General features: G+C 42.4%; 57 protein-coding genes, 1 other RNA gene and 1 riboswitch (1 of these 59 only partly in view). Of the genes, 17 read left to right on the forward strand and 41 right to left on the reverse strand.

The annotated features are described in order from the left end of the window. Nucleotides 1–12: 12 nt before the first annotated feature. The 7 genes from QU661_RS06420 to QU661_RS06450 all read right to left on the reverse strand — a co-directional run bounded on the left by QU661_RS06420 (nt 13) and on the right by QU661_RS06450 (nt 5,906). Nucleotides 13–1,188 carry a M20 metallopeptidase family protein gene (locus QU661_RS06420; RefSeq protein WP_304989425.1) on the reverse strand — a complete coding sequence of 392 codons (1,176 nt, stop codon included), beginning with the start codon at nt 1,186–1,188 and terminating at the stop codon, nt 13–15. 153 nt (nt 1,189–1,341) lie between these two features. Further along, nucleotides 1,342–1,962, reverse strand: a complete 621-nt coding sequence (locus tag QU661_RS06425; RefSeq protein ID WP_304989426.1) for a hypothetical protein — start codon at nt 1,960–1,962, stop codon at nt 1,342–1,344. Between the two features lie 157 nt (nt 1,963–2,119). Next, the gene (locus QU661_RS06430; RefSeq protein WP_304989427.1) at nt 2,120–2,497 is read right to left on the reverse strand and encodes a hypothetical protein; all 378 of its coding nucleotides are present in this window, start codon (nt 2,495–2,497) and stop codon (nt 2,120–2,122) included. A gap of 141 nt (nt 2,498–2,638) precedes the next feature. After that, nucleotides 2,639–2,986 (reverse strand): M20/M25/M40 family metallo-hydrolase, encoded by a 348-nt coding sequence (locus QU661_RS06435; protein ID WP_304989428.1) that lies wholly within the window; start codon nt 2,984–2,986, stop codon nt 2,639–2,641. A gap of 443 nt (nt 2,987–3,429) precedes the next feature. Further along, nucleotides 3,430–4,224, reverse strand: coding sequence for a mechanosensitive ion channel family protein (locus QU661_RS06440; protein WP_304989429.1), 795 nt, complete (start codon nt 4,222–4,224; stop codon nt 3,430–3,432). A gap of 9 nt (nt 4,225–4,233) precedes the next feature. After that, the gene (locus tag QU661_RS06445) at nt 4,234–4,785 is read right to left on the reverse strand and encodes a GNAT family N-acetyltransferase (protein WP_304989430.1); all 552 of its coding nucleotides are present in this window, start codon (nt 4,783–4,785) and stop codon (nt 4,234–4,236) included. Nucleotides 4,786–4,979: 194 nt separating this feature from the next. Continuing rightward, nucleotides 4,980–5,906 (reverse strand): DMT family transporter, encoded by a 927-nt coding sequence (locus QU661_RS06450; RefSeq protein ID WP_304989431.1) that lies wholly within the window; start codon nt 5,904–5,906, stop codon nt 4,980–4,982. Between the two features lie 252 nt (nt 5,907–6,158). Here QU661_RS06450 and QU661_RS06455 point away from each other — a divergent pair, with 252 nt between their 5' ends. From QU661_RS06455 to rpsI, 3 genes are all read left to right on the forward strand, one after another. Next, nucleotides 6,159–6,713, forward strand: coding sequence for a GNAT family N-acetyltransferase (locus QU661_RS06455; RefSeq protein ID WP_304989432.1), 555 nt, complete (start codon nt 6,159–6,161; stop codon nt 6,711–6,713). A 172-nt stretch (nt 6,714–6,885) separates the two neighbouring features. Continuing rightward, the gene (gene rplM, locus QU661_RS06460) at nt 6,886–7,314 is read left to right on the forward strand and encodes a 50S ribosomal protein L13 (protein ID WP_304989433.1); all 429 of its coding nucleotides are present in this window, start codon (nt 6,886–6,888) and stop codon (nt 7,312–7,314) included. Between the two features lie 17 nt (nt 7,315–7,331). Further along, nucleotides 7,332–7,727 carry a 30S ribosomal protein S9 gene (gene rpsI / locus QU661_RS06465; protein WP_304989434.1) on the forward strand — a complete coding sequence of 132 codons (396 nt, stop codon included), beginning with the start codon at nt 7,332–7,334 and terminating at the stop codon, nt 7,725–7,727. Nucleotides 7,728–7,803: 76 nt separating this feature from the next. On the opposite strand, the gene QU661_RS06470 is transcribed toward rpsI, so the two are convergent. Beyond that, nucleotides 7,804–8,685, reverse strand: coding sequence for a LysR family transcriptional regulator (locus tag QU661_RS06470; RefSeq protein WP_304989435.1), 882 nt, complete (start codon nt 8,683–8,685; stop codon nt 7,804–7,806). 216 nt (nt 8,686–8,901) lie between these two features. Here QU661_RS06470 and brnQ (QU661_RS06475) point away from each other — a divergent pair, with 216 nt between their 5' ends. Continuing rightward, entirely contained in the window at nt 8,902–10,215 is a 1,314-nt protein-coding gene (gene brnQ, locus QU661_RS06475) for a branched-chain amino acid transport system II carrier protein (protein WP_304989436.1), read from the forward strand. Between the two features lie 210 nt (nt 10,216–10,425). On the opposite strand, the gene thrH is transcribed toward brnQ (QU661_RS06475), so the two are convergent. From thrH to ribD, 6 genes are all read right to left on the reverse strand, one after another. Then, a complete protein-coding gene (gene thrH, locus QU661_RS06480; RefSeq protein ID WP_304989437.1) occupies nt 10,426–11,025 on the reverse strand; it encodes a bifunctional phosphoserine phosphatase/homoserine phosphotransferase ThrH in 600 nt (199 codons plus the stop codon). A gap of 10 nt (nt 11,026–11,035) precedes the next feature. After that, complete coding sequence (locus QU661_RS06485) at nt 11,036–11,752, reverse strand: HAD family hydrolase (RefSeq protein WP_304989438.1); 717 nt, start codon at nt 11,750–11,752, stop codon at nt 11,036–11,038. Between the two features lie 103 nt (nt 11,753–11,855). Further along, entirely contained in the window at nt 11,856–12,329 is a 474-nt protein-coding gene (ribH, locus tag QU661_RS06490; RefSeq protein ID WP_304989439.1) for a 6,7-dimethyl-8-ribityllumazine synthase, read from the reverse strand. Between the two features lie 12 nt (nt 12,330–12,341). After that, nucleotides 12,342–13,568, reverse strand: a complete 1,227-nt coding sequence (locus QU661_RS06495) for a bifunctional 3,4-dihydroxy-2-butanone-4-phosphate synthase/GTP cyclohydrolase II (protein WP_304989440.1) — start codon at nt 13,566–13,568, stop codon at nt 12,342–12,344. A gap of 11 nt (nt 13,569–13,579) precedes the next feature. Further along, nucleotides 13,580–14,254 (reverse strand): riboflavin synthase, encoded by a 675-nt coding sequence (locus QU661_RS06500; protein ID WP_304989441.1) that lies wholly within the window; start codon nt 14,252–14,254, stop codon nt 13,580–13,582. After that, entirely contained in the window at nt 14,254–15,522 is a 1,269-nt protein-coding gene (ribD, locus tag QU661_RS06505) for a bifunctional diaminohydroxyphosphoribosylaminopyrimidine deaminase/5-amino-6-(5-phosphoribosylamino)uracil reductase RibD (protein WP_330692433.1), read from the reverse strand. Before ribD ends, QU661_RS06500 begins: the two co-directional genes overlap by 1 nt. A gap of 123 nt (nt 15,523–15,645) precedes the next feature. After that, nucleotides 15,646–15,761, reverse strand: a riboswitch (FMN riboswitch). A gap of 232 nt (nt 15,762–15,993) precedes the next feature. On the opposite strand from ribD, the gene QU661_RS06510 reads away from it, so the two are divergent. Then, a complete protein-coding gene (locus QU661_RS06510; RefSeq protein ID WP_304989442.1) occupies nt 15,994–16,947 on the forward strand; it encodes a 3-hydroxyacyl-CoA dehydrogenase in 954 nt (317 codons plus the stop codon). 228 nt (nt 16,948–17,175) lie between these two features. Then, on the forward strand, nt 17,176–17,775 hold the full coding sequence (locus tag QU661_RS06515; RefSeq protein WP_304989443.1) for a hypothetical protein: 600 nt from the start codon (nt 17,176–17,178) through the stop codon (nt 17,773–17,775). A gap of 155 nt (nt 17,776–17,930) precedes the next feature. Here the strand turns inward: QU661_RS06515 and QU661_RS06520 are convergent, their stop codons facing one another. From QU661_RS06520 to QU661_RS08340, 3 genes are all read right to left on the reverse strand, one after another. Continuing rightward, entirely contained in the window at nt 17,931–18,437 is a 507-nt protein-coding gene (locus tag QU661_RS06520) for a hypothetical protein (RefSeq protein WP_304989444.1), read from the reverse strand. After that, the gene (locus QU661_RS06525) at nt 18,438–19,400 is read right to left on the reverse strand and encodes a DinB/UmuC family translesion DNA polymerase (RefSeq protein ID WP_330692434.1); all 963 of its coding nucleotides are present in this window, start codon (nt 19,398–19,400) and stop codon (nt 18,438–18,440) included. A gap of 84 nt (nt 19,401–19,484) precedes the next feature. Next, a complete protein-coding gene (locus QU661_RS08340) occupies nt 19,485–19,892 on the reverse strand; it encodes a Y-family DNA polymerase (RefSeq protein WP_330692435.1) in 408 nt (135 codons plus the stop codon). 367 nt (nt 19,893–20,259) lie between these two features. Between QU661_RS08340 and QU661_RS06530 the strand changes: the two genes are divergently transcribed. Genes QU661_RS06530 through QU661_RS06545 form a run of 4 tightly spaced genes read left to right on the forward strand, consistent with a single transcriptional unit; the run spans nt 20,260 to nt 23,338 of the window. After that, nucleotides 20,260–21,267 (forward strand): metal ABC transporter substrate-binding protein, encoded by a 1,008-nt coding sequence (locus QU661_RS06530; RefSeq protein ID WP_304989445.1) that lies wholly within the window; start codon nt 20,260–20,262, stop codon nt 21,265–21,267. Nucleotides 21,268–21,296: 29 nt separating this feature from the next. Beyond that, nucleotides 21,297–21,995, forward strand: a complete 699-nt coding sequence (locus QU661_RS06535; RefSeq protein WP_304989446.1) for a metal ABC transporter ATP-binding protein — start codon at nt 21,297–21,299, stop codon at nt 21,993–21,995. After that, nucleotides 21,988–22,836, forward strand: coding sequence for a metal ABC transporter permease (locus tag QU661_RS06540; protein ID WP_304989447.1), 849 nt, complete (start codon nt 21,988–21,990; stop codon nt 22,834–22,836). The genes QU661_RS06535 and QU661_RS06540 overlap by 8 nt, the downstream gene beginning before the upstream one ends. Nucleotides 22,837–22,861: 25 nt before the next feature. Next, complete coding sequence (locus tag QU661_RS06545) at nt 22,862–23,338, forward strand: hypothetical protein (protein ID WP_304989448.1); 477 nt, start codon at nt 22,862–22,864, stop codon at nt 23,336–23,338. 164 nt (nt 23,339–23,502) lie between these two features. Here QU661_RS06545 and QU661_RS06550 read toward each other — a convergent pair whose 3' ends face one another. From QU661_RS06550 to QU661_RS06565, 4 genes are all read right to left on the reverse strand, one after another. Continuing rightward, nucleotides 23,503–24,456 (reverse strand): AEC family transporter, encoded by a 954-nt coding sequence (locus QU661_RS06550; RefSeq protein WP_304989449.1) that lies wholly within the window; start codon nt 24,454–24,456, stop codon nt 23,503–23,505. Nucleotides 24,457–24,544: 88 nt separating this feature from the next. Next, complete coding sequence (locus QU661_RS06555) at nt 24,545–26,167, reverse strand: malolactic enzyme (RefSeq protein ID WP_304989450.1); 1,623 nt, start codon at nt 26,165–26,167, stop codon at nt 24,545–24,547. A 230-nt stretch (nt 26,168–26,397) separates the two neighbouring features. Next, complete coding sequence (locus tag QU661_RS06560) at nt 26,398–27,594, reverse strand: DUF4317 domain-containing protein (RefSeq protein WP_304989451.1); 1,197 nt, start codon at nt 27,592–27,594, stop codon at nt 26,398–26,400. 29 nt (nt 27,595–27,623) lie between these two features. Further along, complete coding sequence (locus QU661_RS06565; protein WP_304989452.1) at nt 27,624–27,935, reverse strand: hypothetical protein; 312 nt, start codon at nt 27,933–27,935, stop codon at nt 27,624–27,626. Nucleotides 27,936–28,032: 97 nt separating this feature from the next. Between QU661_RS06565 and QU661_RS06570 the strand changes: the two genes are divergently transcribed. Then, entirely contained in the window at nt 28,033–28,344 is a 312-nt protein-coding gene (locus QU661_RS06570; RefSeq protein WP_304989453.1) for a YhbY family RNA-binding protein, read from the forward strand. 103 nt (nt 28,345–28,447) lie between these two features. Here the strand turns inward: QU661_RS06570 and QU661_RS06575 are convergent, their stop codons facing one another. Then, a complete protein-coding gene (locus QU661_RS06575) occupies nt 28,448–29,023 on the reverse strand; it encodes an HD domain-containing protein (RefSeq protein WP_274948322.1) in 576 nt (191 codons plus the stop codon). Nucleotides 29,024–29,326: 303 nt separating this feature from the next. On the opposite strand from QU661_RS06575, the gene QU661_RS06580 reads away from it, so the two are divergent. Next, on the forward strand, nt 29,327–30,205 hold the full coding sequence (locus tag QU661_RS06580) for a DMT family transporter (RefSeq protein WP_304989454.1): 879 nt from the start codon (nt 29,327–29,329) through the stop codon (nt 30,203–30,205). Between the two features lie 99 nt (nt 30,206–30,304). Here QU661_RS06580 and QU661_RS06585 read toward each other — a convergent pair whose 3' ends face one another. The 5 genes from QU661_RS06585 to QU661_RS06605 form a co-directional block, all read right to left on the reverse strand. Next, complete coding sequence (locus tag QU661_RS06585) at nt 30,305–31,375, reverse strand: ankyrin repeat domain-containing protein (protein WP_304989455.1); 1,071 nt, start codon at nt 31,373–31,375, stop codon at nt 30,305–30,307. Nucleotides 31,376–31,386: 11 nt separating this feature from the next. Continuing rightward, nucleotides 31,387–32,697, reverse strand: coding sequence for a M18 family aminopeptidase (locus tag QU661_RS06590; protein ID WP_304989456.1), 1,311 nt, complete (start codon nt 32,695–32,697; stop codon nt 31,387–31,389). A gap of 120 nt (nt 32,698–32,817) precedes the next feature. Further along, nucleotides 32,818–33,810: a Fic family protein gene (locus tag QU661_RS06595; protein ID WP_304989457.1), complete on the reverse strand. Its 993-nt coding sequence runs from the start codon at nt 33,808–33,810 to the stop codon at nt 32,818–32,820. A gap of 183 nt (nt 33,811–33,993) precedes the next feature. Then, on the reverse strand, nt 33,994–35,181 hold the full coding sequence (locus QU661_RS06600) for an oxygen-binding di-iron domain-containing protein (protein WP_304989458.1): 1,188 nt from the start codon (nt 35,179–35,181) through the stop codon (nt 33,994–33,996). 137 nt (nt 35,182–35,318) lie between these two features. Beyond that, nucleotides 35,319–36,464 carry a low temperature requirement protein A gene (locus QU661_RS06605; protein ID WP_304989459.1) on the reverse strand — a complete coding sequence of 382 codons (1,146 nt, stop codon included), beginning with the start codon at nt 36,462–36,464 and terminating at the stop codon, nt 35,319–35,321. 239 nt (nt 36,465–36,703) lie between these two features. Between QU661_RS06605 and QU661_RS06610 the strand changes: the two genes are divergently transcribed. Then, nucleotides 36,704–37,378, forward strand: coding sequence for a hypothetical protein (locus QU661_RS06610; RefSeq protein ID WP_304989460.1), 675 nt, complete (start codon nt 36,704–36,706; stop codon nt 37,376–37,378). A gap of 27 nt (nt 37,379–37,405) precedes the next feature. Here the strand turns inward: QU661_RS06610 and QU661_RS06615 are convergent, their stop codons facing one another. The 6 genes from QU661_RS06615 to QU661_RS06640 all read right to left on the reverse strand — a co-directional run bounded on the left by QU661_RS06615 (nt 37,406) and on the right by QU661_RS06640 (nt 41,352). After that, a complete protein-coding gene (locus QU661_RS06615; protein WP_304989461.1) occupies nt 37,406–37,924 on the reverse strand; it encodes a hypothetical protein in 519 nt (172 codons plus the stop codon). A 290-nt stretch (nt 37,925–38,214) separates the two neighbouring features. Further along, on the reverse strand, nt 38,215–38,721 hold the full coding sequence (locus QU661_RS06620) for an HXXEE domain-containing protein (RefSeq protein WP_304989462.1): 507 nt from the start codon (nt 38,719–38,721) through the stop codon (nt 38,215–38,217). Nucleotides 38,722–38,774: 53 nt separating this feature from the next. Then, nucleotides 38,775–39,126: a transfer-messenger RNA gene (gene ssrA / locus QU661_RS06625) on the reverse strand. Between the two features lie 209 nt (nt 39,127–39,335). Next, entirely contained in the window at nt 39,336–39,803 is a 468-nt protein-coding gene (gene smpB, locus QU661_RS06630; RefSeq protein ID WP_304989463.1) for an SsrA-binding protein SmpB, read from the reverse strand. A 21-nt stretch (nt 39,804–39,824) separates the two neighbouring features. Further along, nucleotides 39,825–40,349: a signal peptidase I gene (gene lepB / locus QU661_RS06635; protein WP_304989464.1), complete on the reverse strand. Its 525-nt coding sequence runs from the start codon at nt 40,347–40,349 to the stop codon at nt 39,825–39,827. Then, nucleotides 40,342–41,352 (reverse strand): RluA family pseudouridine synthase, encoded by a 1,011-nt coding sequence (locus tag QU661_RS06640; RefSeq protein ID WP_304989465.1) that lies wholly within the window; start codon nt 41,350–41,352, stop codon nt 40,342–40,344. Before QU661_RS06640 ends, lepB begins: the two co-directional genes overlap by 8 nt. 161 nt (nt 41,353–41,513) lie before the next feature. Between QU661_RS06640 and QU661_RS06645 the strand changes: the two genes are divergently transcribed. Then, nucleotides 41,514–41,933, forward strand: coding sequence for a hypothetical protein (locus tag QU661_RS06645; protein WP_304989466.1), 420 nt, complete (start codon nt 41,514–41,516; stop codon nt 41,931–41,933). An 18-nt stretch (nt 41,934–41,951) separates the two neighbouring features. Further along, nucleotides 41,952–43,397: a nicotinate phosphoribosyltransferase gene (locus QU661_RS06650; RefSeq protein ID WP_304989467.1), complete on the forward strand. Its 1,446-nt coding sequence runs from the start codon at nt 41,952–41,954 to the stop codon at nt 43,395–43,397. A 162-nt stretch (nt 43,398–43,559) separates the two neighbouring features. On the opposite strand, the gene QU661_RS06655 is transcribed toward QU661_RS06650, so the two are convergent. Genes QU661_RS06655 through QU661_RS06675 form a run of 5 tightly spaced genes read right to left on the reverse strand, consistent with a single transcriptional unit; the run spans nt 43,560 to nt 49,736 of the window. Beyond that, the gene (locus QU661_RS06655) at nt 43,560–45,278 is read right to left on the reverse strand and encodes an ABC transporter ATP-binding protein (protein ID WP_304989468.1); all 1,719 of its coding nucleotides are present in this window, start codon (nt 45,276–45,278) and stop codon (nt 43,560–43,562) included. Then, nucleotides 45,278–47,020: an ABC transporter ATP-binding protein gene (locus QU661_RS06660; protein ID WP_304989469.1), complete on the reverse strand. Its 1,743-nt coding sequence runs from the start codon at nt 47,018–47,020 to the stop codon at nt 45,278–45,280. The genes QU661_RS06655 and QU661_RS06660 overlap by 1 nt, the downstream gene beginning before the upstream one ends. A gap of 1 nt (nt 47,021) precedes the next feature. Continuing rightward, a complete protein-coding gene (locus tag QU661_RS06665) occupies nt 47,022–47,612 on the reverse strand; it encodes an MptD family putative ECF transporter S component (protein ID WP_304989470.1) in 591 nt (196 codons plus the stop codon). Further along, entirely contained in the window at nt 47,605–49,014 is a 1,410-nt protein-coding gene (locus QU661_RS06670; protein ID WP_304989471.1) for an ABC transporter ATP-binding protein, read from the reverse strand. Before QU661_RS06670 ends, QU661_RS06665 begins: the two co-directional genes overlap by 8 nt. Further along, the gene (locus tag QU661_RS06675; RefSeq protein ID WP_304989472.1) at nt 49,011–49,736 is read right to left on the reverse strand and encodes an energy-coupling factor transporter transmembrane component T; all 726 of its coding nucleotides are present in this window, start codon (nt 49,734–49,736) and stop codon (nt 49,011–49,013) included. Before QU661_RS06675 ends, QU661_RS06670 begins: the two co-directional genes overlap by 4 nt. A 448-nt stretch (nt 49,737–50,184) precedes the next feature. On the opposite strand from QU661_RS06675, the gene brnQ (QU661_RS06680) reads away from it, so the two are divergent. Continuing rightward, a complete protein-coding gene (gene brnQ, locus QU661_RS06680; protein ID WP_304989473.1) occupies nt 50,185–51,543 on the forward strand; it encodes a branched-chain amino acid transport system II carrier protein in 1,359 nt (452 codons plus the stop codon). A gap of 149 nt (nt 51,544–51,692) precedes the next feature. Here brnQ (QU661_RS06680) and QU661_RS06685 read toward each other — a convergent pair whose 3' ends face one another. Both QU661_RS06685 and QU661_RS06690 read right to left on the reverse strand, forming a co-directional pair. Continuing rightward, entirely contained in the window at nt 51,693–52,697 is a 1,005-nt protein-coding gene (locus QU661_RS06685; protein ID WP_304989474.1) for a helix-turn-helix transcriptional regulator, read from the reverse strand. Nucleotides 52,698–53,060: 363 nt separating this feature from the next. Continuing rightward, nucleotides 53,061–54,458: an alanine/glycine:cation symporter family protein gene (locus QU661_RS06690; protein WP_304989475.1), complete on the reverse strand. Its 1,398-nt coding sequence runs from the start codon at nt 54,456–54,458 to the stop codon at nt 53,061–53,063. Nucleotides 54,459–54,839: 381 nt separating this feature from the next. Between QU661_RS06690 and QU661_RS06695 the strand changes: the two genes are divergently transcribed. After that, nucleotides 54,840–55,886, forward strand: coding sequence for an SPFH domain-containing protein (locus QU661_RS06695; RefSeq protein WP_304989476.1), 1,047 nt, complete (start codon nt 54,840–54,842; stop codon nt 55,884–55,886). Nucleotides 55,887–56,029: 143 nt separating this feature from the next. On the opposite strand, the gene uvrA is transcribed toward QU661_RS06695, so the two are convergent. Next, a protein-coding gene (uvrA, locus tag QU661_RS06700) for an excinuclease ABC subunit UvrA (RefSeq protein ID WP_304989477.1) crosses the window boundary here: on the reverse strand, nt 56,030–57,671 show its 3' portion. The gene runs 1,211 nt beyond the window's last position; only the last 1,642 of its 2,853 coding nucleotides appear in the window; its start codon lies beyond the right edge, outside the window; the stop codon is at nt 56,030–56,032.

The raw sequence follows: 57,671 nt of genomic DNA on the forward strand, positions 1-57,671 counted from the left end.
ATCTATCAAATTCTAAACTTCTCTGCCTGCGTTAAAGTCCATAGCTACCTTAGCATAAATCTGAGCTCCTCTTATAAGTTCAGGTTCATATACAGTGAACTTACTGTGATGCTGCACGTAGCAAGCGCCAGAAGCCTCATCTGCAACACCGAGCAGTAGCACACATCCTGGAACCTTTTCCATGAAGTAAGCGAAGTCTTCGCCTCCAGCAGTTGGCGGAACGTGTATAGGAGCTTCCTCCCCGATTACGTCCTGCGCTACAGCTCTAGCAAGTGCAGACATGCCCTCATCATTGACAGTAGGTGGTACAAGAAGCGTATCCCTAACCTCAGCTGTGCACCCATAAGCTTTAGCTGTGTCTGTGGCAACCTGCTCTACGTACTCAGGGAACTTATTGAACACATCATAGCTGAAGCATCTAGTTGTACCTGTAAGCTTGGCTGATCCGGCGATTACATTCCATCTCTCACCTGCATTAAATGTTCCAACTGTTACTACTGCAGGTTCAGCAGGAGCGAGTTTTCTTGAAACGACAGTCTGAAGACTTCCGACAATCGCAGAACCAGCCACGATAGCATCGACAGCTAGATCTGGCTGAGCTCCGTGTCCGGAGCTACCCTGTACATCGATTTCAAACATCCTTGCAGCACCCATTCTTGGACCTGCATCACAGCTGATATGTCCAGCTGGCACATTGCCCCAGACATGCATCGCAAAGCATGCATCTACACCATCTAGCGCACCATCTTCCACCATGGCTTTAGCACCAGTTGCAACTTCTTCAGAAGACTGCCATGCGAGCTTTACTGTTCCGCAGAGCTCATCCTTCATATCATTTAAAATGTGCGCTGCTGTAAGAAGCATTGAGATGTGACAGTCGTGGCCACACGCATGCATGACCCCCTTTGTCTTCGATGCAAAAGGAAGTCCTGTCTCCTCGGTTACTGATAGGGCGTCAATATCTCCTCTGAGCAGTACAGTCTTGCCAGGCTTCGCACCTTTGATTGTTGCTAAAGTCGAAGTCTCAAGACCGCAGTGTTCCCATTCAACACCCATCTTGTCGAGCTCTTCTCTGATTTTCTTTGCTGTCTCATATTCCTTTTCACTCACTTCGGCGTTGTTATGAAACCAACGTCTCATCTCAACTTGATAGTCAGAATATTTTTCTGCAACCTCTTTCATACCCATGATATTACCCCCCTATATGTTAAAAAAGATTATTGTATAAGTATTGTGCTCGGGCAGGCCTTTTCTAGCCTATTAATGTTCTCACAGCCTGAGATAATATCAGGCCGCTTTCTGCGACCCGAATATTGTTTTCCGAATTAAGCCTATATTCGCTTATAGAAGTGTAGCGAATATACCAGCTAAGAATACGGAAGTGATAGTTACTGTAGTGAATCCACCAATGATCATCGATGGGAAAATTTTGCTCATCAAGTAGTTAACCTCGTCTGGATCATCAGATAGAGCCTCGCACGTCGATTCAGAGATGATCGCATCTGCTGGGAATCCGTAAAGTGCTGTCAATCCATTTGCAAAAGCAAGATAGAACGACATCTTGAATATTTTTGCAATGATGAACGAGAATACAGCCATACCTATGACACCTATGACGATGAGTATAACCATCGGTCCTATGATTGACTTAAGCATTGCTGGGGTTAGGTTCTTAAGTCCGTCGAACACAATCATCATAAGCGCGAACATGCTAATCCAGTATGAATTTGCTCTGTTCAGAATATTTGTATCCAGGAATCCAACTGCACAGAAGATTACACCGAATACTAACGCCCATATTGCTGGCGAAATTACTACACTGCCGAACTTAAGCTGTCCTGCGAGCGATGCAAACCACGCAACTAGACCAAGCTTGCAAAGCATGAATACTGGTGTATTGTACTTATCAGGAACTCTTGGCAAAAGCTTCTTAACCTTAGAATCATCGTTTACAACCGTCATTCCGATCTGCTTGTTAGCTTCCTTCTGTTCCTCTGTGAGAACAATTTCTCCGCTTCTAAGCTTAGACAGTAGATGGTTACCGCAAATGTAGCAGCTACCTCTAAGCCTTTTGCATGAGCAGCCATCTGCATAGTTGTAGCGGCAACGATTCCACCAGTTAGTGGAGGTAGAGACCAGCTATCATCAGAGTTTTGTCCATGAACAGCGGTGCAAGATACCAGCTGAATAGCACCATACTTGCGAGGCCAGCTAGACATACAACGATAGTCTTCCACTGCTCCAGCAGATGCTTAACACTGATGATTGTACCGATATGTACGATAAGCAGCATCATAGCTACTGTTGCTGCAAATGGAACGAGTCCAGAATCTGTCCCTATTGTCTTAGGGAAGAATGTCCAGTATCCAAGTAGATATAGGATTGCGGATGCGAATACGGATGGTACCCAAGCCTTGGTAGCTGTTGAAATCCACTCACCAACGGCATAACAGATAGCCATCAACACGAATGCCAATAGTGCATTATAAAATACCATGTTTCTCTAGTACTTTCTGTTTTCTAAAAAATAACATCCTGTGAATTAATCTATTTTGACAGTTAGCCCTAACCCCTGACTATACTGCCTATATTACAAAGCCGCTCAGCAGCTCTATAAACTCTTATGCACTGCAATATATTATGCATTGCAGTTTTCTTTTAAATACCTAATTGCTGTAGCAACCATAGCCGCCATACCGTAAGGAATTGTCTCCTCGTTTAACGTACTTGCTGAATTATGTAGCGGAGCATAATGCCCTGCATTCCCAGCTTTCAAAATCATAAATGTGCCAGGCTTTCCACTTACATCTGAGTAGGCACTGAAGTCCTCACTGAAATTCATCGGTCTATCTAAATCGATTACCCTATCTTCACCGATGGTATCTGCAGTTGCCGCCCTTGATACAGATGTGAGCTCTTTATCGTTTATCACTGGAGCATATCCCTTTACATAATTGACATCTACAGTGCATCCTAACCTCTTCAAAGAGCTCCCTTGCTCTCTTTAAAATTTTATTCTCACTCATCTTTAATCCCCTATTTGCGAATATGCGAATTGCATTTCACAATTTACAACACATATGTAAAAATCCTATAAGCCTTTAACCACAAGGCTTACATTAAGTCTAGAAATTTAATATGCTGTATTATAACACCGTTTTTTATAATTTAAACAAATTTTTCATACTTTTTTGTGTTATTTCACTAACACTTTCTAGAGCCACTGAAATTCCAACGATAAGTTGATATGAAAAATTTGCACTTTATCGTATACACTGTTTTATGGTTTATTTTCGTAGATATTAGAATATGGCATCATAAAAAAGAATCCTCTCATCGCCAATGCGCCAAGAGGATTCCTTCGGAATATTAATTACTTGCGTATATTAAATTGAAATTTCTATAGAAATTTGTATTGCTGATATGATTCTACTTACCGTCAGAATCATTAACATGTACATCGAGCTGACTATAAGGAAGCACAATATCTGATTCAATAAGGCATTTCTGCAGCACACCCATAGCAGCTCTTCTCATAGCCCACTTATCCTTCGGCTTACACCAGTATCTGATCCTGTATGTTGCAGACGTTGCATCGAAGCTCTGGACAGCTAGATATTCAGAGTTCTTGATGCCTTTAACTGCTTTAATCTTCTTTGCACAGTCAGTCAGAACCTCTCTGACATGCTCTGGATCCTCGTCATATCTGAGCCCTATGTCTATATCGTATATACCATTAGTTATACCCACTTTAGTGATATTTCTGTTGCAGATGGTAACATTATCTCCTGTATTTAGGCTCGTGTACTGAGTGGTCTGAAGGGTGAATAGTGTAACTATACCTTCGTCATCATCAATCCTAATAACATCGCCAACTTTAAAGGCTTTGTCATTAATTATATGCATACCCATCAGCACATCCTTAAATACGTCCTGCATCGCCATGCCGAAAACCGCACCGGCAACACCAACACCAGCGATTATTGATGTAATCCGTATATTGTTTACTTCGAGTACTGCCAAGGCTGCAATTATCCAGGTTACAGTCTTCATCAGTCTAAACGTCGATCTAACAATCGCATTCATCTGTACCGTATTGTTGGTCTTTTTGACATAGAGCTTATGCGTATGTTCTATGACGAGCGTTGCAATAGAGGTGACCAAGATGATGATTATGCTACTTATAAATTGTGCCGAAGTGACCATTTTAACTATTATATCCACGTTATCCCCCTATCCTCGGAACACCGACAAGTCGTCCCAGCTCAAGAGTGATGATAGCACCCCAAAGCCTTCTATATCTTGATAAAATTCATCAATCTGCTTAGCTCCGTAATGCTTATATATCTCTTCTGCTTTGGTGTTACCTGCAAATACGTCGATTACCATCTGTGAATATCCGATATCCGCCACTCTATTTCCCATCGTAAATAAGAGCCTTCGCCCTATACCAAAATCTCTGTAAGATGCCTCTATATGCAGCATCTCAAGCCAGAATGCACCGAATACTTCCGGAGAGGGTGTGCCCGCTACAAAGCCGACAATCTCACCGGTTCCAGTCTCTTCACCATCTGTTAGTAGCTCAGCAACAAACATTTCATTTCCTGGTGTAAGAAAATATGTGTCCATCCTCTTCGACGCACTCTCAGGATTCACAGAGCTTAGATATCTTTTATCAAGTATATTTGCATATGTATTATGATAGTTCTCTGATAGGATGCGCCCAACCTCGGCTATGTCGGAACGCTTCGCCTCACGAATTTTTATTTTTTTAATATCTTCCATACTATAGACCTGCCTTATTCATACGTTACTCTATAGTATACACGAATTTTCATTTAAATTCCTTTAAAGTAATAACTTACTCCCAGTGTCCTTCACTGACAAGCACCTGCTCGGTGTATGACTCTTTAACGACAACTGCCTTTATGGATACTACCTCAGCATGAAAACCTTGCTTTACATTATATACAAACCCACTATTTCCCCACGCTGTCTCTCTCTGGCGATTTCCGCTGCACCTGTGCAACTACAGTGGATGCAAAGATTACAACACATCCACCCCACTCCACGAGAGACATATGCTCATGGAGGATAAGAACCCCAAATATCGCTGCAAACACGGATTCAAGACTCATTAGCAGCGATGCAACAACTGGATTAGTATATTTCTGCCCTATTATCTGCATAGTGTATGCGAGCGCCGTTGGAATAAGAGCCGAATAAAGCGTTACCCATAGGGCGTTCTTGATCATCTCTAGAGTTGTATTCTCAGCTATGAATGCGACAATCAGTGTAAGTACCCCGCACACTAGCATCTGCGCCACAGAGAGCATTAACGCATTATTCTTGGTTACGTGTTTTGATACAGCCATTATCTGTAGTGCAAAAAACAACGAACTCAAGAGTGTTATAGCATCACCTGTTCCCAGTCCCGAAAGCCCGCCATGTAAGCTCAACATTGCAAATCCTATCATCGCCATTACTACTGAAATCCATATCCTTAGACCTACTTTATGTCCGCTAAAGATTCCCAGCAATGGAACGATAACTATATAAATTACGACGATAAAACCAGCTCTCCCAACTGGCACAGTTGTGAGTCCTACCTGCTGTAAATTCGATGCCATCCCGAGCATCGTCCCACACACGACACTCCCTACGAGCAAGTTCATCTTCCGAGTTCTTACTACATTCTCACCATGAAGCTTTTTACTAAAGAATTCCCTTGGTCTTGCAGCTTTTATGACTAGAGGCATAAGAGCTAATCCCCCAATAATCATTCGTGCTCCGTTAAAGAAATATGGACCTATAGAATCCATCCCCATCTTCTGAGCGATAAATCCACTTCCCCAGATAATCGCAACTATTAGCAGTGCAATATTTCCCTTGTTCTTATTGCTCATATGATAAGTCCCCCTAATCACCTAATCATATTGAAAGGTTATTGGTTTTTGTCAGCATTTACCTTGTCTGATTTAATAATAACTAGGATATCACCATTACTGAATCCCTTTAATAAATAGTCCCAAATATGTAGTAAAATTATAACATGCAAGCATATTAAGGTGTACAATACCGCAATTATATATGATAAGCTATGTAATTTTTTGGTATAATAAGACATCAATAAGATTGGTACTAGAGGAGGAATCGACTTGATAGAAACTGACCACATCATACTTCGCAAGGCATCCTTTGCCGATTGCGACCTTTTCGCAGAATGGGAGTCGCGAGAAACTGTAATCGAGCATTTCTGTACGACAGGCAAAAGAAATCTCGATACTATAACCGACGAATTTCACAACGTCATCCACGATCCATCTCGCGAATGGATGACAATAGTTGAGAAGTCTAGCAAAAAACCTCTGGGAAAAATAGATATCACCAACATTGATTCCATCAATGATTCGTTAAATATCGCAATCATTTATCTCGCTGACGAAACGGCTCGCGGCAAAGGTTATGGAACAGAATCCATGGAAGCTCTTCTTCGCCACGCTTTCGAGGAGCTCGGCACACATAGAGTTACCGTTTCTCATTTTCCCGACGATAAAGTCGCTTCAAACCTATACACAAAGCTAGGTTTCAGAACAGAAGGCATACTCAAACTAGCCGGGAAACGCAGTAATGAGTATTTCGACATGGAGCTTAGGGCTATTCTAGTGGAAGAATGGGATGAACAGAACGAAATAAAAGCCTTAAATGCTTGACTTTAAACACTTTGAGTAATATAATTTTTTAGGCATATTGTGCAAATGGAGCAGGGCTCTGCCCGGTAGCTCCGACACTAAGTTATTTTTAGTATGTCGAACAAGATCTTTAGATCCTAGTAGACAGTGCCGAAACCGATCTTCGGATCTGAGTAGGTAGAAAGGACAGAAAATGAAGTCTTACATCGCTAAGCCTGCAGATATCGGCCACAAGTGGTATGTTATCGATGCAGAGGACAAGACTCTAGGTAAGATTGCAGCTGAGATTGCAATGATCCTAAGAGGAAAGAAGAAGCCTATCTACACACCTCACGTTGACTGCGGAGATTACGTAGTTGTTGTAAACGCTGAGAAGGTAGCAGTAACTGGCAAGAAAGAAAAGCAGAAGATTTACAAGAGCCACAGCGGATATCCAGGTGGTCTCAAGGAGATAACTCTTACAGAACTTCGCGCTAAGAAGCCAGAAGAGATCATCCGTCACGCTGTTAAAGGCATGATGCCTAAGGGCAAGCTCGGCAGACAGATGTTCAAGAAGCTAAAGGTATACGCAGGACCTGAGCATCCACATGCTGCACAGAATCCTGAAGAGTGGACATTCTAGGAAGGGAGGATTAGAAGATGGCTAAAGAAATGTATCAGGCAACAGGAAGAAGAAAATCTTCAATTGCTAGAGTCAGATTACTCCCTGGAACAGGAAGAATCGTTGTAAACAAGAAGGATCTCGAAGATTACTTCGGACTTGAAGTTCTTAAGAACGAGGTTAAGAGACCTTTCGAAATCACTGGAACAACTGGAAAGTACGATGTAATCGCACTAGTCAACGGTGGTGGTACAACTGGACAGGCTGGAGCACTTAGACACGGTATCTCAAGAGCACTTTGCGAAGTAGATGCTGACGCTAACAGACCAGCACTTAAGGCCGCTGGATTCCTAACGAGAGACCCTCGTATGAAGGAAAGAAAGAAGTACGGTCTCAAGAAAGCTAGAAGAGCTAGCCAGTTCTCGAAGCGTTAATCTTATAGGACTTAAAAATTCCTGGGTTTCATAAGAATCCAGGAATTTTTATTTATACTAGCTTTTTTATTTTTAATTATTCAAATAATGATTCGCCATCGCTATTACTTTTGTTTACAAATTTCACTAAATCACGGAGTGATTTATTTTTGTTTTTTGACATGTAGACTAGTAACAAAATCTCTGTAAACGTCTCCCCTAAACTCTCCATATACATGTCTTCAATCGCTGTCATCTCCTCTTTTGGCTGGATAGCAAATCCCTGCCCAAGCGCAATTAAAGTAGTCTGATTTGATACCGTATCAACTACACGTACATCCGAAAAAGTACTTTTATATATGCTTTTGAGATTATCTCTACAGTATTCATGATACTCACTTTCAACTGCTTTGGTTATAAGTGGTAAATTCTCTATGACTTTCCCAACACTTCCATATTTAATCACGCTTTCTTGAGAGCAGCACAAAACATCGTGTGCAGCTCCGATTTCCATCTTCTCTATGCCAAGTGTATTTTCACTTAGCATTGTGACATCAGGAATAATCATCGCATCTATTGATTCCATCTCCAGCATGTTTATCAATTGATCTTTGTCCTTAAACTCTACTTCGAAGGACATATCCTGATTCATGGCTTTGTACTTTCTTAGAAAATTAACTGGTAGATAGTCTCCTGCAATTCCAATTCTAAGAAGTTTATCTTTCTCATTCTCAATTTGTTTTAATAAGCTCTCATACTGTCCGTTTATCTCTTTTACACCTGCATAAAATTTTTCTCCGGCTTCAGTCAAACTGACTCCTTTATTAGTTCGGTAGAATAGCGTGCATCCGATTTCATTTTCTAATTTATTAATATACTTACCTATTGCAGTCTGCGTAATATTGCAAGCTTCAGCAGCTTTAGAAAAATTCAATAATTCTGCTGCAGCAATAAAATATTTCAGTTTAATTAAATCCATTTATCCTTTTCCTAAAATTAATCATAATTTATAATATGCTTGAAATTACAGCGATTATAACACACCCCTTCAGTAGATTAAACCTTGTTATTCCAAAAAGTACTAGACATATGATTATATTTCGGTACTGGTTTTTTAATAGTTAATATATAGTAATATCTATCTTTTTTAATTGTAAATAAACATTTTATTATTACTTTTATTATAGGAGGAACAATGAAAGATAATTCAAAACCAAAGGCGAAAGGGCCGATTATTGTGACCATGGGTCTCGCTCTTTTCGCAACTCAATTTGGCGCGGGCAACCTTATATTTCCGCCATTCCTCGGCCAGCAGACAGGGAGCAATTGGCTAGTAGGATTTGTAGGATTTTTTATCATGGACGTTGGACTAGCTGCCTTAGCTATTTATTCTGTTGTTGCTAACAGAGAAGGAACGGTAGACGGAGTAACTAACAAGATTGGAACCATACCTGGTAAGGTATTCGTATCCATCATTCTGCTGTTACTAGGACCTATCATCTGTATTCCAAGGACATCCGCTACTACTTACGAGATGGGTATTAAGGGACTGCTACCAGGCGTTCCGCTATGGGCATTCAGTCTAATGTTCTTCGCGGTGACTGCCATTCTTGCACTCAATCCTTCTGGTGTTGTAGATGTCATAGGAAAGTTCCTTACACCGCTTTTACTCCTAGTAATGGTTATTTTAATCGTACTCGGAATCATTAATCCAATCGGTGCACCTATTGGAACAAAGGATCTTGTTCCATTCCAGACTGGAATTGTCAATGGTTATCAAACTCTCGATGGTATTGGCGGAGTAACAGTAACTATCATTCTCATAGTTGCTGCAAAGAAATATGGATTTACTGAAAAGAAAGATGTAAAACAGCTAGTAGCTGGTGCGGATATCATTTCGACAGTGCTACTTGGACTAGTATATGGAGGCCTAACATTCCTCGGTGCATCGACTTCAAGCGACAGCCATTTTGCAGGTCTTGCACAGGCTCCACTTCTAATCGCTATCACTAACAGACTACTCGGTGGCTGGGGAGTTATCGCTCTAGCGATTATAATTCTGCTAGCATGTCTAACAACTTCGATTGGACTTTCTTCAGTAATCGGCGACTACTTCTCTGGTTTGTCAAACGGAAAGATTAGTTACCGCACAGTAATACTAATTACGATTGGGTTCAGCTTCTTTATGAGCAACCTTGGTCTAGATAAAATCATTGCGTTAGCTGCACCTATACTAAGCGCATTTTATCCACCGCTTATCGTTTTGGTAATATTTGCCGTACTTGATAACTGGATTACAAGCAAATACGTTGGTGGTGTAGCAGCTTATGCCGCATTCATCACAAGCTTGCTTTCAGTTCTAAATGGATTCGGTCTTCCGTTCGGTTTCGTAAGTGACCTTCCACTCACTAAGCTAGCGCTTGGCTGGGTTGTACCTGCACTGGTTGGTGCTGTAATCGGAGGTATATATTCTGCTACCAGAAAGGACGAATTGAAATTATCGAACTAATAAATAGCTAGATATATTGTCATGAATATCGACACAAAAATCGAGAGCTCTGATTGTTGGGCTCTCGATTTTTTTCTACTGGATTTTCTATGACCAGTTTTGATTGCATTTTGAGCATAAAAAAAAGGCATCGCCATAAAGGACGATGCTTATTAGTCTTCTTATATATAATTAGTTATCGAAATACTATCTAGGCTTTATATTTCAGCCTTATAATGCCTTCTTAATCGCGCTTAGTAGATCGTCAAACTCATCGTAGGCTGGGAACTGTGGGTAATCCGCTTTGATGGAGTCTGTGCTGCGGAATAGGAATCCCGCTTTGCTTGCTTCAATCATAGCTAGGTCGTTAAAACTATCTCCTGCCGCAATTGTCTCAAAACCGCATGACTGAAGAGCTCTCACTGTTGTGAGCTTTGATTTCTCGCAGCGCATCTTAAAGCCTTCTATCATTCCGTCTTCGCCCACGATTAACTCATTGCAGAATAGTGCCGGCCATCCAAGTTTGGCCATAAGTGGCTGGGCAAACTGAGAAAAAGTATCACTGAGAATAATAGCTTGAGTCGTTGCACGAAGTTCATCTAAGAACCTCTTTGCTCCTGGTAGCGGATCAATTCTAGCGATTACATCCTGAATCTCCCTGAGTCCAAGACCATGCTCCCTCAAGATATCAAGTCTGTAATTCATGAGCTTATCGTAATCTGGCTCTTCTCTTGTAGTCCTCTTTAGCTTTTCGATACCAGTCTCTTCTGCAAAAGCAATCCAAATCTCAGGTACCAATACGCCTTCCATATCTAAGCATACAATGTTCATCTTTCCTCCCCTAAAAATCAGTTAGTCTAGAAATAATTTCAGGTAGCTCAACAATTGAATAAGCTTTCGCATCAGCCTCATCTAGCTCTCCGGACTTCGCGTATCCATATTCACATGCGACAAACAATATCTTGTTCCTCACTGCCGCCTCTTGGTCATTGAACCTATCCCCAATCATAACATATGTTAAGTCAGGTTCATCGCTTATTATAGAGCTTAACACATCAGCTTTAGACTGCCAATCCCAGGATTCACAATCTATATACCTCTCAAACCACTTATCTGTGTTAAATCTCTTTCTGTTAAATTCCGCATACTCGTGATCTGAGTTGCTTAATATCATCATCCTGTATCCCTGTTTTTTGAGCCTGTCTAGTGTGTCACGGGTACCGGAATACCAGGGATCAGCACCACCGCGAACCAGAGTGCGCATGTAGGCGCCGACACGCGCCACCGCGGCCGCCCTGGCGGCTGCAGGGAGCGCTGGGGCGAAGTCCGCCCACATTTCATCATTTCTAAGCCCCAGCCAGCTCTCCATGCGCTCATAGCTAGGATTTTCGACTGGGATATCATATATCGTCCGTAGCCTCTTCGCTATATCAAGAATAGCTGGTGCATATATCTTCATAGTTTCTTGAATAGTGCCGTCATAGTCAAACACGAGCATAACCTTACTCTTGTCTTGATTTTCCCTTTCACTATTCTTAATTTCTAAACTTTTGCCCATTTATACGACCAATCCTCATTCGTATTTCGAAAACAAGGCAGACTGCACCAGTCTGCCTTGCAATATTAAATATACCTTTTCGCCTTTGCCATTATAGCTAATCTTATAGCTGTTCTACGAGGTTAACCATCTCGATTGCGGATAGAGCGCAGTCGTATCCCTTGTTCCCAACCTTGCTTCCTGCACGAGCGATTGCCTGTTCAATATTCTCTGTCGTGATTACACCAAACATAGTTGGAACACCGGTCTGCATCGAAATCTGAGCAATTCCTTTAGCTGCCTCGTTGCACACAAGCTCGTAGTGGGATGTCTGACCTCTGATTACAGCACCGAGAACGATTACCGCATCATACTTCCCAGACTCAGCCATCTTCTTAGCAACAGTTGGTAGTTCAAATGCTCCAGGCACCCAAGCAGCTGTGATGTTTTCTTCCTTGACATTGTGACGTACAAGTCCGTCAATAGCACCGCTGAGCAGCTTGCTTACAACGATTTCATTGAAACGAGCAGCTACGATTCCGACCTTCATTCCATCTTTTGCAACGACTTTACCTTCTAATAGATTGATATTGTTCATGACGCTTCCTTTCTACTTGTCTAAATCAATTTCGTTGAAAATATGTCCCATCTTGCTCTTCTTCGTCTTGAGATACATATAGTCGAACTTCTGTGGCTTAATCTCAATCGGAACTCGCTCAGTTATATCAAGAGCAAAATCACCAAGACCATACACCTTCTCAGGGTTGTTAGTCATAAGCCTTAGAGATTTGCAACCCAGGTCTCTAAGAATCTGTGCGCCTACCCAATATTCCCTTAAGTCCGGTGCAAATCCAAGCTTAACATTAGCCTCCACCGTATCATATCCCTCTTCCTGAAGAGCGTATGCCTTAATCTTGTTGATGAGCCCGATTCCACGGCCTTCCTGCCTCATATAAAGCAGGACTCCTCGGCCTTCCTTTTCTATCATCTCAAGCGACTTCTCGAGCTGCAGCCCACAGTCACATCTCAGTGAACCAAATGTATCTCCTGTGAGGCACTCCGAATGAACTCGGCAGAGAACATCTTTTCCATCTCCGATTTCACCCTTAACCAGCGCTACGTGGTGCTCACCAGTAATGTCGTTAATGTACCCATACATCGTGAACTCACCATACACTGTAGGTAGCTTAGCTACCGCCTCACGTATTACATGGCACTCGTTTATGCGCAGATAATCCTGAAGTTGCTTAATTGTTATAAATGCTAGATCGTATTTCTCTGCAATCTCCCACAGCTTAGGCGTTCTCATCATCGTACCGTCATCATCCATAATTTCACAGCACACACCGCACTCCTTGAGCCCAGCAAGTCTCAGCAAGTCTACTGTAGCCTCTGTATGTCCATTTCTAACTAGCACACCGCCCCTCTTAGCAACGAGGGGGAACACATGTCCTGGTCTCCTAAAATCTTCAGGCTTCGAATCGGGATCTACGCACTTTCTCATCGTATATCCTCGTTCTTTAGCTGAAATACCAGTCGTGGTATCGACATGGTCTATGGAAACTGTAAATGCAGTTTCATGGTTATCCGTATTCTCAGACACCATTGCCGGGAAGTTGAGCTTCCTTGCGAGCTCAATGCTCATCGGTGTGCAGATAAGACCCTTTGCAATACTAGCCATCATATTGATATTCTCTTGCGTTGCGAATTCCGCAGCACAGATCATATCACCCTCGTTTTCTCTATCTGGATCATCTGTGCAAAGAATTATCTTCCCTGCTCTTAGATCCTCAAGCGCTCTTTCAATTGAATCATATTCGCGTTTTCTACTACTCATCGCATCTCCTTTCAGAACCCGTTTTCCGCCAGGAACTCAAGTGTAAGTTCACTTTCGTTATCGCCCCTTTGCCGAGCACCACCATACACAGTCGGCTCGCCAAGTCCCAATAATTTTTCTACATATTTGCCTACAATATCATTTTCAAGATTAACCTTATCACCCGAATGCCTCTTCAGCAGTGTAGTTTCCTCACCTGTATGAGGAATGATCGACACCTTAAAACGCTCACCATCTACATAAGCAACAGTAAGGCTGATTCCATCGATTGCTATGGAGCCCTTCTCAACTATGAGTCTGAGAATTTCTGTTGGCGCCTTGATGCTTACCCATACGGCAATGCCATCGTGTTCAAGTGATTCAACAGTTCCAACACCATCAATATGACCAGATACTATGTGTCCACCGAACCTGCCATTTGCAGCCATCGCTCGTTCCAGATTAACCTTGTCACCTACTCTGAGCTGCGAGAACCCTGTTCGCGAAATGGTCTCAGGCATGACATCCGCGGTAAATCCATCGGCATGAAGCTCTACCACGGTGAGGCAGACACCATTCACAGCGATGCTATCACCAATATTAGTGCCTTCTAGTACCTTGGAGGCCTCAAGCTCTATACGGCCTGTCACCCCCGATATGTCCAGTGCTCTCAGTCTTCCTGTCTCTTCAATGATTCCTGTAAACATTAGTTTTCTCCATCTTCTGGAATATATGTGCTGAGATTATCGATTCTCTTGCATGTAATCATGAGATCAGAACCTATCCTCTCAACATCGTCGAATGAGAATTTATATGCCATATTCGGATTTTCAACTCCGATTCCTTCAATAGGACTCTTTGCCTTTCCTCCGAACACCTTAGGTGCGATAAATATCCTCAGCTCACTTATGATTCCTGCTCTCAGCGCACTCTCGTTGAGATTGCCACCGCCTTCAAGCAGCAGGCTATCTATCTCCAGACGCCCGAGGTATTCCATCAACATGTTTAGATTAACTCTTCCGTCATGCCCTGGGAAGTTAAATATCCTGACTCCCATCTCATTGAGTTTAACCGCCTTCTTGATGAAATCTCCACCGCCAAACTTCTTACCTAAAGCCTTTGCTAGGGGATTTACATTCTCGTAGTCCAGATAGAGCGGTGCTTTATCATTAAATCTGACCTCACCTATCGGTAGACCCTCAACTGCACAAACAACAACTGTTTCGCTATCGTACTCATCAGCAGTTCTAACTAACTGGCATTCACTTGGAATTCTGAGCTTGCTGTCACATACGATTCTCACTGGATTTCTGCCGTTCTCAATTCTGCAGTTAAGCATCGGATCATCAGCTATAACCGTATCAACACCCACCATTATGCTCATGCATTCATGACGCATCTCATGCACCTTGTGAATTGCCTCAGGACCAGTAACCCACCTTGAAGCTCCAGTCTTAGTCGCAATCTTGCCGTCAGCAGTCATAGCATACTTCATCATTACGTAAGGATGTTCAGTAGTTATATAGTGAAAGAAAATTGGATTTAGAGCATCGCACTCATCTATCATAAGGTCTTCTACGACTTCAATGCCCGCATCTCGAAGTGCTTGAACTCCCTTTCCTGCTACCTTGGGATTAGGGTCCTTAGATCCAATCACAACTCTAGCTATTCCATTTTCGATAATAGCCTCCGTGCAAGGTGGCGTCTTGCCATAATGGCAACAAGGCTCCATAGTTACGTACATTGTGGCACCATCTGCCGAATCGTGAAGTGATGCTATAGCATTCCTTTCAGCATGCATCTGCCCACACTTAACATGGTATCCTTCGCCTATGATCTGTCCATCTTTGACAATTACAGCTCCTACCTTTGGATTGGGATTAACCCATCCCTCACCCTTCTTAGCTAACTCAATAGCTCGGCGCATGTACTCTTTGTCCTGCAGCATCAGCTCATCAGCTCTCTCTAACGACATTTCTCTCTCCTCATTCGAATAAATATACAATTGACCCGTTCAATTAGAATGGATATGCACTAAAAAAGAAGCCCCTCAGAGCTCCTGCAATTCATCCCTGTACACCTAATGTACCCTCCAGAATAAAAGCTTCTCCCATCCAGACTTTAACTGTCGGCTTCGGAATCTAACCGAATCATGCCTCTCGGCTCGCGGGCTATACCGCCGGTAGGGAATCACACCCTGCCCTGAAGTCAATTACCATATTTATCAGTTCTCGGTTCAAATAGTTAAATACAATAAACCAAGAACTAATAAGTATAATAGAACTATTATTGAGCTCTGTCAATAGTTACAATCATTATGGATTGTGTAGTTTTAAAGAAATAATTGTGCACTATTAAATATTGTATAGCTTTATTTAGTTTTAGGTGTATAATAAAGTTGTACAGAGCTAACACAAGTTGCTATTTATACACAGGAGGTAATTCCATGAATAATAAAAAAGTTACAGTAGCTGGTGGAGGTGTGCTCGGCAGCCAGATTGCTTTTCAGAGCGCTTTCTCCGGATTTGATACAACTATATGGCTAAGAAGCGAGGGCTCTATCGGTAGATCTCAGCCTAAGATAGATAGGCTCTACAAGATTTATCTATCTGAAATCGAAACTCTAAGGCAGAATCTAGGCAAGTCTGGAATTCAGGTTCCAGGAGGTTTCGGCGTAAAAGCTGAAGACCTAACTAATGAGAAGCTCGATGAACTTAAGGAAAAGGTTGAATACGCTTACAGGAACCTAAAGCTATCTCTTTCTTTAGAGGAATCTGCAAAGGGTTGTAATTACTTCATAGAAAGCATGGCCGAGATTCCAGATGAGAAGCATGAGTTTTACAAGAAGCTCGATAAAGTACTAGATGATAACACTATTGTGATGACAAACTCTTCGACGTTCCTTCCTAGCACATTTAGGGGAGACATATCTAAGCCCGAAAGATATCTTGCACTTCACTTTGCTAATAACATCTGGAGAAGCAACATCGGTGAGGTTATGGGACACAGCGCGACATCACAGGTCGCATATAACGAGGTAGTTGAATTCGCTAAATCACTTAACATGGTTCCTATAAAGGTACTCAAGGAGCAGCCTGGTTATCTGCTAAACTCTATGCTCGTGCCATTCCTGAATTCCGCACAGTACCTGCTCGCTAACGGAATCGGAGATCATGAAAATATCGACCGAGCTTGGAAGCTAGGAACTGGTTCTCCGCTTGGGCCATTCCAGATACTCGATATCGTCGGACTCACTACTGCTTACAACATCGTATCTAGTAACCCTGAGTCAAAGAATCCAGATTCAAATGCAGGTAAGATTGCAGCAATGCTTAAAAAGTATATTGATGAGGGTAAGACCGGCATCAACGCTGGTGAGGGTTTCTATAAATACAGATAATTCTCAAAATATCCTATTTGCAATATCAACGTTATAGGAAGCATTGATATTGCAAGCAGCATCTAAAAACTTTCTGTAAATTAAAGGCTTACAAATCTTGCTGAAATTGTAATGCAAGATGACATGCTTATATAACCATGTACATGTATATCAGAGGTGGCATTTAATAAATGCTACCTCTCTCTTTATTTATTAATGACCTCAATAAGTTCTGGTGGTATAATACCAATGCTAATAGAGATTAGAGGTGACAAGATGGCATATATCAATTTTAAAGAAATCGACAATTCGAACACAACTATCGAGTGTAATTCTAGCAATAAACTAGAGGATTACACGCTCGAAACATTCTCATGCGAAGAATTCCTGCAGCACTTAATCAGCAAAGGGATTATACCTATAGACGAAAACGAGGCGGAAAGACCTCACGCACTAAACACAGTCAGAGAGTTATATGAGATTTGCAAGAACAACCCCGGAGATGTGCAGGTTATGACCGATGCAAGAATAGACCAAGTAATCGCTTGCCGTGAAAATGTTGATGACAATAAGTCTAAGTTCACAGGCTACAAGCTTCTCGAGCTTCGCTACTATGACTGCGAACCCGAGTCACAGATTATAAATTTCAAATATCCGTACACCAAAGAAAAACAGTATGGCTGCAACTTCAACGTTAAGATATTCATCAACAATCCTATATTCTTCAACACAGTCATAAGGCTTCTATATGAATACAGTGGCCCAGTACTCATATATGATTACTGGAGACCAGTTGGGATGGAGCTTCTCGGCACAGTTGAAGGAATCGAACAAATTGCACGAGTTTAATCCATGACACTCTCGTATGCTTTATCGTATACGATACGATATGATGCGATAGGATAGAATATTATATGATACGACATATTCTGACATGATATGCTATTGTTTTATCAATTTAGATAAACGATACACTCCCTCCCTGCTTTCAAGAGCAGGGATTTTTATTCATCTAGTGAACCAATGCTTCTAGCATTTAGGATTTCTAGTTTGTATATTGACCCCAAAGGAATTTCTTTATCAAGAATTGTGATAGTCTCTTTGTCTGGTCTAATCTTTGTAACTAGCCCGCTGACTTCTATATATCTGCCGTGCAATTCATCATCAGCGAGGGGTTCGAAGTAAAGTATTCTGACCTCAACACCATTCTCTCTAGCTAATATGCTGTTGCTGCATTTCTCGTATATGGTTGCGATTTTGCAGTCTAGATCAAAATACTCATCATCAGTAAGCGCCCTTTTGTTCTCGTAGATTATTTCCTTATCTGCTAAAGCTTCATCGTAACCAGACAGGGCAGCAAAAGGTGCGAATATCTTAGCTCGCTTCTCAGTGCTCATACGCGGATACTTGTACGAAAATCCATCAGTCTTATGAATTGGCCTCACTCTATTGATAATATCGGCATACTCGAATTTTGTTGTCCGAATAATTCTTTCATCGTATACACCCATCTATGCTCTATGACCCCCTATCTGATTGTTCCTCTCTATATATGTACTTCCCTCTTCGAGATTCATGCCTTTTATCAAGGCATTGCTACCGTATTTCTCTCGTATTGCTAGCATAACCTCCTGCAATTCACATTCTTTAGAGTCATCTATACCGCAAGAGTCTAGTGAAAATATATCAATCTGCTCATCTTCATCTACTACCTTGATATCGTTGGCGGCTATGGTTATGCGCCTTATGTAAAGTGTCGGGTCTATCAGGCGATCAAAAGCTTTCTTCAAACTTCCTAAAATCTCCGCAGTGCAATTCGTAGCAATTCGGAGCCTAGCATTACCAGAAACAGTCTTGGGCATCATTCTTCCATAAAAATCAACCACAACCGAGCCATTATACTCTCCGTTTTCAAGGCTCTGTCCATCGAAGCTGATAAAAAAAGAAAAATGCGACGCCTTGAGTTTCTTCCGTACCATGTCCATGGATAGCTTATCAGCCATCTCGATAAATATATTGCGACCTTCTTCATGGGCATAAGCACGAGGCAGAACCTGCCCAGTAGAGAGCGAGTGAGCCGACGGTTTATATGACTTAATATCCGCCATAGTGCATGGCTCCTTCCCCCATGCATGATCTATCAAAATCTCCGCATCTACACCAAACACTTTATACAAATATTCCTCCTCATAAATCGATATGCGCGCTATATCTCCCATCGTATAAGCTCCGATTTTAGCAAGCCTATGGGCTTTACCACGTCCAATCTGCCAAAAGTCAGTTAGTGGCTTATGGTTCCAAAGGAGATACTTGTAAGATGTCTCGTTGAGCTCTGCAATCCTTACACCATCCTCATCAGCTTTGTTCTTCTTGGCAACTATATCCATACCAACCTTAGCCAAATACATATTAGTTCCAATTCCCGCAGTTGAAACTATTCCTGTCTCTACTAGCACAGCTTTGATTATAGTCATCGCCATCTCATGAGCTGCAGAAACCTTGTGGCGAATCGCCGCCTCCTCATACATGTGAAGGTAATGCGTTATATCCAGAAAGCATTAATCTATGCTATATACATGAATATCCTCCGAAGAAACAAATTTCATATATATGGAGTAAATTTCTGATGATATGCGCACGTACTCGGCCATCCGTGGTGGTGCTATGATGTATTCAATTTCATGACCACACTCTATCTCAGCTCTTCTTATCGCTTGCTTCGCCTCAAATAATCTAGGTCTACCTGGAACACCAATAACCTTTAGAGCAGGTGAAACCGCCAAACAGATTGTATTGTCAGACCTAGATTCGTCTGCGACGAGAAGTCTAGCCTCGAGCGGATTAAGCTCCCTCGCTATGCATTCGACAGATGCATAATAAGACTTCAGATCGATACACAGGTAAGTTCTGTTCCCCTCCAGTTCCTCCCAATTATTAAATATATTGATTGATGCTCTCTTATTCATCTTCGATCCCTGCTGATGACAAATACTTAGCTTGACTTTTTTGCTTGTCCCAATTATAGTGGATGCACAAACAAAAATCAAACATACGTTCTTTTATTTTTCCGCTAAATCTTTATGATTTTTGTTGAACTCCACTGACATAAAGGTGTTAAAAAATTTTTAATAGCTTTGTGAAACTTTCTTTCTACATTGACATGATAAATCGCCAGTGGTAAACTGAAAATGATTTTTAATTTCGGTTATCTCCCCATTTTTATATCGTCACCGATTCGATTCATAGAAGAATCGCGGTGCTCGGATAATTACAATAACCGATATTATTTTTGAAAAATCTGTATTTTTCACGTTACATAGCATGGAGGTTTTTATGAAACGTAACAAGCTTATTAAAATATTTGCAATTATGATGATTGCAATCCTTTCACTTGGTACACTTGCTAGCTGTGGCAGCAAGGAATCGAGCTCCAAGAAGCTCAAGATTGTCGTAACTACATTTCCTGAGTACGACTGGGTTAGAGAGATTCTCGGTGACAGAGTCAAGGACGTTGATTTGAAGTTACTTCAGAAGAATGGTACTGATTTGCACAGTTTCCAGCCTTCCGCTCAGGACATAAAGGATATATCAAATGCCGATATTTTCGTCTACGTTGGCGGTGAGTCTGACGAGTGGGTTTCTGATGTTCTCAAGAAGAAAAAGAACAAGGATCTCGTTGCAATCAACCTCATGGATGAGATGAAGGACAGCAAGAAGGCCGAGGAAGTTAAGGAAGGTATGCAGCCTGAGAAGGAGGATAAAGACGAAGGTGATGGTCATCATCATGAGAATGCTGAGGAAGTCGAGTATGATGAGCATGTATGGCTATCTCTCAAGAATGCAATTAAGCTCTGCCAGCCTATTGAGCAGGCAATTGCTAAAAAAGATAAGAAGCATGCAGATACTTATAAGAAGAACTTAGATGCTTATACAAAAAAGCTCCAGAAACTAGATAATAAATATGCTGAGGCTGTTAAAAATGCTAAGGTTAAGACTCTAATATTCGGAGACCGTTTCCCATTCCGTTACATGGTAGATGACTATGGTTTGAACTACTATGCTGCATTTGTCGGCTGCTCTGCTGAATCTGAGGCTAGCTTTGAGACAATTAGTTTCCTATCCAACAAGCTCAACCAGCTTAAGATAAAGCATGTTTTAACTATTGAGAACTCTGATCACAAGATTGCTAAGTCAGTAATTAAGAATGCTGACGGAACTAAGAGAGATATAAAGACTCTTGATTCGCTGCAGTCTATGAAGAAGGGTGACCTCAAGAAAAAGACTTACCTCAAGACAATGGAGAATAACCTCAAAGTCTTGCAGGAGGTTCTAAATAATTAGGTAATTAATAGGAGAATAAATTAAACAAAATGGTAAGAGAGACTAGGGACTCTTCATTTAGTATCATTTGCGAGGGGCTTGCTGTCGGATATTCAGGCAAGCCCCTCTGTAATGGATTCGATTTGGAGATTAATAACGGAGATTATATTTGTATTGTAGGAGAAAACGGTGCCGGAAAATCGACCTTGATTAAGACCTTGGTGGGTTTGATTCCGTCGATTAACGGCAAGGTATTATTGCGTGGCGATGTCGATAAGAGTGATATCGGCTACCTGCCGCAGCAGCGTGAGATGCAGAAAGATTTCCCGGCTTCCGTATGGGAAGTCGTACTATCTGGATGCCTGGATAGACTTGGATTCAGGCCTTTTTATGGGAATAAGGAGCGAAAGCTTGCCGCTGATGCTATCCGAGAGCTTGACCTCGAGGATATTAAGAACGAGAGCTTTCGCGAACTTTCTGGTGGGCAGCGGCAGCGCGTGCTCCTCGCACGCGCCATAGCCGGCTCCAAGAAAGTGCTGGTTCTGGACGAGCCGATCACCGGGCTCGACCCGGTGGCCGCTGCCCATCTGTACTACCTGCTAGATAGACTGAATCAGAGCGGAACCACAATCATAACCATATCGCACGATATCAGCAAAGCGCTAGCTGCAGCTAATAAGCTTCTTATAATGAGCGATACGCCTCACTTAGCTTCAGAAGCAGAGAGGAGGGCGATTCTAGATGTCTAATATTTCAGAACAATTACACATGTATTTTTCTCACTCCTTCGTCCTATATGCATTAATCGTCGGTGTATCAATAGCCCTCTGTGCAGCTATGGTCGGAGTAACACTTGTTCTTAAGAGGTTTTCATTTATCGGAGATGGGCTATCACACGTTGCCTTTGGCGCCATGACAGTCGGCACAATTTTACACGTATCGAGCAATCTGTATATTACCATGCCAGTAACCATAATAGCAGCCATACTGTTGCTCCGTGGTGGTCAGAATAGCAAGGTCATGGGTGATGCTAAGCTGGCGATATTGTCCGTCGTGTCACTTGCCTTCGGATATCTGATGATGAACGTATTCTCTTCATCTGCAAACGTATCCGGTGACGTATGCACGACATTATTTGGCTCCACATCGATATTGACGCTGACGACAGAGGACGTAATTATATGCCTCGTCACCTCAGCAGTGGTCATAATTGCCTTCGTATTCCTATACAACAGACTTTTTGCGGTAACTTTTGATGAAGAATATGCGAAAGCGACAGGCACCAAGACAGAAACATATAATTTAATCATCGCAATCATCATTGCTGTTATAATAGTATTGGGAATGAACCTGGTAGGCTCACTTTTGATATCCGCACTCATAATCTTTCCTGCTCTATCGGCGATGTGCGTATTTGGAAGCTTCAGAGCGGTAACCATCTGCTCTATAATCCTGTCAATAGTTGCAGCCTTGACTGGGATGTTTATATCAATCCTAGGCGGAACTCCAGTAGGAGCAACGATTGTAACGGTGGATGCAATTATGTATCTTATATTTATACTCCTCGGCAAAGTGACTGCCAGAGGATAATTTTACAGAATGCAAAGATGATAAAATGACTAACAATAAAAGGACTAAACTAATTATAATAATAATCACGCTACTGGCTTTTGTATCAGTATGTATCGGGGTTACACTCCATATCGTAGCTCACAATAAGGCAAAGACGGATGGTCATGTTGACCTTGATCTCAGTACCATGAGTACAACGGCAATCTATTCTGAGGTATCCAACATGATGACAAGTCCTAAGAAGTACGTCGGCAAGACAGTCAAGGTAAAAGGCTATTATGTCGTTAGCGTTGACCCTAGCACCGGAGAACGATCCACATATTGTCTAATCCCAGATGCGACAGAATGCTGTCAGCAGGGCCTGCTATTTAAGCTCAAGAAAGGTGAAGCATCGAAACTGCCAGCGGAGGATAAGAAATTTGTCATCTCTGGTAAATTCACTCTCAAGACACTGCCTGATGACAAGAATGCTACGTACGTAGTGCTCGAAAATGCAAAAGTGTATAAAGACGGCAAGTAACGTGCATAAAGAAAAATGGCTATAGTAAATCACAAATGTACCGACCCCCAGTTAGACCAGAATCTAACGATTAGGAGGTCGGTACATTTTACTATACCATTTTTTATCACTTATTATTCATCCTGTTTCTGTAGTTCGATTTTCTCTCAATAATTTCCATCGTCCTACATAAATCCGAGCAGTGTATCAACAATCGGTACTACTATGACGAATAGAATCGTACTTAGTGTTACTACATTAGTCGAGAACTCGACATCACCATCTCCATGGCTTGCGAGGATTGGCAGCACCGCTAGAGCAGGTGCAGCCGCCTGTATAACGAACGTCCTAAATTCATCAACTGGCATATTCTTAGCTGTGATCATTAGAATTGCAACCATAACTATTGGTCCCAAAATAAAGCGTCCAACTAGGGTTACAACTGTATCCTTGTCAAGGGTAATCGTATTAAGCCCAGCCTTTGCAAGAACAATGCCGATGTAGATCAGTGACAGAGGTGTCACGATATTTCCTACATATGTCAGTGTGCTAGTAGCGAATGCTGGTACTGGAATCCTCAAAACGAGGAATATTAACGCCACTAAAAATCCTACGAGCGGCGCTGGAAGCAGCTTCTTCCAGTCGAACTTTTCTGCGCTCTTATGCTTACCCGATTTGCTATCGCTAGACATCAGGTAAACTCCTAGAGTCCAGGTTGAAACGGTATTAGTGATGTAGTATATGAGGAAATATGGCAAAGCCTTGTTCCCAAATAACGCTATATTGAGAGGCAAACCTATGAAAATGGTGTTGGCATTTACAAAGGTATTTATCATCGTGCCCCTGCGTCCCGGCCTTACATGAAATGCTTTAACTGCAATAAAGGCTGCAACATATCCTAGTCCAAATGCAGCAAATGTATAGACGAGTCCCTCAGATAGACTAACAAGTTTATCGAAGGTTAGATACTTCATCACTGATACGAAAATAGATGCAGGTAATGCAATATTCATTATTAAACGCGATAGATTAGACCCAAAGTTCTCTCCAAACCATCCGTGATTCTGTAGAAAGTATCCTAAGGCTATTATCGCAATAATTGGAATAATACTCTGTATAGAGGTGATTAATATCTCCATATCGCTCCTTTCTAGAGCCTAAACCCTTTTATATTCCGTGAAAGCCGGACATAATCCGGCCTTCACGGGGATATTTTAATCTCTAATTTTAATACTCTGGATACCATTTCATATTCTGAACAGCCTTGACCATATCCGTTTCTTCAGCACGCGCAAGTCCCTGCTTCTGGGCAGTCTTAGCAACTGCTTCTGCAACTCTAATGGATACATCCGCTACGTACTTGAAAGGAGGTAGCACAGGTGCTCCCTGCTTGCTCATATCAATGATTCCACTCAGTGAGTGAGCTGCAGCCCCAATCATCTCATCTGTCAGTAGGCTTGCCTCCGATGCGAGCATTCCAATCCCTAGACCTGGATATATTAGCGCATTATTAGCCTGTCCAATCACATAATCAACACCATTATACGAAACTGTACCTGCTGGGATTCCAGTTGCTACGAAAGCCTTTCCATCAGACCAAGCAATTAAATCTTCCGCAGTGGCCTCTGCAAGTTTCGTTGGATTTGATAGAGGGAAAATCATTGGGCGTTCAGTATTCTCGCACATAGCCTCAACAACTTCCTTCGTAAAAGTATTTGGTACTGTTGATGTTCCAACAAGTATTGTTGGCTTTACTGTCTTCACAACCTCAAGTAAGTCTGTCAGCTTATCTGCGTTAGGATAATCCGAACGTTTCTTAGCAAAAGGCCTCTGCTCAGGAGTCAAATCATCCAAATCATCGAAGAGAAGTCCCTGCTTATCCACCATAAAGAACCTCTTGTAAGCATCTTCTTCTGAAAGCCCCATAGTTACCATCTCGCGGAGTACACGTGAGGCAATCCCTGCACCGGCAGTTCCACCACCAAAGCATAGGTATACCTGGTCGGTGAGTTTCTCACCTGTAACCGCAAGCGATCCGAAGATTCCGCCAAGCGTTACTATACCCGTTCCCTGTATATCATCGTTAAAGGTAGGAATATCCTTACGATATTTCTCGAGAATATTTGCGGCATTTGAACGCCCGAAGTCCTCCCAGTGTAGATACAGCTTAGGGAATAGCTTCTCTGCCACATTGACAAACTTATCGATGAAGTCATAGTAGCGGTCACCACGTATTCTCTCATGGCGATTTCCAAGATAGTTAGGGCTATTGCGCAGTGACTCACGATTAGTTCCTGCATCGATAACTAGTGGTAGAACCGTAGCTGGATCAATTCCTGCCGCGCCAGTGTACACCATTAACTTTCCTACTGAGATATCCACACCATTTGCACCCCAATCGCCAATTCCGAGAATCTCCTCAGCATCGGTCACTACAATCAGTCTTATATCCCTACCGCCAGCTGCATTTCTAAGGGTTTCCTCAATATGCTCTGGATGATTAATATCGAGGTAACCTGCATACTGAGGATTTACAAAGAGGTTACTGTATCCCTCGATAGTGTTGGCAATAGTTGGGTCATAGACAATTGGATTGAACTCTTCTAGATGATGTGAGAAAAGATAATAGAACAGTGTGCGATTGGTATTAAATATTTCCATGAGAAAGAGTCTCTTCTCAAGATTATTAGCCTTGGTATGAAGCTGCGCATAAGTCTCAGCAGCCTGTTCCTCGATGGTCTGAACGTAAGGTGGCAATAGGCCAATAAGCCCAAACTCCTGACGCTCCTCTAGAGTAAATGCGGTTCCTTTATTAAGAAAAGGATTATTTAAAATATCATGTGCATTCATAGTCCACCTCCACTTTATACACCTGTATTAAAATTTACTACATCATATGCCTCTAACTGTTCGCTGTAAAGCTTTTACGCAATTAAACATGAAATCCACACAAACCAAACGGAGAGCCGAACATCGTTCAGGCTCTCCGTTTTCATTCTTATTATTCGCATCAATTTAATCAGTTCGGTGCTATGCTTCCATATTTCAGCATATTCACCGCAGAAGCCAGATTAACACTATTAGGCTTCGGTTTCTTCCCCTTCTCGCTCTCCTGCTCCTACTGCATCGCTTTCACTTCCATCCGGAATGCTAACATCCACACCATTCACCGTAATTCCTTCACTTATTGGAATCATCAGATAGCTGCGACCATCGATAACCTCCGTCTTGATTCCAAATACGTGCTCTGGATCCACACTGACATTCACCTCAGGAGTCTCTATCTTAAACTGCCTGCGGTTGATGAGGTTCTCAGGGTTAAAGAATTCTTCCCCTTCAAAATACTGCTTACACGTATCATGGAACTTCTCGATTGCCTCGTCAGAGGTTCCGCTCTTCATGAGAATTTCCTCTAGCTCATTGATGTGAATCTCTGGAGTTTCATCGGATTTTGCTTCCTTAAGGAGATCTATTTTCTCACCTATCTGGCTATGAAGAGCCTTCACGATATCGATATCACATTCATCCTTTAGCGAGTCAGCAAGTGCACTGTCAAATGCATTCTTCTGTGTATTTGCCGCCATCGGCAGCTTGTCTAGGTTGAACACCGCCTTGAGAAAATCGCTATGAATGTCAGCCGAACTCCTCGTATAGTAGAGCGCCTGATATATGTTAGTCATCCTATCATCGAATGTTGGGAACATGAAGCCCATGTCCGGAGCCCCGAGTATGCTGCCCGTCGATGCGCCGCGGAAGTTCTTCTCCTCAGCAAGGTACCTGAGTGCACCCTTCGGGTCTTTTACAGGACACAGACAACAAACGAAATACTCGAACTGATCCGTCGACTCCAGAGGCCACTCGTCACTACCGCTATCCTTATATGGCACATCATAGGCATCAGCAGCCAGCAAGATAACGTAACCAGTATCCCCCATATCTACGCTATCGATAATTCTCTGGAATAAAATCTTGCGCATAGTCTCGTTGCTGAGATGCGAAGTCCTCAGCGTCTGAAGCAACCTATGCTCATCGCTATCCTCGACCTGAGCCGTTGAGAACTCAACATCTAGTAGATTCCTGCCTAGCGCGCCAGACAGCACCTTCTTTAGAGTCTTCATGTACATCTCGCGCTCTTCATTTTCCATGAGCATCGTCGGCGAATCCATGTACGTAATAATCTCTCGCGCAGCATTGACGTAGCAACCATAAATATGCCCAAAATTGTTCATATCCGGGCTAAATCTCTTCTTGATCTCTCTAATTTCCTTGCGATTCATCTTGTCTCCTAACGAAACCCGTTTCCCTTCTATCTAAAAAACTTCCCCACTTCATCCTTGTACACGAAGTCCGTGACTCCTCCGCAATCCTCGCACTTGGACGAGCGGCAGCCAAAGCCTTGGCCGTATTTACCAAATCCCACGCGCATTTTATCCGATCCGCAAAATGCACATATCTCATTATACCCCATCTCGCGGTTACACGCATCGCTAGAGCCTCCTCGGACGTCTACCGATAAATGCTTACCTGCATTTGGCAGAGCCACGGTATCTGTCTCTTTAAAACCGGAAGCCACGCTATTTAGCTCATTTTCCGTCATAACCCATCTTCCATCTGCCATGTTTCTCCCGCCTCTCTATGGATTAATGTGCCGTGTTGTGTTAATATAGTGCACATATTAATTTTATATTACATTTCAGAAATATCAAGGAGAACACATGCTCACAGGCAAGCAAAGAAGTTATCTAAAGGGGCTCGCTCAGAAGATCGAGCCGACTGTATATATTGGCAAGGCTGACCTCACGGAGAACATCGTCCGTTCTATCGACGAAAATCTTACGGCGAATGAACTTGTAAAAGGTCAGATTCAGGAAGGCTCACTGCTCAACCCTACCGATGTATGTAGCGAACTTGCCGAAACTCTTCACGCTGAATTCGTCGCAGCGATCGGACGCCGCTTCGTGCTATATAGAAGGGCGAGAAATCCTAAGAATGTAAAAATTGAGCTGCCGAAGGCACCTCGCAAGTAGTTTTTATATATTAAATATTAAAGTTGATAGAAACAGATATATACACAGAAATAAAAGAATAAGCACTTAGCTCCCATCTTCGGGCTGCTAAGTGCTTTTACATTTATAGTCCAATCTCATCAGCAATCTCACGCATCGCTTCCAGCGAAATGTCTATAAACTCATCAAAGCTAATGCCTATTTCCTCGATAGCCGCCATGTACTGTCTGTTCGCTCCTGCTGCAAATCTCGTTTCCTTAAACCTCTTATTTACCGACTTGTGCTTAACGCTCGCAATCTTCTTATCTGGGTAAATCTGCGCGACAGCCTTGCAGAATCCGCTCATCGGGTCAGCAGCAAGAAGTGCAATCTCTAAAGTGGATTTCGCAATAACGCCAGACTCCGGGTTATGCGCGCAAATAGCCTGTGCCATAACTGGCTCGTCGTAGCCTTCGTCCTTTAGAATCTGTGCCGAAACCGGTCCGTGAGTGGACATGTCTGTACGCCAATCAGCCGTCTCTTCGTCTAGGTCGTGTAGCAAGCCACAGATACCCCAAAACTCTATTTCATCAGGAGCAAGCTTCTTTGCAAGACCCCTCATTATCGCTTCAACCGCATACGAATGCGTGATGTAGTTCTCTCCCTTTACATATTTATGTAGCAGTTCATTAGCCTGCTCTCTAGTAATGTGCTCGCTCATTTTGTTTCTCCTTTTGCAAATATATTAATCTAAATTTTAACACAAACTGCTTATGTTGGCTATATATCGCATTTGACTGATTTAATGACATGCAATAAGATAGTAGATGTGTAAATTGCACAACCACATTATCATGCGCAATTCTCGAGTACACATGTAGTCGAGTCTAGCGGTGGTTTCGTACGATTTTGTATGCGGTTATGCACGCATTGAAATATACTGAAAAGAAGAGATAGAGTAAAGGTAAAGTTAACGTCAGGAATAGAGTTATACATAGGAACAGTGATAGGGATGGGAATAAAGATGGAAAAAGTAATGCATAATAAGAATAAAGGCATATTATTAATAGTATCTTCAGCATTTTTCTTCGCCTTGATGGGAATCTTCGTCAAGCTCTCGGGTGACCTACCGGCTGTGGAAAAAGCCTTTTTCAGAAACCTAATAGCCGCAATCATCGCTGCGATTGTACTGATTAAGGACAAACAGCCAATACAAATCGGACGCAAAAACTATATACCTATGCTCGTGCGAGTGACCGCAGGCACGATCGGGATCCTCGGAAATTTCTATGCAGTGAGCCATATAATGGTTGCAGACGCCAGCATGCTCAATAAGCTCTCGCCATTTGCAACGATTATCTTTTCGATTATCATACTCAAAGAGGTTCCTAAGAAATACCAGATTTTCTGCTTAATGCTCGCCATGACAGGTGCACTGTTCGTAATCAAGCCGGGCTTCTCAGGAAATCCACTAGGTATGGCCGCTGGTCTTATCGGCGGTATAGGCGCGGGTCTCGCATACACGATGGTGCGCATGCTCGGCTCTAACGGTGTACAGAGGGCGGTCATCGTCTTCTGCTTCTCAGCCTTCAGCTGCCTATCTATGGTACCGCTGATAGTGCTGAAATATCATGCACCGATGAGCCCATACCAGATTCTGATGCTTCTCTGCGCAGGCTTTGCCGCTGCAGGAGGGCAGTTCACTATCACTGGTGCATATCGCTATGCCCCTGCAAAGGAAATCTCAATCTACGATTATTCGCAAATCATCTTCACAACTGCGCTAGGATTCATGGTGTTCGGTGAAATTCCAGATATCTATAGCTTCATCGGATATGCGATTATCATAACGGCTGGTACTATAATCTTCTTCAAATCGAAGAATGAACAGCAGGCAAATTAAGATTAGATAGTAGAATGCCGCGCTGCCCGAGTGGGCGGCGCGGCGTTTTAATTTATTATTTTATTAAATATTATATCCCCACTTCTTGAGGAGTTACATCTACCTCTTATACCTCGGTGTCTCGAGCTTGACCGGTTCCGGATTTAGCAGCACCCACTTAGTCGCAAGCTCACACAGTCTATCTAGTGAAGTCTCATTAAAATCCCCTCTAGGACTTATGCTCGAAGCCAGGCTCTTAACCTCTTCGAGTTCCGCCTCAGGCAGTGATACCCCAGTTGCTACATGCTTTACGAAATCGTCTAGCATCATGCGATAATCTCTGTTCCAGTTGCACCCGCCATTTCTATTCATCTCATCCTGAACGCGGCCAGCAATTCTCACAACCTCGCCCTGAAGAGTCTCTGCTGCACCATGTGAAGGTATCAGGAGTTCCCAGAGCTCTGCAAACTGTTCATTCCAAGTATTACCTTCTACTACAATCGGGGATACACCGTCGTGGATTTTGCGAGCCTTTACTGGCTCTACATCAAATAGCTGATAAAGCTTGGCAAGCCCCGTATCTATCTCATCTACATAGTCTGGGTGGGAGCTTCCTCTATGGAATTCGACATCCTCACCGATTTTTCTCACATATTCCTTGACCGCAGGCGTCACCTCAGCTCCTGCATCTACGAGAATTTCAGCAACTTTCGCGCATTTCCCTATATCTATTCCTCGGCATGATACAAGCGCCTCCTCGAGAGGCGTGCGCTTCCATATACTGTTCCTAGCGTTTAGGTCAACTCCTTGCTCGACGAGCAGCTTTACATTATCTGGTACGTATCCAGATGCAGCGCTATGAAGAGGTGTGTTTCCATAATTATCTGGCGTAGCAACGTCACCGCCTAATTCAAACAGCACCTTAAACACCTTCGCGTTATTTCTAGCGTGGAAATTAAGTGGAGTACGTCCGTAAGAGTTCAGTGTATTGACATCGAGTCCCTCCTCTACAAGCCAAGGTATGATTTCAGATGGGATTCCATAGTGATGCAAAGCAGTGTTGAGGTCACAGCGACCTGCATAAGCTGTAATCTCGCATTTGTCGAATACCGCTTTTATCTCCTCGATATCACCTCTACGCAGTATCTCGTAAAAGTCGCTAGGTAACGTCTTTCTCTTTTTCTTAGCCATGAGCCCTCCTCTTAATCCACCAGTTCAAATGAGCCAGCCTTATCTACTCTAAAAGTCTTCGAGTAAAATACTGTCATCACATCTACAAGGTTCTTCGTATCCCTTGCGCCTACAGTTTCGTAGCACGAATGCATCGCTAGCTGTGCCAGCCCAATATCGACGGTGTTCAGCGATACGTGGGCATTCGATACGTTTCCCAATGTGCTGCCGCCTCTTGTGTCTGATCTATTTGTAAATACCTGAACTGGTATATCATTCGACTCACAGATGTCACGGAAAACCGCACAGCTCACGGCGTCTGTCGTGTAGTGCTGTGCAGCGTTGAACTTGATTACTATGCCTTTATTTACCATAGGTCTATTTATAGGATCCGCCTTCTCAGGATGATTTGGATGCACTGCATGTGCATTATCCGCACTCACCATGAAGCTTGAAAAAACCGCCCTATAGTATCCTTCTTCATCCTCGCCTGAAGCGAGTGAGATGCGTTTCAGCACCTCCTCTAGGAAAGTGGAATCTGCGCCCTGCTTGGTGAGAGAACCAGTCTCTTCATTGTCGAAAACCGCTAGCACTGGTACGCTGTGTGAATTCTTCGCTGCGATGAAGCCCTCGAGGCATCCGTACACGCACTGTAAATCATCTAGGTGTGGCGCTGAGATGTACTCGCCTCTACCACCCCACACCTTGCCCTTATCTCGAACGTATAGAAATAGGTCATGCGAGAGTATATCTGACTCTGATACGCCAGCAGCCTCAGCTATAATTCTCATAAATGAACCCTTTGCCTCATCTACCGAGCCGAGAACAGGGAGCATGTCAACCTGTGCGTTCCACGTCTGGTTTTTGTTAGCATCACGGTTCATATGAATTGCGACATTTGGAATAAGCAGCAAGTCCTTATCCACATTAACGAGCCTAACCTCGTATTTATTACCATTTTTTACAATTATCCTGCCAGCAACACTCAGCGGTCTATCGAGCCACGGAGCCATGAGCATACCGCCGTAACCTTCGACATTGAGCTTTACATATCCGTTTTCAACGATTTCAGGATTTTCCTTAACCTTGAATGCTGGTGAATCTGAATGAGCAGCACTGATCATAAAGCCAGTAAAATCAAAGCTTGGAGTCCTAAACGCAATTATGCTCGAAGCGTTTCTAACCACGAAGTACTTTCCGCCTTCTGAAAGCTCCCATTTTGCAGACTCTGCAAGCTCAGTGTAACCTTCCTCTTCAAGCCTCGCCTTAATATTAGCTACCGCATGAAAAGCCGTCGGTGACTTATCTAGAAATGATATGAGTTCCTTGTTATAATCTGTCATCGAATTCTCCCTCTATATATCCGTGTTTCTCGCTAGCATTTGGTTCTACGTATCCTTCACCTTACACTAGCGCGATTTATCTATATTTGAATCCATTACAAGCAGTATATCATAGTAGCATTATTTCTTCTTCATTACATACCGCTGATTTCGACTAGTCACCTTGCCTGGAATTGTCATCTCTATAATCTCGTCCTCTATCGCAGGCTGCAAGTAATTTTCTCTAAAAGACTTTCTCGACTTTAGCCCAAGTGCTCCCATGAGCTGTACGGCTGTATAAGGTATATCAAATTCCATAGTTTCCATCAGTCGCTCTACCTGAGCAGTGGTATTTTCATACATTGCAGTGGGTTTACTCAAAACTTCCCCGAGCGCAGCATCTAGTCGCTTCAGTATGAACATTATGAATTCATCAGAATCGCCATTCTTATGGCATCTAGCAATCACTTCATAATACTCGCTTTGGCAGTTTCTAATCTGACTCTCAAATGGCACATACTGAAAAAGTTCACGCCAGCCATATAAAAGTGCAGTCTGCCATAGCCTGGCCATCCTACCATTTCCATCTGCAAAAGGATGAATGAATACAAACTCATAATGAAATACAGATGACATAATCAGTGGGTGAACGTTTCCTTTCTCTCGGTTCATCCATTCAAATAAATCGTTCATCTGTCCAGTTACGAGCTTCGCTGGCGGAGCCATGAATATGCATCTATCCCCGTCTAAAGCACCTTCTTCACTACTTCTGAATTTACCGCATTCCGGCACAATTCCGTCGGTCATTACTCCATGCATACGCTTTAAATCTTCCATATTAAATGGCTTGATTTCTTGAATGTCTTCGTATGCACGATAAGCATTTTGAACTTCCTTAATCTCGTCCCTGTTACCGATGACAGTTCTGCCATCAATTACGTCTCTGACCTCAGCAAGAGATAGTGAGTTTGCTTCGATCGCAAGCGACGAATGAATAGACCTTATCCTGTTACTTCTCCGTAGATTCGGGTGGGTGCTCAAGGTGTGGTAGCCTTGTATCTTACCGACTTTCTCAGAGATATCACTTATTAACTTGAGCATTGATTCCGTTATGTTATATGGTGGTTTGTACATCTGGGTGTTCACTTTGACTTAATTATCTTGGGTTTTAACTTAGGTGTTATCTTGAGTGTATCATGGCATCGCATAGCTGTAAATATAGAAAACCCGCACCACTTAACCACCAGTAGCGCGGGTTTTAACTCTATTCTATAGTCCCCTAAATCCCATATTTAGATATCTATATGTGCTACAAACCTATTTAACAAGCTCCGCAACCATATCCGGAATCTTTGCGAAGTCCTCTTCATCTGGATTCCAGCAGGAACGTACATTTCCTTCCATAACTTCAAAACCAGCCTCAGCGAGCTTAGTCTGTAGAATCTTAACCGACTCACCGCTCCAGCCGTAACAGCCGAATGCAGCAGCCTTCTTGTTCTTGAACTTGAGTGTCTTGAGGAACGATAACCATCCTGCAACGCTTGTCAAAACATCGTTCACGCAAGTCGGCGAACCAACAACAATGGCCTTGGATTTGAATACCTCGGTCATGATTTCATTCTTATCAGCTTTTGCGATATTATAGACTTTTACAACAGTATCCGATGACTGCTTGTGAATCTCATCAGCGATTGCATGCGCCAGCTTAGTCGTTCCCTCCCACATCGTGTCGTATGCAACAGTAATCTGATTCTCCTGATAAGCATCTGCCCAAGCAGCGTATTTCTCAACAATCTGACCAGGATTATCACGCCATACTACACCATGTGACGGAGCAATTATATCTATTGGCAAGTTCAATTCAGCGATTTCCGCAAGCTTCTTGGTTACAAATGGCGCGAAAGGATTGAGGATATTTGCAAAGTACTTCATCGCTTCCTTATCGAGCAGCGCCTGATCCGCGAGGTCGTTGAACATCTCCTCAACTGCAAAGTGCTGACCGAACGCATCCATAGAAAACAGGATATTGTCACCAGTCATGTATGTAGCCATCGAGTCTGGCCAGTGCAGCATCTTCATCTCCACAAATACGAGCTGCTTGTCGTTTCCGATGTCTAAGCTGTCACCAGTCTTTACAACGTTGAAGTTCCAGCCCTGCTTGCCATACTGTCCTTCGAGACTCTTCACGCATGCCGCTGTGCAGTAAAGAGGTGTACCCGGAATCTCCTTGAGTAGCGCCGGCAGCGAGCCCGAATGGTCCTGCTCACCATGGTTTACGATGATTGCATCAATCTTATCGAGCACCCCTTCAGCCTTCAAGTTATCTATAAACTCATCTCTGTGCGGAAGCCACACGGTATCCACCAGAATCGTTTTCTCTTCCTCAATCAAAAATGCATTTTGGCTAGACCCATTCAAGATCGAATACTCATCTCCATGGAACATCTCGAGTTCCCAGTCCATGTATCCTAACCAGCTTACGTTACCCTTTACAAGCTTTCTCATACTAGTCTCCTTATAATCATACTGCGCTTGGTTTCAACCATTCATTTGAGCGTTATTATATCATTTTAATACGGATTTCTCCGCTTTATATTTTGTTTTTTCAGGTACTTTCTCTCCGTCCTGTTCATTCTATCTCTTTATAGTTTCTTTAAACGCCTTCGCTCTTTCAAATTCCTCATATAAAAGAACCCGATCGAATGAACCGTAATTGCTGCGATTGCCGCCGTCGTTATATGGAGAACTGCCGCGTCATTATGTGCAAGATTATAGCTCGCAACACTACCAAATATGAATATCCACAGCTGAACAGCATAGTACTTCGCATCAAAGCTAAGGTGTGGCTTGCTGTACATATTATTTGCAATAACCGCCCACTGGAACATGAAGATCCCTGCATACATGAAAAGTGTGACAAAATGCACGTTCGCATCGTTGCGACTTATAAAACTCATCGATACGGTAATCATAATCAGCCCGATATAAATTGGGTAATGGCTGTACATGAGGAACATTCCATTCGTATCTGCGTGTTCGTCGATGCCGTGATTGAGCACGCTGAAATAATACATGAATAGGCATGCGACTATCATGAAGTACAGTACTGAACTAAGCGTAAAGGTCTTGAGCGTGAAAAAAGGGGCGATTCCCATGATCATCTCACCTAGATTTATAATTGTAAGCAGCGAGATTCTCTCAACGAGGTGCACGAAATTTATATCGATACGCTCAAACCTCCTTCTAAAATAAATCGGCATAAGGAACGTCACGATAATCGTCGCGAGATATATGTAAATGCCTATCGCTATTGGGAAGTGGCTCGCAGCAAGCATACCGAACACTCTTACCCCCGTCACCCCGAGGAAGCCACGGATTGAAATGCGCTCTGCTTTTGTAGGCCCATGACTATAATACTGCGCAAAGTACTGCACGAATAGCACGAACGACAGCGATGCTATGGTCCAGCACAGGTGGTCAAAGTGGTCATGCCAGTCGTCGACAATCATGCCCGCAAACACCAGTAGGATCATCATCTTGACGAACATTATCGACAGGTTAAGAAATGAATTTTTTCCATACTGATTCGTGAACACCGTCTGAAGCATCCACGCATCAACTAGCACGAAGGTCGTCATAATGAAGGCGAAGAATGCCTCCCCACCCACAACACCATCGTGTAGATGATGAATCAGCTCAGTCGTCTTCGAGATAGCATATACGAACACTAGGTCATAAAATAGCTCGGTAAATTCGACATTTTTGTGCTTGATAGTGGATTTAAGCATATTACTCCTTAAAAAACAAAAACCGTATAGCCTGTTTCTTAACTATACGGGTATTCCGACGCGCCGTCAATGTGCGGGGACTAGAACATTAGTGTTATCCAAAATATCAATATTGATATTGATAGACGGTTAAGTGTACCACTTTGTATTTTCCTATTAAATTGCTTTTTTTAAATTTTTTAAATGATAGTATAAGCTTAGGAAGCATTTACACAAATTATTGAAACAGAGGCGGCTCTATGTCATCAAACACTAAACGTCGTTATCGTAAGCCACTTAGCTTTACATTCATATTTGTTGGAATTTTACTTCTTATATTTGCCATCTTGCAGATTGCATCCAAGCCAACAGCAGATAAGGACCGCGTAGTAAACAATAAAGATATTAAAGTTCTAGTGGAAACAGCAGATAATTCTAGATCAGCTATCGTCAAGACTTATGAATTGGATAAATTTTCGAAGCTATCAAAATCAAAGCAGATGAAGATTATAAGTTCAACCTGCGGCAAAGTCGAAGGCGATACTCCTAATGTTTCCCTCAAGAGTAAGGACACTTCATATATCAAGATACATTTTCAAGATAAGAAGTCTAAGGCGAAAACACCTGAGATTGACAGCATAACTCTCTACACAGCAGCAGGTATGCCAGTAAATCCAAAAAAGAGACAAGATATCGGGGTGCTCTACAATTACGACTATAAGACTGACGAACTGAGCATGTATCTGTCAGAATTTATCCCAGCGGATAAGCTAGTGTTCAGCGACTCAAAGAGCAATAGCACAAATGATAATAATGATAGTAATGGGGATGTTGCTAATGAAGAATATGATATATGGTTCTGCATATTTGAAATCAAGTATTCAATAGGTAGTAAAAAGTACTTGACATATACTGCGGTTTCGGTTGGGGAATAAACAGTAAAAAAACGCCAGATGACGCTTTTATTGTGCTTCTACCCACTCAAGCACCTGATCACACATAAGCTGTAGCGATTCTCCAGTCTCATTATAAAACTCCATTCTTTTATCAAATCCGTAACAAATAATAGCATCATAAAGCGACAAAAGATATTCATCTACATCATCATGACGTAACTCTTCGAGTTCAAAAATTGGCCAATCTTTAATATATGGTCTTAAAAATGCCCTTACATTAAATGAAACTTTCAAAACGTCATCGCTTGCTACATAAAGCCATTCGTTTTCGTTATTTTCTATTTCGTTATCAAAGCACCTTTTTTCATCATTGATAGCATTAAATATCTTCTGTGCATACTTACCTATATCATTATACGTCCTTAACTCACTATTAATCCCATATTGTATAATCAAATCATATACAGCAATCAGATAATTATTCACATCAATATCTTTAACCTGCTTCAATGCAAGAATAGGCCACTCATTCTTATATTCTCCTAAAAAATCTATTTCATCTCTTGTCATCTCTCGTACGATCATAATAATTCTCCGATACTCTCGATATTATACATTTATAACTTTTCAGTATATCCATATCTATTTTTAAGCAGGAGAGCCATTTTACTATTTTGATTAGTGAATTGCAATATTTTTTTACCAGCATGTGAAATCAAATATTGCTATTTCTAGATAATGCAATTGATACCAAAAATGACATCCGTTTCTGTATCTTTGAAATTAAGTATTCTATTGAATGTAAAAAAAGTGCAAGCTATATAATAGCCACAGTTTATGAGTAGTAATATGAAAAAAGCGCCAATGCTGGCGCTTCACTTGCAAATTTTAATAATCTCAGTTACCTTGTCCATTAGTTTATGAACGAATTTTAAATTTAGTATCATTAAGATGAGACAAAATGTAGATGAAATTGTTATGCTAAATATTGAATATTTAGCATTATAAATTACTTTATTTATCAAAACTGCACTTATCGGTAAAAGAATTATACTTGTTGATAATGCAGGAATATATCTTTTTATGATAATACTTTGAATTATATGAAAAAACAAATGCAAAGAAAAGGCAATAAATGCTCCGAGCCAAACAATATATGTGCGGAAATATATACTAGCAATAGTTATAATTATGCATAGTAAGTATTCTTCTAGAACAGCTGTCGAAAATCCCTCGTTACTATAATTTTTATATACAGCTGAAAATTTATTGTATTTATTGATAATATCTGTATTTTTATCTAGCCATATCCTTAATCCTATTATTTCCTCCATTTCATGAAGCATAAAAATAACCGGAAACAGCCATGCTACACTTTTCATTTCTCATCTCCATCCCCAGTAAGATTCATGGTTTTTTCTTCGAACATCAAATTTGGTGGAGGCGGTGGGATTTGAACCCACGTCCAAGAGCATTTCCGAAGGACTTTCTCCGAGCGCAGCTGATACTTTAGAATTCGCTCATGTGGCGTCACGTCAGCAGACTACACAATCACTATCCCGTTGTTCCCTTGCGCTACCGAGAGCTCACGCAAGGTTTTCCTGCATAATCGACGCCAGATCCGTTACCTGCAGGTGAATATCGGTTGACGCGCGGTGCTGAACTAAGCAGCTAGTGCGAAATTGTTATTCTGTTTAGCGTTTGAATTTAACCGCCGCTTTTTACGTGGCTCGGCTCCACGGCTCGCTTATCCTTTTTCCACACTCCTGTCGAAACCTGACGCCCCCATAGCTTATACAGATTCCAAGTATGGTATTTGTATTGTATTTATCTGAATTTAGGTTAGAAGAGGAAAATCTCGATAGCTTTTAAGCTAACAGCTAGCATCTCGACAGCTAGCTATCGTCTAGCTAGTCGCCTAGCGCCTAAATGCCCAACCAGTATTATCGCTGATTGGTCAGCGATTTGCTACCCTCATTAGCTAACCATAATCCTACTACTTGCGAAGGCTATCCTTGATAGCCCTATCCATCTTGCGATTAGCCTCCTTCTTGGCGATAGACTCACGCTTGTCGTAATTCTTCTTGCCTCGGCAGAGACCGATCTCTACTTTGCAGTAACCGGCTTCATTTATATAGACATTAAGAGGAATGAGTGTTAGACCGTCTGTCTTAATCTGGCCTGCCAGCTTGAAAATCTCCCGCTTATGCATCAGCAACTTGCGTTCGCGAAGCGGCTCTACGTTGAAGCGGTTACCCTGCTCATACGGTGAGATGTGCATGCCCAGGATGGTGATTTCGCCGTTATAAATATGCGCATAGCTCTCCTTGATGCTAACACGCCCAGCACGAACAGACTTAATCTCGGTTCCTGTGAGCGCGATGCCTGCCTCGTAGGTCTCCTCGACAAAGTAATCATGCCTTGCCTTTTTATTACTAGCTACTACCTTCCTGCTTCTTGCCATGCCTTCCTCTTATATTTTTTATTATAGTTTCTTTATCTTGGTAAATGGGAACAGCCTCAAAACTGCCCGTCCCTTAATCGCATCCTTCTTGACGCAGCCAACCTCGCTATATCTGCTATCTATGCTGACTACCCTGTTGTCTCCCATTACGAAATACTCGCCTTTTGGCACCTTGAAATTGTTCACAGAACCTGTTGTATAGCCGTCCTTTAGGTAACTTTCATCGTATTCCTTATCATTTATATAGACCTTACCATCATTGATAGTTATCTTATCGCCAGGGAGAGCGATTACACGCTTAATAAGGAGCTTATCCTTGCCATTCTCATCCTGCAGTTTAGACTTAAAGATGACGATGTCACCGCGCTTTGGCTCCTTGTCACCTGAGTAGGCCCTCCTATACATGATTATGTAATCATTTGGATTAAGTGTATCCTGCATCGAGGTCTGCTTCACTATTGTCGGTCTTACGAACAATATAACTACTGCCGCGAGTATAGCCGCTATGATGATATCCTTGATTAAACTCTTTACAAAATCACTCATTGTTATCGCCCTTCCTTCTCGCCACCAGCTCTAGTCCGCTTATTATTCTCTCAAATTCCTCTGGTAAATCCACTTTTATCGACTGCCCTGTGAGTCTTTTCAGCGGGACTACGCCCTCCTTGAAGGTTATCCGGCAGCTGTGCAGCAGCTGTGTACTGAGACCGAATCTCTGCTTCAGCCTTCGGTTCACATCGGCGGTTCTTCCTCTAGCGTACTTGACGTCCCCTATTACGGGATGTCCGACCGACGCCATATGCGCTCTAATCTGGTGAGTCCTTCCCGTCACGAGCCTGATCTCAACCAGCGTAAAATCTCCAATCTTGCGCACAGGTCTTGCGATAGTCTCTATCTCGCGGCCTCTGCTGCTCCCTATATCCAGAATCTTTACGGTATTGGTGTTCTGATCCTTGATAAGCCTACCTTTGAGGTCGATTTCTTCATCGAGATGCCCATACACTATGGTCATATAGAACTTGTCAACCTTATCCTCGCGAATCATCTCACCGAGAGCCTTAAGCGAAGCGCTATTCTTGCCGAACAGCACCGCACCTGTTGTGTTGCGGTCAAGGCGGTTTGCAGGAGCTGGTGTAAATACCTTCTCCCTAGGATTGTAAGCACCCGTCTCTATGAGGTAATCCTTGACTTGGTTCGCCAAGTGATTTTTCTTCTCACTTCGGTCGCCGTGGGTCAATAGCCCAAATGGCTTATCGGCAACTAGGATGTCATCGTCTTCGTAAACGATTTTGAAGTTACGTCTCACCTTGGACTTCTTATCACTCCTAGCTGGGGCACTCCACTCTTCGAGCAATCCATCGCTGATATAAAGTGATAGGACATCTCCCTCAGCGAGCATATAATTATTACCCTCGCGCTTACCATTGACCTTTACATCCTTGCGAATAACCCTGTAAATGGTGCTCAGATTTGCCTTCGGAAGGTATCTGCGCATGAATTTGTCGAGGCGTCTATCCGCGTCGTTGGAATTTATCTCAATTTGCTTCATTTATATCTGCTTTCTATTATAAATCGTGCCGTATATTATACCATGCAAATGGCTTATTAACAAGGTATCGGGGCACTTCTATTGTTTGCAATCGTTAGCAAAAGAATGTATAATTCTCTGTAAAGCTGCGTCTGGTGGCGCAGCATGAAGGAGAATTTAGAATGAAGAATTTTAAGGATCTATTTCATAACACCAATGACATTATAATTGCACTTGTAATCGTCATGATGGCAGCAGGAGTTATAGTCTGGCGCTTCAATGTAATTATGAAATACCCACAGGTTCTTGCAAGCCAGTCAAGTCGCAAGCAGTCCGAGGAAACCCTGAACTCCGCTTCTACTCTCAAGTATGGAAGTGCGTTTAAGAATGGTGCTCTCAAGAAAGATGTAAGCGTTACGATAAACGGTGGTGGTGAGACTGATGTATCCGATCTTATCGACAAGAATCTTTTCACCGATTACAAGCAGTTTACTGCAGATGTGAAGGCTCAGGGACACGATGTGTCAGAAATCGATGCGGGTACTTATTCATTTAAGAAAGGAGCGTCTGTTGAGTCGGTAATTTCAGACTTGGTAGGCTAATAATATAGGAGAGAATCAATGCTTGATAATTACAACTTAACGATGCTGACTGATTTCTACGAAATCACTATGGCCAATGGCTATTTCCATTCTGATGTTCGCGATTACGAAGCTTGCTTTGACATGTTCTTCCGCAGAGTTCCTGACCAAGGCGGATATGCGATTATGGCGGGACTAGAGCAGGTCATCGAGTATCTCAAAAATCTACATTTTACAGAGGAAGATATTGAGTATCTGCGTTCAAAAGGAATTTTCAGCGAAGAGTTTCTAGACTACCTCCGCGACTTCAAATTTACATGTGATGTATGGGCTGTTCCCGAGGGTACTCCGATATTCCCTCACGAACCGATTATCACGGTAACTGGTCCGCTGATTCAGGCGCAGTTTGTTGAGACATTTATACTTCTAACTATCAACCATCAGAGTCTAGTTGCCACCAAGGCGAGCAGAGTCGTAAGAGCAGCTCAGGGTAGACCTGTAATGGAGTTTGGTTCTAGAAGAGCTCAGGGCGCGTCCGGTGCCATATACGGTGCGAGAGCTGCTTATATAGGTGGCTGTGCAGGCACTGCGTGTGCGATTGCTGATAGAGACTACGGTGTGGCGGCACTCGGAACTATGGCACATAGCTGGGTGCAGACATTTGACAGCGAGTACGAAGCATTTAAGGAATATGCGAAGATTTATCCTGATAATGCAGTTCTACTGATAGATACATACAACGTCCTTAAGTCGGGTCTTCCTAATGCCATCAAGGTATTCAAAGAGATGAAACCTGCTAAGATGGGGGTTAGAATAGATAGCGGTGATATCTCCTACCTCACCAAGAAGACGAGGGAGATTCTCGATGCTAACGGTCTAGAGGACTGCGCTATCGTAGTTTCCAATTCACTTGACGAATGGCTGATCAGAGACATCATCCTAGAGGGAGCGAAGGTTAATTCGTTCGGAGTTGGCGAGCGACTCATCACAGCTAAGTCTGAACCTGTATTTGGTGGGGTTTACAAGCTGGCTGCCATCGAGCATAACGGCGTGATGATTCCTAAGATGAAGATTTCAGAGAACGTCGAGAAGATTACAAACCCTGGTTTCAAGAAGGTCTACAGGTTTTTTGACAACGAGACCGGAAAGGTCATGGGGGATCTCATCGCACTACACGACGAAGAGGCTCCAACGAGAGATGGCGTTGAGATATTCGACCCTAATGCTATCTGGAAGCGCAAGAGACTGACTAACTTTACGGTTAAGGAGCTGATGGTAAAGGTATTCGAAAAGGGCGAGTGCGTATACGAGTCCCCTGACCTTGAGACCATACGCTCTTATTGTATGGAGCAGATTGAGACGCTTTGGAGTGAGATGCTGAGATTTGAAAATCCTCAGACATACTACGTAGACCTATCCAAGAAGCTGTGGAACATGAAGCACGAGTTGCTGAGCAAGTACAACGAGATCCCTACAGACAAGTAGCTTCTAGGTTGCATAATTAAAAATTTAAAGAGGCTGAACCTGAGCTTAATTAACTGGTTCGGCCTCTTTTTCATTTTGTTATATGAATCAGCTATCTACATTTACCGAAATTGCTAAATGTCATGTAACATATCTGTCTTCAATGCTAGATTGCACTATCACCTAATAGGTATACTCCTCGGTTAGCTGTGATTTTCTCACCATATCGCCGTAGAGTTTTGAGTTCTTAATGAGCTCCTCATGCTTGCCAGCACTAACAACTTTGCCATCATCCATTACCACAATCTTATCAGCCTTCTCAATCGATTTCATCCTATGAGATACGATGATTACAGTCTTGTTTTCGATGAGCTTGTTAATACTATTTTGAATCTCCATCTCGTTTTCTACATCGAGCGATGCCGATATCTCATCGAGAAGTATTATAGGCGCATCCTTCAGAAATGCCCTCGCTATAGATATACGCTGTCTCTCCCCACCCGAGAGCTTGGATCCGTTTTCGCCAATTATGGTCTCATATCCATCTGGCATTTTCGACACTATTTCATCGACGTTAGCAAGCTTCGCAGCTGCCAAAACCTCTTCATCAGTCGCATCCTTACGCCCTAGCCTGATATTCTCCATTACGCTCGTATTAAAGAGCTCTACGTTCTGAAACACGATAGATATCTTGCTGAACAGTGATGCTGTACTGATAGATTTTATATCCTCTCCGCCGACAGTGATTTCACCTTTATCGTAATCATATAGACGCGAGAGCAACCTAAGCACGGTAGTCTTACCGCATCCTGAAGGACCTACTATAGCCGTAACAGCATTCTGATTTGCTGCAAAACTAACTCCATTTATTACCTTATTATCACCATATTGAAACTCTACACCCTTAAAACAGATGTCATATTTCTCAACTTCTTTATCTATACCTGGCTGTACTTCCTCATCCATGAGATTTCGAATTCTGTCATAGCTGTCCTCGAAGAAAAATATCGCTGCAATGAACTCTGAGAGTGAAGCATATTGATGAGATATGGTAGTTACCGCCATGAGATAACCCACGTAGTACAGAAGGATTATAGAACCTTTTGCGTAAAGAGTTGCCCCGATTACAGCTACTAGAACTGGTCCAAGTAACGGAACTACACGCAAAACTGTAGCACTTATCGCCATTGTAAATTCTGCGGCAGTATGTATTTTCTCCGTGCTTACTATCTTTGAAGTCACATCACGTCTCACTTCATCCTGCATGGAATAGCTCTTAATTTCCTGCTGCATTTCGAATGCATCTTGGAACGCATTAGCGTTGTCGAGGAGCTGCTTGTAATACACCTTGACTTTCCTAGTCTGAAAATTCTTAAATACGAACATAAGCGCTATCCCAATCCAGATAGGCATGACCACCGCAAGTCCTAGAACGAGGTTCCCGATGCACATCATGATGCTTATAATCGCAAAGAACACCACAAATCCGATAAATTCCGGCACAGCATGCGATATCGCCATCTCGATATTGCTTACATCCATCATGATGGTCTGCGAGAGATCCGACAAGTTATGCGTCGAGAAGTACGAAAGTGGTAGCTCCTTGATTTTCTTTGCGAGCTCAATGCGGAGATTTACGCTTTCTTCGTAGGTGACATCGTAAGTTAACTTGTATTCCCTAGCTGCCGCAAGGTATATAAGAATGGCTATGATAACTATTATTCCGACATAATGCGCTATTGGCTTTAGTCTGCTAGTCATCATATCATTCAGAAAGATGAACACGAGCATTGGCGGAAGCATGAAGGTTATATACTTAAAAAACGAGGCTCTCGATGCTCTCATCATGTTGTCAATACCCTCATCGGTAAGCGAAAAATGTCTCTGTAATTTTCGTTTCATTATGATAGCCTCCATTCATTAGCCTGATTGTATAAGTTGTGTAGCTTTTTGTATTTGCTATCCTTCTTCATAAGTTCGTCATGAGCCCCACGTTCAGTGACTTTTCCGTCCTCTACAACCAGTATTTCATCCACATTTCTGATGCTTGAAAGCCTATGCGCAATCATGATTACAGTCTTACCTTCCATGAGCTTTGAAAAAGCCTGCTGCATCTCATACTCATTTTCTGGGTCGCTGGCAGCACTCGCCTCATCGAGAATTATTATCGGAGCATCCTTGAGTATTGCCCTAGCGATTGCGATCCTCTGAGTCTCACCACCAGATAAGTGAACACCTTTCGCACCGATTATGGTATCCTCACGCGCTTCAAACTTATCGAGAATGCTTCCGCACATTGCAAGGTCAAGCGCTTTTATGACTTCTTCGCGCGATGCATCAGATCTTCCAATTTGTACATTTTCATGGATACTGGTTTTAAACAACTTGGCATTTTGAAACACGAATGCAATTTCATGCTCTAGCGTCTCCCTTTTATATTTTGAAATATCCACCCCACCGATTCTGAGTTCTCCACTTGATACTGGATAGAAACCAGAGATGAGCTTAGCTATAGTGGATTTGCCACTGCCTGAAGATCCCACGAGGGCATACTTCTTGCCGCTCTCTAGCTCAAGGCTGAAGTCCGTTAGGACATCTACTCCCTCTTCATATCTAAATGTCACTCCTGCAAATTCTATATCATGGCTTGTCATTTCCGAGACATCCCCATGAGCTAGCTTGTTCTTGTCCATCTCGTCAAATAGTGATTCAAGCTTGCTTATCGCATCGTTAGCCATCTCAAAATTCTTACTGAAGAACATGACCTTCATAAAAGCACTCATCAGAAGCCCCGAGAATGATGCGAAGAACACGACAAGGCTGATAGTCTCACTAGCTTGAGGTGATTTTGGCATCGCGACATATGCTACCGGCACAATCAGTGCCGAGAGGGAAAGCATGCATACCTGAAATACTACAAATGGTCTTCTGCACATCTGGCACTCTGCATTAACGACTTCAGAATATCTGATAATCGATTTGTATAGGCGTTCAAATGATTCAATCACCATATTAAATATCTTTATTACCTGTATGCCGCGCACATACTCGACCGTCTCCGAGTTAATATCGTCTAGTGCACCCATGTACTCTTTCATCATATCTGGGTCAGAATACATGAATTTAAAGCAGATACTCGCTGCTATAACCGCCGCAACAATCAATGCACCTACGTATTTGCTCACCATGAACGAGAGCACCAGTAGGCATATTGGGAACAGAACTGCATTTACGGAATCTGGCAGGATATGAGCTACAATCGTGTGCGTGTTTCCCGAGTTATCATCGATTATCTTTCTAGTCTTTCCAGAAGAGTTCATGTCGAAGAACGAAAACGATCCATCTAGAAGAGCGTTTAATCCCTTCTTTTTCATGTTCGTTTCCAGCCTAAATGCAAACAGATGACTGCACATAAGTGCTACGATATATGTGACCATGTATAGGATTGTCGTTGCAAATATCAGGTACGACAGCTTGCTAATCTTCGCATAATCAGCACTTCCCGTTATCTCGTGAAGCATTTCCCATAGAAAATAATATGGAACGAACGATAGAATCGTCGCCACGGCAGATAACAGCAAAGCAGCCACCATGTAACCCCTGCGGTCTTCCGCATAGCTGAATAGTTTTTTAAATACGCCCATCCTAAGCCTCCTTGAAGTGCTTTCTAAGTATTAGATATCCAAGGTAAGCACCGATTACTGCCATCACGAATACAACAGCTGTCGATATCACACCCCACGTGCCTGCAGTATATTTGATGTAGTTGTTCATCTCAGCTTCAGTTTGGCCTTTCTGCATCCAATAGCTTTTGTAGTGACTTAAGAAGAAGCTTGCAGGTATAATTGCACCCCATGCCTGTCCTACGTGCAGTACTCCAGATGCGATAGCAATACGATGAACACTAACCTCTTTGCCATTCCTAGAAGCGATAAAATCGGCAATTATAGCCATACCAATTGATGTTATATACCAAGGTATATAACCACCACCCATGAGCGTAAAGCAAGCCATGACGAGCACCGTCATTATCGTATACTGCCACATCTTACCGAGCTTTTTTGCCATAAAATATATAACGGTCCCAGAGAAAATAGAGCAAATTCCAGGGCTTACCGAGTGTCCGAGTGCACCAAGCGGAGTGATTAAGAGCATCGACACCATATAGATGATCATGTACACAGCTGTCAGCAGCGCAATAAGTATAAAATCCTTAGTTTTAAGCTTGTTATTCATAATAAGCCTCCATTTTTTCAAAAGTTTTATTTAACTGATTTACATTCTCTTCGTCCAAATAAAAAGCTTCCCTTATACGTCCGTCCTCGAGATAGAAGATCTTATCTGCAATGTTCCTAATAAACTCATAATCATGTGAAATAATTATGATGGTGTGACTTTGTTTCATCGATTCGAGTTGCTCCACCACACGATGCATCGACTTCTTGTCGAGCCCACTGGTCGGCTCATCCAAGATAATTACCTTGGTTTTGCTTACCCTGCTTATCGCCATCTGCAGTCTCTGCTTCTGCCCACCACTAAGGCTGTGCGGATGAGTATCTCTAAATTCATATAGGTTTAGGTCCTTCAGAGCTTCAGTGTTGAGCTCTTCATCCATGCTACTGATCTCAAGCTCCTTCATACAAGATGCTCCAAACAGCTGATAATCCGCATCCTGCATTATATACAGCGCCTGGTCTTCAATCTCTACGCTACCGCCATCTGGTTTGATGATGCCAGAGATGAGTCTAGCCAGGGTGGTTTTACCTGCACCATTTACCCCTATGATGGTTGAAATTTCACCTCGCTTAAATTCGGCACTCACTCCTTGCAGGATTCCTTTATAAGATGCGTCATCGAGTTTCACATCTACAGGACCGGCTCTTGCGATAAGTCTGTTCTCATACTTATCATCAAAGAGATTTTCAGCTCTCGCCGCATAATCACTACTGAAGTAGGCCTCTTCACTTTCATACTCCGTTACTGTATTGTCGCTTAGAAGAAGCACCTTATCGATAAGTTCACACAAATAGAAACATCGATGGTCTGCTACTAGCACGGTAATCCCCTCGCTCTTCAGTTCTTCAATCTGACTTCTTAGCCGCATAGCGTTTCCGTAGTCGAGGTTTGCAGATGGTTCATCGAATATCACTACTTGCGGATTCATAATCAGAGCTGACATCAGTGCCAGCATCTGCCTTTCTCCTGAAGATAGTTCGTAGATATCTCTATCGAGAAGATATTCTAGCTTATACTTCTTAATCAAAGCTTTAAGCCGCATATCCATCTCTGGCTTCGATACGCCGAAATTCTCCATCGCAAATACGAGCTCCGCAGTCGTATTTGTTGTAAAGAACTGACTCCTCGGATTTTGGAACACATTTCCGATGAGCGCACTTCGCTCGTTCATCATCACTTTGCTTTTCCCGCCTATAAGTAGTTCTCCGCCCAGCTTCCCATCTATAACTTCTGGAATCAGACCATTAATAATATTGAGTAGCGTGGATTTACCAGAACCACTAAGGCCGGAGATAAAAACTATACTGCCTTCAGCAATCGAAAAGTTGATATCTTCAAGCACAGATTTATGCTCACCTTCATAAGCGAATGTCAGATCTCTCGCCTCTATGACATTCTTCACAGTAACCCTCCGATGATTAAAACTAGTCCTACTCCCCCAATCGCAAACATCACGTAATCCACTCCATGAAATTGATTGTCAAAATAGCTCGTCCGCTTCTCTTCTGTAGCAATCCCTTTCGTGAGTCCTGCTGCCGTCAGCTCTGCACTTAAGCTCACGCACCTAAAAAGCTGTGGTACGAGCAAGTACTCGAAGGTTCTTAGTGGATGCTTCACTGAAAACTCGACCCCTCTAATGTGCATAGCCTGCTTGATTATGCGAAACTCTCTTCTAAATGTCGGGATGTATCTGATAGTAATAGTGAGTCCAATGATAAATATCTTTGGCAGATGTAGTCTCTGTAGAGCAGATAGTATTTCCGATGAATTATAGTCTGTGACTATCAACACCGCGATTAGTATGCATGGTGTAAAATAGACTGTCATATTAATCATCATTCCTAAGACGCTACTCTTAATATAGAAGCTATTCAAAAGGATGAACATTACCCCCGCAGCTATCCATATAAGTGCCTTAAGCATAGCCATATATCTCCGAGCAATGAACAAAGCTATATATCCCAGACAGAGTCCAACGATTATGCTCTTATCGGTTGGAAAAAACATCGTTACAACTGGAAGAACCGCATTGATGATAATTAATGTAAGAGGATTAATCTTTCTTCGTTGTAGTTGCGAAGACCTCTCGTTGATAGACTGTTCTGCTAATGTAAGTTCAGACATCGTTATCTCCTGAAACAGTGAAGTTTTCTTCCATAATATATATGAGAACAAACAATTAAAAATTATAGTTATTCGTATTTAACTCAAATGCATGTACCTGCTGATATAAAAGTAATATAACTTTAAGTCACAGTGAGTTAGATGAGGCTAACTATGTTATTAGTATATGCTTGTTCAAATAAAAATGCAATATTATCCGGAGCAAGTTTACCATTTGAATTTATAATCAAACGATATCAATCTACCTTATATCGTTTAATTGTTTGCTAGCTAATTTCGAAAATTTATACACCCGCTACAAGCGTTTAATTTTCAAGGTATCTGCGATTTTTAACGTTGTTTTGTATTGTTTAAATTTTAAAAATATAAAAAATATGTTGTGATTTTTAATAAAACATGCTATGCTCTTTATTAAATTTAACAAATTATTTAAAAAAGGGGACAAAAAATGGATAAGAAATTCACTATAAAGGAATATGTAGTTCTAGCCTCACTCCTCTTCGGACTATTCTTCGGAGCAGGTAATCTGATATTCCCAGCACTCATGGGACAGATGGCAGGCAGTCACACAGCAGCGGCAACTTTTGGCTTCATCATTACAGGAGTAGGCTTGCCATTGCTCGGTATTATTGCGATTTCCTTATCACGTAGTGAGGGTCTCTATGACCTAGGATGCAAGGTGTCGAGACCGTACAGCTTGTTCTTTACGTGTCTGTTATACCTTACTATAGGACCGTTCTTCGCACTTCCTAGAACCGCAACTGTACCTTATTCTGTCGGAGTAGTTCCTACAGTTGGCAAGGATTCTCCAGTTGTACTTGGAATTTTCTCCCTGTGCTTCTTCGCAGCAGTACTGTTCTTCGCGCTAAGACCATCCAATATCCTTACTAACGTTGGTAAGATCATCAATCCGCTATTCCTAGCATTCCTTGCAGTTCTAGTCGTTATGTGCTTCATTAAGCCAATGGGTTCTGTTTCAAGCGCTGCTCCAACAGGAGAATATGTGGCTCACCCATTCTTCAGAGGTTTCCTCGAAGGATATAATACAATGGATGCACTTGCATCACTCGCATTTGGAATCATCATAATCAATGCAGTTAGGAACCTAGGTGTAAAAGAACCTAAGAACATTGCTAAATCCACTGCTCTTGCTGGTGTAGGATGCGCAGTACTTATGGCTGTTATATACCTTGCCCTAGTAGTTGCAGGTGCTCAGTCAAGAGGAATCTTCGAAGTACAGCCAGATGGCGGAACACTTCTCAACAAGATTGCTAGCCACTACTTTGGCGGCGTAGGCAGTGTATTCCTTGCGCTGATGATCACTCTTGCTTGTCTCAAAACTGCTATCGGCCTCGTAACGGCATGTGCAGAGACATTTGGAGAGATGTTTCCTAACAAGCTTTCATACAAGGCTTGGGCGGTAGTATTCACACTCATCTCGTTCACATTTGCAAACTTTGGACTAGTTAAGATAATCGCTTACTCGGTACCAGTACTGATGTTCTTATATCCGCTTACTATCGTTATCATACTAGTCAGCCTCATCGGCGGGCTGTTTAACTACCACACAACTGTTTACAGATGGTCTATCGGATTCACTATGGTGCCTGCTTTATTCGACGGTCTAAAAAGCCTACCTCCAGCAACCGTTTCAGCACTTCACCTAGAAGGATTTATCAAGTCTGTTGGTAATTTCCTACCACTATCTGGTATCGGAATGGACTGGGTTGTACCTGCAGTTATTGGGTTCGTTATAGGAATCTTATTGTATGCACTCAAGATAGATAAGGGTCAGGCAGCATCTTAATACAATTCGCTATAGCTTAATACAAACAAAACTCCCTTTGAGGTTTTCTTCAAAGGGAGTTTTATTTATTGATTACTTATCTTTTAACTTATTTTATCTACGCACCTTGTTCTTGAGGCTCCTATTGCATAATCAATAATCGTATATCCTTATTTATCGTAATCTTTCTTGTTTAAGAACACTTCACATATCTTGTAGAATAGCCCGTATAGCAGCCCTGCAATCGGCCAGATAACCCAAGCTTTGTTCCAATAGTTGAATAGGAAACCTAGAGTCAAATATATTGCTGTAATTATAATCCAGTAAGCTCCTGCTATTGGTGCCATCTTCTGCTCTATGCGCTTCTTATAGGGGGTGTAATCGCCTTCTTGTAGTAGCTTCTTGTAACTGCCGCCGATAATACCAACTTCAACGAAAGTATATACACCTGCCGCAACCATAATTAATGTAAGTGCCCATGCGGCATTCTCAAATTGTGAAAAACGCTTATCTGAATCATCAAATATTATTCCTGGTAGGACTCCTACTATACAGAGAAACACGCCAACAGCAATCTTCTGTCCTATAACCTCTTTAAATGGAGCGTATCTGTGCTTAACAGCCGCTTCTACGCCATATCCAAGTTTCAGTTCATCCTTGGACAGATATTCATATTTTGACAGCGCAAACGACGACAATATACACAGTGCTACACCAATTGCGATTATTATAAACATAGCTGCTAATGAGATGCGTTCTAACAACTTTCTGTTATTTTCATTGGCAAAGTTCTCAGCTAGTATATAAGCCACTGGGGATATGATAAATAACCCCACAGCACCCGCTATTCTATTTGCTTGCTTATACGATTCTTCAAGATATTCATTTGCTTCTTCAAGAGAGACTGTTTTTATCGGTTTCTCAACATCACTCGCTATATCTTCAGTAGTCTCTGCATTAGATGATTCTGGCAAATCCATCTCATCCTTAAGTAGATAGTCTACAGACACTCCGAAAACTTCGCTCATCTTGATTATCTTCTGTATATCCGGCATTGAAGTTGCTGATTCCCACTTCGAAACCGACTGTCTAGATACTCCAACAAGATCTGCAAGCTCTTCTTGACTCCATCCGTACTGCTTGCGTAGGCTCATTATCTTTTCTGAAATTATCATAATACCCTCCTAATTGAGTTTCATATCATATTGTAGATATGATATCCAAAATTTCCAAATCCAGCAAAATATTTTGTGAGTTTCCTTATCATCACCTATTAAAACATATTTTGAATTTCTTTCCTATTTTTCGTTTTCTTTTCATAGAGCAGCTGCATTCTATGGTTTCATTTTATGGTAGCGACGTCCACTTCACCACCAACTGCACTTGGAAATTTGTCAACTCACGGTTGCAACTAGCGTTTACATCTTATTATTGTACGCTAAAAATGCTTATTTTGAGAGATTTTGATCTCAAAATAAAGACTCTCGTCAATGCGGGCGAGAGTCTTTATCATGATGTCATATAAGAGTAGAATAAATCTATTTTTTAGGCTTTCCCTTATCAAAATAGTCCTTTGTAAGTCTGATAACAGTACCTGACAGCAGTAGAACTGCAATCAAATTTGGAATTACCATCAATCCATTAAATGTGTCTGCTATGTTCCATATTAATCCTAGATCCATAGTAGCTCCGATAATAGCCACTAGTGAATACACAACGATAAACGGCTTTATGGCAGACTTTCCGAACAAAAATTCTATACATCTCGAGCCGTATAACCCCCAGCCTAGTATAGTTGAGAAGGCGAAGCAGCAAAGTGCTACAGCGAGCATTACCGAAACCCAACCTCCGAAAGTAGCTGTGAATCCTGAAATGGTGAGCTCTGCACCTGCTGTCTTACCGTAATTGATTTTCACGCCACTGCAGAGGATTACAAGAGCCGTAATAGTACAGATTACAATCGTATCTGCAAATACCTCGAATATTCCCCATAGACCCTGCTGAACTGGGTGGTCCACCTCAGCCGAAGAATGAGCGATGGAACCTGTACCAAGACCCGCTTCATTTGAAAATATACCTCTAGAAACACCTCTTCTCATAGCAATGAACATTGAACCTACAACGCCGCCTGTTATAGCCCTTGGTGTAAATGCGCCTTCAAATATATCTCTGAAAACGCCAGGAACGTTCTTGTAATTGAGAATAACTACTAGAAGTCCAAAGATTATATAGTAAAGCGCCATGAAAGGAACTAGTTTCTCCGTTACACGTCCGATACGCTTTATTCCTCCGATTAAGATAACCAGCACCAGCAGGGTAATCGCTATACCAATGCCTAGGTTGACACCAGATGGAAGGCCGTGCTTAAATGCACCAGTCGATGTCAATGCCGAATCGATAGCTGTCGTAATCGTATTAACCTGCGTAGCATTTCCTGTACCGAACACCGTAAGCACTCCGAATGTCGAGTATAAAATTGCTAGCCAGCTCCATTTCTTACTTAGACCATTCTTTATGTAATACATAGGACCGCCAACCCAGTCTCCATGGTCATTACGCTCTCTAAAATGTACAGCTAGCGTAACCTCCGCGAACTTTGTGCACATACCTAGCAGTGCAGAAAGCCACATCCAGAAAACTGCTCCTGGTCCGCCTAAAGCGATAGCTCCGGCGACACCCGCGATATTACCAGTTCCAACGGTTCCCGCGAGTGCGGTACATACGGACTGGAATGAGGTAAGAGCACCATCTCCAGCTTCCTTTTTATCGAACATAGCACCGAAAGTGTGCTTCAGTGTATATCCGAATTTTCTGAACTGAATGAAGCGCGTGTTGAGAGTCAGCCAAATTCCAACTCCCATAATGCAGATCATCGAGGGCACACCCCAAATGAATGCATTAATCATGTCGTTGTAAGAAACAATCGTTTTAAGCATAAAGGACTCCTTGTAATAATATAAAATTCATGTTTTGATTCTAAAACATCAGAGATGATTCTGCAACAGATTTAGTAAAAGTTAATAAAATAATAAAGTTTTCATTGTGAAATTAAACAATTTGATTTACAGTATCAATATTTTTTATGGTTGTTCGTCCATATGATAATTAAGCCGCATAAATAAATGGTTAATTCCAATACACTATCTATTCTCGTTTCCCACTAAATTCCCATCCTTAGATAGTCAATTCATTTTAAGATAATATTAAATAAAAGTTTAACGTCTTTTACAATCTAATTTAATTGACTTTTCTATGTTATGCTCATATTATGGAGATATCAATTGATACTAATTAGATTACTAATAAGGAGGTTCACTATGATTGCTACAATTATTTATGTAATAGTAGTTTTTTTGATAGTATTGTTATTGGTTTCCTGCATAAAGATTGTCCCACAGGAGCATGCATACGTAATTGAAAGGCTAGGGAAATATCTATGTACATGGCACGCAGGTCTTCATTTTAAATTTCCAATCATCGACAACGTGATCAATAAGATTTCGCTCAAGGAGCAGGTTCTCGATTTTCCTCCTCAACCTGTAATCACTAAGGATAACGTATCTGTGCGCGTGGATTCTGTTGTATTCGCAAAAGTATTTGACCCTAAACTATACACATACGGTGTAGAAAATCCAATCGCCGGTCTACAGAATCTGTCTGCAACTTCACTCAGAAGCATAATCGGAGGCATGGAGCTCGATACAACGCTATCGTCCAGAGAGCAAATCAACGAAGACATGGAGGTCATTCTTGATAAAGCAACTGATTCATGGGGTCTCAAGGTCAACCGTGTAGAGCTCAAGAATATAATTCCACCTGAAGAAATCGAAGAAGTAATGACAAAGCAGATGAGAGCCGAACGAGAGAGACGTCAGACTGTACTCGAAGCGCAGGCTCATAAGGAATCTGTAGTATCGCGTGCTGAGGGTGATAAGGAAGCAAAGGTTCTCGCTGCCGAAGCTGAGAAGGAAGCAAGAATCGCTCTCGCTGCCGGTGAAGCAGAATCTATCAGACTCGTATACGAAGCGCAGGCTCAGGGTCTTGAGAAGCTCAAGAAAGCTAATATCAACGAGGGTGTTCTCAAGCTAAAAGGCCTCGAGGCTCTGAGAGATATCGCTGATGGTCGTGCAACAAAAATATTTATGCCTACGGACTTGGCAAGCATCGTATCAAATCTTGGAATGGCTTCTGAAGCTCTAGGCATAGGTGACTACACAGAGATTGATAAGTCACCTGTTACTGATAAGGGAAGTTATAACGATAGCTGCCTCAAGAATACTTCCTCCAAGATTACTAAGGAAGTCGCAGGAACTAATGCAAGCATCCAGGTTGATTTAGAAAACCGAAGAGAAGATATTATCTAGCTATATAAAACCTTGGCATCTCAGGTATCTAGGTTTTGATTTCTTTACATAGAGTTCCACATATAGGGCTCAAAACCAATTAATACACAGTACAAAAGGACGAAGAATCAATCTTCGTCCTTTTCTCATATTATTCCTCTATACTATCTAAGCATCTTTCGTAGATACTGCCCTGTAAATGACTTCTCGCACTTAGCAACCTCTTCAGGTGTTCCCGTCGCAACGATAGTTCCACCACCACTACCACCTTCTGGTCCGAGGTCGATAATGTGATCTGCACACTTAATCACATCAAGATTATGTTCGATTACCACCACCGTATTGCCCTCGTCAGTCAGTCTATTAAGAACGTACATCAACTTCTCGACATCAGCGAAGTGAAGCCCCGTTGTCGGTTCATCTAATATGTATAATGTCTTACCTGTACTCTTCTTGGAAAGCTCTGTAGCGAGTTTGATTCTCTGCGCCTCGCCACCAGATAGCTGAGTCGACGGTTGTCCGAGTTTGATGTATCCGAGGCCTACATCATCGAGCGTTCGCAGATATTTCTCGATGGATTTGTGATTCTCAAAGAATGGTAGTGCCTCTGTAACACTCATCTCGAGAATCTCAGAGATATTCTTCCCTTTGTATTTTACCTCCAGCGTCTCGTGATTGTATCTAGCACCGCCACACACCTCACATGGAACATATACATCTGGTAGGAAGTGCATTTCTACTTTGGTGATACCATCTCCGCGGCATGCTTCGCACCTTCCGCCCTTTACATTGAAGCTGAAACGGCCCTTCTGATATCCTCGCATCTTAGCCTCTGGCATCTGTGCAAAAAGGTCTCTAATCGGATCGAACATTCCCGTGTAAGTTGCAGGATTTGACCTAGGTGTACGTCCAATCGGCGATTGATCTATATCTATGACCTTGTCAAAATTCTCAATGCCACGTATCTCCTCATGCGCGCCTGGCTTTTCCTGTAGCTTATTTGTAACACTTGCGACCCCTTTGTAAAGTATTTCATTTACAAGGGATGACTTGCCAGAGCCCGATACGCCCGTCACACATACTAGCTTGCCTGCTGGAATCTTAACATCTATATTGCGTAGATTATTTTGCTTAGCTCCAATAATCTCGAGGTATTTACCGTTTCCAGTTCTTCTAGTCTTAGGTACGCCAATCTTACGCACACCAGACAGAAACTGTCCAGTTATAGAGTCCTTGCAGGCTTTGATATCCTCGACAGTTCCCTGAGCCACCAACTCACCACCATAGATTCCAGCCCCAGGTCCGATATCCACGATATAGTCAGCAGCATACATCGTATCTTCATCGTGCTCAACGATGACTAAGGTATTACCCATATCGGTCAAGTTCCTCAGTGCGCCGAGCAGCTTGTCGTTGTCTCGCTGGTGGAGTCCAATCGAAGGCTCGTCCAGGATATACAGCACACCGACGAGCCCCGACCCTATCTGAGTAGCCAACCTGATACGCTGAGATTCCCCTCCCGAGAGCGTGCCTGCGGCGCGCGACAAAGTCAGGTATCCGAGCCCCACCTGCTTTAGGAATCTGAGTCTCTCCCTGATTTCCTTAGTGATGAGCCTCGATATCTGCTGTTCCCTTGGCGTCAGCTCAAGCTTTTCAAAGAATAGAATCGCCTGCTCTACTGATAGGTCAGTTAGTTCGATGATATTTTTATCACCAACCGTTACTGCCAGCACCGTGTCCTTCAGTTTCTTGCCATGACAAGTAGGACAGATTGCCTCTGTCATCATGCCAGCAATTTTTTCCTTT

This window comes from Mogibacterium neglectum (assembly GCF_030644205.1).
GTDB lineage: Bacteria > Bacillota > Clostridia > Peptostreptococcales > Anaerovoracaceae > Mogibacterium > Mogibacterium neglectum.

Excerpts from the sequence above, each read along its gene's own strand:
- QU661_RS06420 (WP_304989425.1), bottom strand. The coding sequence starts at position 1,188 with ATGGGTATGAAAGAGGTTGCAGAAAAATATTCTGACTATCAAGTTGAG.
- QU661_RS06425 (WP_304989426.1), bottom strand. The coding sequence starts at position 1,962 with ATGACGGTTGTAAACGATGATTCTAAGGTTAAGAAGCTTTTGCCAAGA.
- QU661_RS06430 (WP_304989427.1), bottom strand. The coding sequence starts at position 2,497 with ATGGTATTTTATAATGCACTATTGGCATTCGTGTTGATGGCTATCTGT.
- QU661_RS06445 (WP_304989430.1), bottom strand. The coding sequence starts at position 4,785 with ATGGAAGATATTAAAAAAATAAAAATTCGTGAGGCGAAGCGTTCCGAC.
- QU661_RS06450 (WP_304989431.1), bottom strand. The coding sequence starts at position 5,906 with ATGAGCAATAAGAACAAGGGAAATATTGCACTGCTAATAGTTGCGATT.
- rplM (WP_304989433.1), top strand. The coding sequence starts at position 6,886 with ATGAAGTCTTACATCGCTAAGCCTGCAGATATCGGCCACAAGTGGTAT.
- rpsI (WP_304989434.1), top strand. The coding sequence starts at position 7,332 with ATGGCTAAAGAAATGTATCAGGCAACAGGAAGAAGAAAATCTTCAATT.
- QU661_RS06470 (WP_304989435.1), bottom strand. The coding sequence starts at position 8,685 with ATGGATTTAATTAAACTGAAATATTTTATTGCTGCAGCAGAATTATTG.
- brnQ (WP_304989436.1), top strand. The coding sequence starts at position 8,902 with ATGAAAGATAATTCAAAACCAAAGGCGAAAGGGCCGATTATTGTGACC.
- thrH (WP_304989437.1), bottom strand. The coding sequence starts at position 11,025 with ATGAACATTGTATGCTTAGATATGGAAGGCGTATTGGTACCTGAGATT.
- QU661_RS06485 (WP_304989438.1), bottom strand. The coding sequence starts at position 11,752 with ATGGGCAAAAGTTTAGAAATTAAGAATAGTGAAAGGGAAAATCAAGAC.
- ribH (WP_304989439.1), bottom strand. The coding sequence starts at position 12,329 with ATGAACAATATCAATCTATTAGAAGGTAAAGTCGTTGCAAAAGATGGA.
- QU661_RS06495 (WP_304989440.1), bottom strand. The coding sequence starts at position 13,568 with ATGAGTAGTAGAAAACGCGAATATGATTCAATTGAAAGAGCGCTTGAG.
- QU661_RS06500 (WP_304989441.1), bottom strand. The coding sequence starts at position 14,254 with ATGTTTACAGGAATCATTGAAGAGACAGGAAGACTGAGAGCACTGGAC.
- ribD (WP_330692433.1), bottom strand. The coding sequence starts at position 15,522 with ATGTCGTTAGAGAGAGCTGATGAGCTGATGCTGCAGGACAAAGAGTAC.
- QU661_RS06510 (WP_304989442.1), top strand. The coding sequence starts at position 15,994 with ATGAATAATAAAAAAGTTACAGTAGCTGGTGGAGGTGTGCTCGGCAGC.
- QU661_RS06515 (WP_304989443.1), top strand. The coding sequence starts at position 17,176 with ATGCTAATAGAGATTAGAGGTGACAAGATGGCATATATCAATTTTAAA.
- QU661_RS06520 (WP_304989444.1), bottom strand. The coding sequence starts at position 18,437 with ATGGGTGTATACGATGAAAGAATTATTCGGACAACAAAATTCGAGTAT.
- QU661_RS06525 (WP_330692434.1), bottom strand. The coding sequence starts at position 19,400 with ATGACTATAATCAAAGCTGTGCTAGTAGAGACAGGAATAGTTTCAACT.
- QU661_RS08340 (WP_330692435.1), bottom strand. The coding sequence starts at position 19,892 with ATGAATAAGAGAGCATCAATCAATATATTTAATAATTGGGAGGAACTG.
- QU661_RS06530 (WP_304989445.1), top strand. The coding sequence starts at position 20,260 with ATGAAACGTAACAAGCTTATTAAAATATTTGCAATTATGATGATTGCA.
- QU661_RS06535 (WP_304989446.1), top strand. The coding sequence starts at position 21,297 with ATGGTAAGAGAGACTAGGGACTCTTCATTTAGTATCATTTGCGAGGGG.
- QU661_RS06540 (WP_304989447.1), top strand. The coding sequence starts at position 21,988 with ATGTCTAATATTTCAGAACAATTACACATGTATTTTTCTCACTCCTTC.
- QU661_RS06545 (WP_304989448.1), top strand. The coding sequence starts at position 22,862 with ATGACTAACAATAAAAGGACTAAACTAATTATAATAATAATCACGCTA.
- QU661_RS06550 (WP_304989449.1), bottom strand. The coding sequence starts at position 24,456 with ATGGAGATATTAATCACCTCTATACAGAGTATTATTCCAATTATTGCG.
- QU661_RS06555 (WP_304989450.1), bottom strand. The coding sequence starts at position 26,167 with ATGAATGCACATGATATTTTAAATAATCCTTTTCTTAATAAAGGAACC.
- QU661_RS06560 (WP_304989451.1), bottom strand. The coding sequence starts at position 27,594 with ATGAATCGCAAGGAAATTAGAGAGATCAAGAAGAGATTTAGCCCGGAT.
- QU661_RS06565 (WP_304989452.1), bottom strand. The coding sequence starts at position 27,935 with ATGGCAGATGGAAGATGGGTTATGACGGAAAATGAGCTAAATAGCGTG.
- QU661_RS06570 (WP_304989453.1), top strand. The coding sequence starts at position 28,033 with ATGCTCACAGGCAAGCAAAGAAGTTATCTAAAGGGGCTCGCTCAGAAG.
- QU661_RS06575 (WP_274948322.1), bottom strand. The coding sequence starts at position 29,023 with ATGAGCGAGCACATTACTAGAGAGCAGGCTAATGAACTGCTACATAAA.
- QU661_RS06580 (WP_304989454.1), top strand. The coding sequence starts at position 29,327 with ATGGAAAAAGTAATGCATAATAAGAATAAAGGCATATTATTAATAGTA.
- QU661_RS06585 (WP_304989455.1), bottom strand. The coding sequence starts at position 31,375 with ATGGCTAAGAAAAAGAGAAAGACGTTACCTAGCGACTTTTACGAGATA.
- QU661_RS06590 (WP_304989456.1), bottom strand. The coding sequence starts at position 32,697 with ATGACAGATTATAACAAGGAACTCATATCATTTCTAGATAAGTCACCG.
- QU661_RS06595 (WP_304989457.1), bottom strand. The coding sequence starts at position 33,810 with ATGTACAAACCACCATATAACATAACGGAATCAATGCTCAAGTTAATA.
- QU661_RS06600 (WP_304989458.1), bottom strand. The coding sequence starts at position 35,181 with ATGAGAAAGCTTGTAAAGGGTAACGTAAGCTGGTTAGGATACATGGAC.
- QU661_RS06605 (WP_304989459.1), bottom strand. The coding sequence starts at position 36,464 with ATGCTTAAATCCACTATCAAGCACAAAAATGTCGAATTTACCGAGCTA.
- QU661_RS06610 (WP_304989460.1), top strand. The coding sequence starts at position 36,704 with ATGTCATCAAACACTAAACGTCGTTATCGTAAGCCACTTAGCTTTACA.
- QU661_RS06615 (WP_304989461.1), bottom strand. The coding sequence starts at position 37,924 with ATGATCGTACGAGAGATGACAAGAGATGAAATAGATTTTTTAGGAGAA.
- QU661_RS06620 (WP_304989462.1), bottom strand. The coding sequence starts at position 38,721 with ATGAAAAGTGTAGCATGGCTGTTTCCGGTTATTTTTATGCTTCATGAA.
- smpB (WP_304989463.1), bottom strand. The coding sequence starts at position 39,803 with ATGGCAAGAAGCAGGAAGGTAGTAGCTAGTAATAAAAAGGCAAGGCAT.
- lepB (WP_304989464.1), bottom strand. The coding sequence starts at position 40,349 with ATGAGTGATTTTGTAAAGAGTTTAATCAAGGATATCATCATAGCGGCT.
- QU661_RS06640 (WP_304989465.1), bottom strand. The coding sequence starts at position 41,352 with ATGAAGCAAATTGAGATAAATTCCAACGACGCGGATAGACGCCTCGAC.
- QU661_RS06645 (WP_304989466.1), top strand. The coding sequence starts at position 41,514 with ATGAAGAATTTTAAGGATCTATTTCATAACACCAATGACATTATAATT.
- QU661_RS06650 (WP_304989467.1), top strand. The coding sequence starts at position 41,952 with ATGCTTGATAATTACAACTTAACGATGCTGACTGATTTCTACGAAATC.
- QU661_RS06655 (WP_304989468.1), bottom strand. The coding sequence starts at position 45,278 with ATGAAACGAAAATTACAGAGACATTTTTCGCTTACCGATGAGGGTATT.
- QU661_RS06660 (WP_304989469.1), bottom strand. The coding sequence starts at position 47,020 with ATGGGCGTATTTAAAAAACTATTCAGCTATGCGGAAGACCGCAGGGGT.
- QU661_RS06665 (WP_304989470.1), bottom strand. The coding sequence starts at position 47,612 with ATGAATAACAAGCTTAAAACTAAGGATTTTATACTTATTGCGCTGCTG.
- QU661_RS06675 (WP_304989472.1), bottom strand. The coding sequence starts at position 49,736 with ATGTCTGAACTTACATTAGCAGAACAGTCTATCAACGAGAGGTCTTCG.
- brnQ (WP_304989473.1), top strand. The coding sequence starts at position 50,185 with ATGGATAAGAAATTCACTATAAAGGAATATGTAGTTCTAGCCTCACTC.
- QU661_RS06685 (WP_304989474.1), bottom strand. The coding sequence starts at position 52,697 with ATGATAATTTCAGAAAAGATAATGAGCCTACGCAAGCAGTACGGATGG.
- QU661_RS06690 (WP_304989475.1), bottom strand. The coding sequence starts at position 54,458 with ATGCTTAAAACGATTGTTTCTTACAACGACATGATTAATGCATTCATT.
- QU661_RS06695 (WP_304989476.1), top strand. The coding sequence starts at position 54,840 with ATGATTGCTACAATTATTTATGTAATAGTAGTTTTTTTGATAGTATTG.